Source organism: Pseudocoprococcus catus (assembly GCF_019734885.1).
Taxonomy (GTDB): domain Bacteria; phylum Bacillota; class Clostridia; order Lachnospirales; family Lachnospiraceae; genus Coprococcus_A; species Coprococcus_A catus.
This window is the reverse complement of record NZ_JAAXCM010000021.1, coordinates 1-57,671: the sequence shown is the minus strand read 5'-3', so window position 1 is coordinate 57,671 and position 57,671 is coordinate 1. Positions and strand designations below refer to the sequence as shown.

The 57,671-nt window shown below is 43.4% G+C and carries 58 protein-coding genes, 1 tRNA gene and 1 riboswitch (1 of these 60 running past the window's edge); of the genes, 14 read left to right on the top strand and 45 right to left on the bottom strand.

Going from position 1 to position 57,671, the window contains the following annotated elements; all coding sequences use genetic code 11:
- Positions 1–58, bottom strand: partial view of a [Fe-Fe] hydrogenase large subunit C-terminal domain-containing protein gene (locus HED67_RS04245; RefSeq protein WP_221717629.1) — the beginning only. It extends 1,688 nt beyond the left edge of the window; the window shows 58 of its 1,746 coding nt (coding positions 1–58); its start codon is at positions 56–58; its stop codon lies off the left edge, out of view.
- A 155-nt stretch (positions 59–213) separates the two neighbouring features.
- On the opposite strand from HED67_RS04245, the gene HED67_RS04240 reads away from it, so the two are divergent.
- A complete protein-coding gene (locus HED67_RS04240; RefSeq protein WP_178439257.1) occupies positions 214–750 on the top strand; it encodes a hypothetical protein in 537 nt (178 codons plus the stop codon).
- Positions 751–859: 109 nt separating this feature from the next.
- On the opposite strand, the gene HED67_RS04235 is transcribed toward HED67_RS04240, so the two are convergent.
- Both HED67_RS04235 and HED67_RS04230 read right to left on the bottom strand, forming a co-directional pair.
- Entirely contained in the window at positions 860–1,498 is a 639-nt protein-coding gene (locus tag HED67_RS04235; RefSeq protein WP_221717628.1) for a DUF1847 domain-containing protein, read from the bottom strand.
- Positions 1,499–1,586: 88 nt separating this feature from the next.
- Entirely contained in the window at positions 1,587–2,414 is an 828-nt protein-coding gene (locus HED67_RS04230; RefSeq protein WP_260702698.1) for an aminopeptidase P family N-terminal domain-containing protein, read from the bottom strand.
- Between the two features lie 547 nt (positions 2,415–2,961).
- Here HED67_RS04230 and HED67_RS04225 point away from each other — a divergent pair.
- Positions 2,962–3,396: a MarR family winged helix-turn-helix transcriptional regulator gene (locus HED67_RS04225; protein WP_221717626.1), complete on the top strand. Its 435-nt coding sequence runs from the start codon at positions 2,962–2,964 to the stop codon at positions 3,394–3,396.
- A gap of 46 nt (positions 3,397–3,442) precedes the next feature.
- The gene (locus tag HED67_RS04220; RefSeq protein ID WP_221717625.1) at positions 3,443–4,111 is read left to right on the top strand and encodes a YczE/YyaS/YitT family protein; all 669 of its coding nucleotides are present in this window, start codon (positions 3,443–3,445) and stop codon (positions 4,109–4,111) included.
- 85 nt (positions 4,112–4,196) lie between these two features.
- On the opposite strand, the gene HED67_RS04215 is transcribed toward HED67_RS04220, so the two are convergent.
- From HED67_RS04215 to HED67_RS04195, 5 genes are read right to left on the bottom strand one after another with little or no spacing between them, the layout of a single operon-like run.
- Positions 4,197–5,942 (bottom strand): NADH-dependent [FeFe] hydrogenase, group A6, encoded by a 1,746-nt coding sequence (locus tag HED67_RS04215; protein WP_221717624.1) that lies wholly within the window; start codon positions 5,940–5,942, stop codon positions 4,197–4,199.
- Positions 5,943–5,956: 14 nt separating this feature from the next.
- On the bottom strand, positions 5,957–7,741 hold the full coding sequence (gene nuoF / locus HED67_RS04210) for an NADH-quinone oxidoreductase subunit NuoF (protein WP_221717623.1): 1,785 nt from the start codon (positions 7,739–7,741) through the stop codon (positions 5,957–5,959).
- A gap of 13 nt (positions 7,742–7,754) precedes the next feature.
- Complete coding sequence (locus HED67_RS04205) at positions 7,755–8,129, bottom strand: (2Fe-2S) ferredoxin domain-containing protein (RefSeq protein WP_178439319.1); 375 nt, start codon at positions 8,127–8,129, stop codon at positions 7,755–7,757.
- A gap of 17 nt (positions 8,130–8,146) precedes the next feature.
- Entirely contained in the window at positions 8,147–8,704 is a 558-nt protein-coding gene (locus HED67_RS04200) for an ATP-binding protein (protein ID WP_178439316.1), read from the bottom strand.
- A gap of 2 nt (positions 8,705–8,706) precedes the next feature.
- On the bottom strand, positions 8,707–9,201 hold the full coding sequence (locus tag HED67_RS04195) for an NADH-quinone oxidoreductase subunit NuoE family protein (protein WP_215632493.1): 495 nt from the start codon (positions 9,199–9,201) through the stop codon (positions 8,707–8,709).
- A 341-nt stretch (positions 9,202–9,542) separates the two neighbouring features.
- On the opposite strand from HED67_RS04195, the gene HED67_RS04190 reads away from it, so the two are divergent.
- Genes HED67_RS04190 through HED67_RS04170 form a run of 5 tightly spaced genes read left to right on the top strand, consistent with a single transcriptional unit; the run spans position 9,543 to position 12,823 of the window.
- Positions 9,543–9,890: a DRTGG domain-containing protein gene (locus HED67_RS04190; protein ID WP_178439310.1), complete on the top strand. Its 348-nt coding sequence runs from the start codon at positions 9,543–9,545 to the stop codon at positions 9,888–9,890.
- Position 9,891: 1 nt separating this feature from the next.
- On the top strand, positions 9,892–10,317 hold the full coding sequence (locus HED67_RS04185) for an ATP-binding protein (RefSeq protein WP_178439306.1): 426 nt from the start codon (positions 9,892–9,894) through the stop codon (positions 10,315–10,317).
- 26 nt (positions 10,318–10,343) lie between these two features.
- Positions 10,344–11,786 (top strand): [Fe-Fe] hydrogenase large subunit C-terminal domain-containing protein, encoded by a 1,443-nt coding sequence (locus HED67_RS04180; RefSeq protein ID WP_178439303.1) that lies wholly within the window; start codon positions 10,344–10,346, stop codon positions 11,784–11,786.
- Positions 11,776–12,111, top strand: a complete 336-nt coding sequence (locus HED67_RS04175; RefSeq protein ID WP_178439300.1) for a hypothetical protein — start codon at positions 11,776–11,778, stop codon at positions 12,109–12,111. Before HED67_RS04180 ends, HED67_RS04175 begins: the two co-directional genes overlap by 11 nt.
- Positions 12,104–12,823: a PHP domain-containing protein gene (locus tag HED67_RS04170; protein WP_221717622.1), complete on the top strand. Its 720-nt coding sequence runs from the start codon at positions 12,104–12,106 to the stop codon at positions 12,821–12,823. The genes HED67_RS04175 and HED67_RS04170 overlap by 8 nt, the downstream gene beginning before the upstream one ends.
- A 205-nt stretch (positions 12,824–13,028) precedes the next feature.
- On the opposite strand, the gene HED67_RS04165 is transcribed toward HED67_RS04170, so the two are convergent.
- The 8 genes from HED67_RS04165 to HED67_RS04130 form a co-directional block, all read right to left on the bottom strand.
- Positions 13,029–13,976 (bottom strand): 3-hydroxyacyl-CoA dehydrogenase family protein, encoded by a 948-nt coding sequence (locus tag HED67_RS04165; RefSeq protein ID WP_221717621.1) that lies wholly within the window; start codon positions 13,974–13,976, stop codon positions 13,029–13,031.
- 18 nt (positions 13,977–13,994) lie between these two features.
- Positions 13,995–14,183 carry an excinuclease ATPase subunit gene (locus HED67_RS04160; protein WP_221717620.1) on the bottom strand — a complete coding sequence of 63 codons (189 nt, stop codon included), beginning with the start codon at positions 14,181–14,183 and terminating at the stop codon, positions 13,995–13,997.
- Positions 14,184–14,211: 28 nt separating this feature from the next.
- Positions 14,212–15,054 (bottom strand): beta-keto acid cleavage family enzyme, encoded by an 843-nt coding sequence (locus HED67_RS04155; RefSeq protein ID WP_221717619.1) that lies wholly within the window; start codon positions 15,052–15,054, stop codon positions 14,212–14,214.
- Between the two features lie 335 nt (positions 15,055–15,389).
- Entirely contained in the window at positions 15,390–16,760 is a 1,371-nt protein-coding gene (locus tag HED67_RS04150; protein ID WP_221717618.1) for an MATE family efflux transporter, read from the bottom strand.
- 146 nt (positions 16,761–16,906) lie between these two features.
- Positions 16,907–18,187 (bottom strand): MFS transporter, encoded by a 1,281-nt coding sequence (locus HED67_RS04145; protein WP_221717617.1) that lies wholly within the window; start codon positions 18,185–18,187, stop codon positions 16,907–16,909.
- Positions 18,188–18,331: 144 nt separating this feature from the next.
- Positions 18,332–19,339 (bottom strand): cyclase family protein, encoded by a 1,008-nt coding sequence (locus tag HED67_RS04140; protein ID WP_221717616.1) that lies wholly within the window; start codon positions 19,337–19,339, stop codon positions 18,332–18,334.
- A 109-nt stretch (positions 19,340–19,448) separates the two neighbouring features.
- Entirely contained in the window at positions 19,449–20,270 is an 822-nt protein-coding gene (locus tag HED67_RS04135) for an SDR family NAD(P)-dependent oxidoreductase (protein ID WP_221717615.1), read from the bottom strand.
- 34 nt (positions 20,271–20,304) lie between these two features.
- The gene (locus HED67_RS04130) at positions 20,305–20,658 is read right to left on the bottom strand and encodes a cupin domain-containing protein (RefSeq protein ID WP_221717614.1); all 354 of its coding nucleotides are present in this window, start codon (positions 20,656–20,658) and stop codon (positions 20,305–20,307) included.
- 231 nt (positions 20,659–20,889) lie between these two features.
- Between HED67_RS04130 and HED67_RS04125 the strand changes: the two genes are divergently transcribed.
- Together HED67_RS04125 and HED67_RS04120 are read left to right on the top strand one after the other, a co-directional pair.
- Entirely contained in the window at positions 20,890–21,375 is a 486-nt protein-coding gene (locus HED67_RS04125) for a winged helix-turn-helix transcriptional regulator (RefSeq protein WP_221717613.1), read from the top strand.
- A 429-nt stretch (positions 21,376–21,804) separates the two neighbouring features.
- Complete coding sequence (locus tag HED67_RS04120; RefSeq protein WP_221717612.1) at positions 21,805–23,316, top strand: sigma-54 interaction domain-containing protein; 1,512 nt, start codon at positions 21,805–21,807, stop codon at positions 23,314–23,316.
- A 150-nt stretch (positions 23,317–23,466) separates the two neighbouring features.
- Here the strand turns inward: HED67_RS04120 and HED67_RS04115 are convergent, their stop codons facing one another.
- Both HED67_RS04115 and thiD read right to left on the bottom strand, forming a co-directional pair.
- Positions 23,467–24,279, bottom strand: a complete 813-nt coding sequence (locus HED67_RS04115) for an MBL fold metallo-hydrolase (protein WP_221717611.1) — start codon at positions 24,277–24,279, stop codon at positions 23,467–23,469.
- Between the two features lie 94 nt (positions 24,280–24,373).
- A complete protein-coding gene (gene thiD / locus HED67_RS04110) occupies positions 24,374–25,153 on the bottom strand; it encodes a bifunctional hydroxymethylpyrimidine kinase/phosphomethylpyrimidine kinase (RefSeq protein ID WP_215632488.1) in 780 nt (259 codons plus the stop codon).
- 125 nt (positions 25,154–25,278) lie between these two features.
- On the opposite strand from thiD, the gene HED67_RS04105 reads away from it, so the two are divergent.
- Positions 25,279–26,157, top strand: a complete 879-nt coding sequence (locus HED67_RS04105; RefSeq protein WP_178441597.1) for a radical SAM/SPASM domain-containing protein — start codon at positions 25,279–25,281, stop codon at positions 26,155–26,157.
- Positions 26,158–26,242: 85 nt separating this feature from the next.
- On the opposite strand, the gene cls is transcribed toward HED67_RS04105, so the two are convergent.
- Positions 26,243–27,775 (bottom strand): cardiolipin synthase, encoded by a 1,533-nt coding sequence (gene cls / locus HED67_RS04100; RefSeq protein ID WP_221717610.1) that lies wholly within the window; start codon positions 27,773–27,775, stop codon positions 26,243–26,245.
- Positions 27,776–28,275: 500 nt separating this feature from the next.
- Here cls and HED67_RS04095 point away from each other — a divergent pair, with 500 nt between their 5' ends.
- Positions 28,276–29,640, top strand: coding sequence for a citrate/2-methylcitrate synthase (locus tag HED67_RS04095; RefSeq protein WP_221717609.1), 1,365 nt, complete (start codon positions 28,276–28,278; stop codon positions 29,638–29,640).
- Here HED67_RS04095 and HED67_RS04090 read toward each other — a convergent pair.
- The 6 genes from HED67_RS04090 to HED67_RS04065 form a co-directional block, all read right to left on the bottom strand.
- Positions 29,610–29,906 (bottom strand): GIY-YIG nuclease family protein, encoded by a 297-nt coding sequence (locus HED67_RS04090; protein ID WP_178441594.1) that lies wholly within the window; start codon positions 29,904–29,906, stop codon positions 29,610–29,612. The two genes, HED67_RS04095 and HED67_RS04090, sit on opposite strands and share 31 nt — an antisense overlap.
- A gap of 263 nt (positions 29,907–30,169) precedes the next feature.
- Positions 30,170–31,018 carry a M23 family metallopeptidase gene (locus HED67_RS04085; protein WP_246612109.1) on the bottom strand — a complete coding sequence of 283 codons (849 nt, stop codon included), beginning with the start codon at positions 31,016–31,018 and terminating at the stop codon, positions 30,170–30,172.
- A 113-nt stretch (positions 31,019–31,131) separates the two neighbouring features.
- Entirely contained in the window at positions 31,132–32,397 is a 1,266-nt protein-coding gene (locus HED67_RS04080) for an FtsW/RodA/SpoVE family cell cycle protein (protein ID WP_221717608.1), read from the bottom strand.
- A 58-nt stretch (positions 32,398–32,455) separates the two neighbouring features.
- The gene (locus tag HED67_RS04075) at positions 32,456–33,379 is read right to left on the bottom strand and encodes a SpoIID/LytB domain-containing protein (RefSeq protein ID WP_221717607.1); all 924 of its coding nucleotides are present in this window, start codon (positions 33,377–33,379) and stop codon (positions 32,456–32,458) included.
- A 136-nt stretch (positions 33,380–33,515) separates the two neighbouring features.
- Positions 33,516–33,788 carry a nitroreductase family protein gene (locus HED67_RS04070; RefSeq protein ID WP_221717606.1) on the bottom strand — a complete coding sequence of 91 codons (273 nt, stop codon included), beginning with the start codon at positions 33,786–33,788 and terminating at the stop codon, positions 33,516–33,518.
- A 125-nt stretch (positions 33,789–33,913) separates the two neighbouring features.
- The gene (locus HED67_RS04065; RefSeq protein WP_015513430.1) at positions 33,914–35,113 is read right to left on the bottom strand and encodes an acetate/propionate family kinase; all 1,200 of its coding nucleotides are present in this window, start codon (positions 35,111–35,113) and stop codon (positions 33,914–33,916) included.
- A gap of 647 nt (positions 35,114–35,760) precedes the next feature.
- Here HED67_RS04065 and srtB point away from each other — a divergent pair.
- Positions 35,761–36,555: a class B sortase gene (srtB, locus tag HED67_RS04060; RefSeq protein ID WP_221717605.1), complete on the top strand. Its 795-nt coding sequence runs from the start codon at positions 35,761–35,763 to the stop codon at positions 36,553–36,555.
- Between the two features lie 461 nt (positions 36,556–37,016).
- Here the strand turns inward: srtB and HED67_RS04055 are convergent, their stop codons facing one another.
- The 16 genes from HED67_RS04055 to HED67_RS03985 form a co-directional block, all read right to left on the bottom strand.
- Entirely contained in the window at positions 37,017–38,558 is a 1,542-nt protein-coding gene (locus HED67_RS04055) for an FGGY-family carbohydrate kinase (RefSeq protein WP_221717604.1), read from the bottom strand.
- 219 nt (positions 38,559–38,777) lie between these two features.
- Positions 38,778–38,916, bottom strand: a riboswitch (FMN riboswitch).
- A gap of 123 nt (positions 38,917–39,039) precedes the next feature.
- Positions 39,040–39,783 carry an NAD-dependent protein deacylase gene (locus HED67_RS04050; RefSeq protein WP_221717603.1) on the bottom strand — a complete coding sequence of 248 codons (744 nt, stop codon included), beginning with the start codon at positions 39,781–39,783 and terminating at the stop codon, positions 39,040–39,042.
- Between the two features lie 40 nt (positions 39,784–39,823).
- Positions 39,824–40,834, bottom strand: a complete 1,011-nt coding sequence (locus HED67_RS04045; RefSeq protein WP_221717602.1) for a tetratricopeptide repeat protein — start codon at positions 40,832–40,834, stop codon at positions 39,824–39,826.
- Between the two features lie 118 nt (positions 40,835–40,952).
- The gene (locus HED67_RS04040; RefSeq protein ID WP_215632056.1) at positions 40,953–41,471 is read right to left on the bottom strand and encodes a peptidylprolyl isomerase; all 519 of its coding nucleotides are present in this window, start codon (positions 41,469–41,471) and stop codon (positions 40,953–40,955) included.
- Between the two features lie 149 nt (positions 41,472–41,620).
- Entirely contained in the window at positions 41,621–43,801 is a 2,181-nt protein-coding gene (locus HED67_RS04035) for a YhgE/Pip domain-containing protein (protein WP_221717601.1), read from the bottom strand.
- Positions 43,801–46,365 carry a YhgE/Pip domain-containing protein gene (locus HED67_RS04030; protein WP_221717600.1) on the bottom strand — a complete coding sequence of 855 codons (2,565 nt, stop codon included), beginning with the start codon at positions 46,363–46,365 and terminating at the stop codon, positions 43,801–43,803. Before HED67_RS04030 ends, HED67_RS04035 begins: the two co-directional genes overlap by 1 nt.
- Before the next feature lie 418 nt (positions 46,366–46,783).
- Positions 46,784–46,866 (bottom strand) — tRNA-Leu (locus tag HED67_RS04025).
- 120 nt (positions 46,867–46,986) lie between these two features.
- Positions 46,987–47,400: a GtrA family protein gene (locus HED67_RS04020; RefSeq protein ID WP_221717599.1), complete on the bottom strand. Its 414-nt coding sequence runs from the start codon at positions 47,398–47,400 to the stop codon at positions 46,987–46,989.
- Between the two features lie 3 nt (positions 47,401–47,403).
- Positions 47,404–48,033, bottom strand: a complete 630-nt coding sequence (locus tag HED67_RS04015) for a histidine phosphatase family protein (protein ID WP_221717598.1) — start codon at positions 48,031–48,033, stop codon at positions 47,404–47,406.
- Between the two features lie 113 nt (positions 48,034–48,146).
- A complete protein-coding gene (locus tag HED67_RS04010; protein WP_215632043.1) occupies positions 48,147–48,713 on the bottom strand; it encodes a glycerol-3-phosphate responsive antiterminator in 567 nt (188 codons plus the stop codon).
- Between the two features lie 161 nt (positions 48,714–48,874).
- Positions 48,875–49,021 carry a hypothetical protein gene (locus HED67_RS04005; RefSeq protein WP_221717597.1) on the bottom strand — a complete coding sequence of 49 codons (147 nt, stop codon included), beginning with the start codon at positions 49,019–49,021 and terminating at the stop codon, positions 48,875–48,877.
- Between the two features lie 505 nt (positions 49,022–49,526).
- Positions 49,527–49,892 carry a DUF1667 domain-containing protein gene (locus HED67_RS04000; RefSeq protein WP_015513415.1) on the bottom strand — a complete coding sequence of 122 codons (366 nt, stop codon included), beginning with the start codon at positions 49,890–49,892 and terminating at the stop codon, positions 49,527–49,529.
- 3 nt (positions 49,893–49,895) lie between these two features.
- The gene (locus HED67_RS03995; RefSeq protein ID WP_015513414.1) at positions 49,896–51,158 is read right to left on the bottom strand and encodes an NAD(P)/FAD-dependent oxidoreductase; all 1,263 of its coding nucleotides are present in this window, start codon (positions 51,156–51,158) and stop codon (positions 49,896–49,898) included.
- Positions 51,159–51,169: 11 nt separating this feature from the next.
- Positions 51,170–52,621, bottom strand: a complete 1,452-nt coding sequence (locus tag HED67_RS03990; RefSeq protein WP_221717596.1) for an NAD(P)/FAD-dependent oxidoreductase — start codon at positions 52,619–52,621, stop codon at positions 51,170–51,172.
- A gap of 212 nt (positions 52,622–52,833) precedes the next feature.
- Positions 52,834–53,067 (bottom strand): hypothetical protein, encoded by a 234-nt coding sequence (locus HED67_RS17000; protein WP_246612100.1) that lies wholly within the window; start codon positions 53,065–53,067, stop codon positions 52,834–52,836.
- Positions 53,061–53,588, bottom strand: a complete 528-nt coding sequence (locus HED67_RS03985) for an iron-containing alcohol dehydrogenase (RefSeq protein WP_246612099.1) — start codon at positions 53,586–53,588, stop codon at positions 53,061–53,063. Before HED67_RS03985 ends, HED67_RS17000 begins: the two co-directional genes overlap by 7 nt.
- Before the next feature lie 545 nt (positions 53,589–54,133).
- Between HED67_RS03985 and HED67_RS03980 the strand changes: the two genes are divergently transcribed.
- Positions 54,134–54,559, top strand: a complete 426-nt coding sequence (locus tag HED67_RS03980) for a hypothetical protein (protein WP_221717595.1) — start codon at positions 54,134–54,136, stop codon at positions 54,557–54,559.
- A gap of 62 nt (positions 54,560–54,621) precedes the next feature.
- On the opposite strand, the gene HED67_RS03975 is transcribed toward HED67_RS03980, so the two are convergent.
- From HED67_RS03975 to HED67_RS03960, 4 genes are all read right to left on the bottom strand, one after another.
- A complete protein-coding gene (locus tag HED67_RS03975; protein WP_221717594.1) occupies positions 54,622–55,107 on the bottom strand; it encodes a low molecular weight protein-tyrosine-phosphatase in 486 nt (161 codons plus the stop codon).
- A 185-nt stretch (positions 55,108–55,292) separates the two neighbouring features.
- Positions 55,293–56,492, bottom strand: a complete 1,200-nt coding sequence (locus HED67_RS03970; protein WP_109216664.1) for a site-specific integrase — start codon at positions 56,490–56,492, stop codon at positions 55,293–55,295.
- Positions 56,493–56,602: 110 nt separating this feature from the next.
- Positions 56,603–56,836, bottom strand: coding sequence for an excisionase (locus tag HED67_RS03965; protein WP_055060291.1), 234 nt, complete (start codon positions 56,834–56,836; stop codon positions 56,603–56,605).
- A gap of 241 nt (positions 56,837–57,077) precedes the next feature.
- Positions 57,078–57,671 (bottom strand): virulence-associated E family protein (locus HED67_RS03960; RefSeq protein ID WP_221717593.1); only part of this gene is annotated, 594 nt, incomplete at its 5' end.

Below are 57,671 nucleotides of genomic sequence, written 5' to 3'. Positions count from 1 at the left end.
AACGAACACATTTATAGCAATGCTTACAACTGGCATTCTTAAAATCAATAACCTTCATAAAACTCCTCCCGCCACAGCATGAACAAAATTTTCATCTACAGACATTGTACCATAGACCGGCCACAGTTGCACTAAAAAAGGCAATTGACGTCTTTTTCCTTTTTTCTTTTCATGATATACTTGACTATATTACAATTTACGGAGGCTTTTATTATGGCAATGGAATTGCTTTTTGAGAATCACACACAATTGGATGAAGACGTCATCCAACATATTATTAAGAAGAATTATAAACGTCCTGAGAAGGCGAAACAATATCATGTGATGACACTGCTGGTAGGTATTCTGGCTGCACTGGCTGCTGTTTATTTCGGACGTCTGGGCATTCTCACTCATCAGATGCTGACTCTGCTGTGTACCATCGCACTGATCGCTGTCTGCATCTATTCCTTCTACAGCTACTACCAGAACATGCCGAAGAATCAGATCAAAGCCAGGCAGAACACCTACAGTGAAAGCCTTCTGATTCCCCGCAAAATGAAAGTTTACAAGAATGTCATGTACCAGTCTGCAGGCAAGAGCCACGGCGAGTACCGCCTCTTCCAATTTACCGGCATCGAAACCTGGTCCCACTACTTTCTGCTCCGCTACGAGAACAGCTACGTCGTCATGGACAAAAACGGCTTCACTAAGGGAACAGCCGAAGAATTCGAGCAGTTCATGACCGCAAGAATCCAGAAAAACTGCTGATCAATCCAAATTGCATTTATCCAAAAAAGACGCCCCCTACCAGGCGAATGTCATCTTCCTTTTAATGACATCGCCGGACGGAGGCATCCTTTTTCATTCTCAGTTTTCCTTAATCATCCAGTAATCGCTTATAGTACGCTTTAACCTGATACAATGCGCCAACCGGATTATGTGCTAGCACACGGTCCTTTGTAACCAGCGTTGTTGACAGCGCTTCTGAATACTTATAAAACAGACTGTCATGTCCTACACAAAGGCCAATAACTACATTCAGCTCTGTGCCTGCTTTGTTCAGAAGCTTCGCCTGCAGGATCGGGTTACACATCACATTGCCTGTCACACATGTATACTTCTCATCCAGACCGATATCTGTTTTATTAAAAGAACCCACCTTACAGACTGCACTGTATACATCAAAGCCATTCTTCCGAAGAATTCTTGCAAAAATCCTGCTCTCCTCAATCAGACCGACACATGTTGCAATGCCAATCTTCTTGTACCCCATTCTCTTTGCAAATTCAATGATTTCATCGACACGTGTATACTTGCCATAGAATTCGCCCTCAATCTCCGCTGAGATCACTGATACCTTTCGATTTTCCTCATCCTCATAGAGCGCCGTCGTTTCTGCGATGTCTTCGTCTGTCAGTTTTTCTGTCAAACAGAACTCCGGATACGAGGCATTGCGCTTATGACAATTCAGCACACCACAGTCCGTACAGCTTAACGTTCTCTTTTCTTCATTCATGATAAAATCCCCCTTTTCTTCTTTTATTTTTATATAATTTCCATATTCTGTCAATTACAAAATAGATTTCTTTGCAGTTCATATCATTTTAAATATTATAGGTAAATTCCGGTAAATAACGGCTGAAGAATTGTCTTGTTCTCTCCTGGGTTGGGGAAACAAAGATTTCCTCCGGCGTTCCCTGTTCAATGACATTACCGCCGTCCAGACGAATAATATCGCCTCTGTTGATTCTTGTATGCGGTGGAATAAAGGATGGTGTAAAGTTCTCACCAATAGTATGGGCATTGGCCACATCAATGATATCCGGTGACCATGAAAATGCAGTTGTATTGAAAAGCTGAAGCACATCGGCCTCCGTCATGCCCGGAACAATGGCCTTTGCTACTTTGTTCATGGTCAATTCACTGTAACGGGCCGCTTCCCTGAGTACTTCGATCTCCCATGGTGTTTTGATGGCTCTGGCCTCAATGAGCAGCTGCTTGATATCAACAACATTTTTCTCATTAAAGGTATCTGTCAGAAACTGCCATGCATACGGTGTCAGATACGATGGCTGCACACCGATTCGAAGATTCTCTTTCTTTTCAGGTAAAAACTGAAGGGCCAGCTTATAGGTTTTGTTCAAATCCGGCTGAACTTCCTTTTCCATGCCTTCAATGGCATAATCTTCGATATAGATCCATGTCGGATAAAAGATGATCTCCACACCATCCACAGCCATTTTCGCTGTTCTTCTTGCAAATTCGCTGACAACAATTCCGGCCCTGCCATTTTTTGTGACAACGGCTACCGTTCCACCTGTCTGCCCGTTTTTATATAAATCTCTTGATGCATAACCTGTTGCATAAAATGCAGCATCTCCTGATGTTAAAATCAGTGCATCCAGATTGTCTTTGTCCATCTGCTCTGTCAGTCTCTGAATAATTGCTTTCTGATCTCTTTATGCCATTTTGTTGTCCTCCTTAATGCCGAATCTCAAATGCTCAGTCTTTCATTATGATTTTCTCTCCTAATTTTTTGTTTTCTATACCATACTATTCCGATATGATATATGTCAAGACTTTTTTTACTATTACTCTTTATAACTACAATCTATATCGACTTTAATATGCATCTACCTTCAACAATTACATTTCCATAACGATTTGTGTCCATTCTTCATTTTTTATTCAGAACTTCGACACAATTTGGTCACAAGCGAATGGTATAGTATAGACATAAACGAAAAGGAAACAACAAGGTTTTCGTTTATAAATCTTTTTCATAAACTTTCCTCTTTTTAATAATAAAAGCGCTGTACTGCCAACAGCGCTTTTATTATTTTATATGCGGATCAATTCATGCTCAGATCATATGTTGCCTGTTGACAATCCGCATTCTTTCGATTATATTAATAGTTAGAATTCTAACTATTAGTTTTCTATCTCAACGCATATTCACTTTTTTCAGGAGAATCAAAGATGAACGAAACAAAAGAATCCCTTCACTATTTACTGATGGCCAACCATCTGATGGTTCAGAAATCCCTAATTGCCAGTGTCAAAGATACAGGTCTCACACCTGGCCAGCCGAAGGTACTGGACTATCTCAGACATCACGATGGCACTGTTCAGAAAGAGATTGCTGCCAACTGCCATATCGAACCAGCTTCTCTCACCACTATTTTAAATGGAATGGAAGCGAAAGGACTGATTCAACGCAGACTCTGCCCGGACAATCATCGCTTTTATAATGTTTATTTAACCGAACTCGGCCTCACCTATGTTGAACGTCTTGAGAACGAGTTTGACACGATTGAATCTCATGCACTGCAGAATTTTTCTGAAACAGAAAAGGAACAGTTGATTGAATATCTCAGCCGCATTTACAGTCAGATGCTTGGCTATAACAGATAACAGCCAGAGGCACCGACGCCATCATATTATGAAAGAGGAAATTGAAATGAACAAAGAACTTGCAAAAAAGCATAACAATTTAAAAATCAGAATACCCATGTATTTTTTCGGACTTTTTCTGATGACCATCGGCATTGCCGTTTCCGTCAAATCCAACTTAGGCGTTTCCCCAGTCAGTTCCATCCCGTACACGATGACCTGTGTCTGGGGCATTGAAATGGGCAAAGCAACCATTCTGTTTCATACCTTTCTTGTCTTGATTCAGATACTCCTGCTGCGCCGAAATTTCAAACCTGTCAATCTGCTTCAGATTGCTGTTGGTGTCATCTTCGGTTATTTTACAACCTTCTGCAATTATCTGGTCACATTCCTGCCAACACCGAGCAATCTTCCGATTCGTATCGTGATGATGCTGATCAGCGCGATGATTATTGCCGTCGGTATTTTCTTCTACCTGCCGCCAAATCTGATGCCACTGGCCGGTGAGGGTGCTATGCAGGCTGTCTCCCAGATTACAGGCATGGCATTTTCAAAAGTCAAAGTCCGGTTTGACTGCACCATGGTTGTAATTTCCGTTCTCACATGTCTGATTGCCCTCCATAGTCCAGGAAGTGTCGGAATCGGCACTGTGATCGCAGCTGTTCTCGTCGGCACACTTCTCGGTATTGTCACACGACTCTTCGGACAGCATCGCGACCGACTGCTTTACTCTTAGATTCTTTATATCACAAAAAAATCGCTCACCGATGGTTGAATGTTTACATCAACCCTGTCAGTGAGCGATTTTGTTTATCTACTCATTATTTGTTAATGACACGTTTCACATAGCTTGTATGCAGAATCTCATGGGCCTTATGGCTGCCAGGTTCACCAAAGAACTCTTTGTAGAGCTGCTGGATGGCCGGGTTCTCATGAGACTTACGGATTGTTTTCGCTGCATCGTTGTCATACAGAGCCTTTGCACGTATGGCACGTACATCTGTGAAGTTACGCACACTGCCGCGCACCTGTGGCTGACCACCGCCATTGACACAACCGCCAGGGCATCCCATGATCTCGATGAAATGATAGTCTGCTTCGCCGGATTTCACTTTGTCAAGAAGCTTTCTTGCATTGCCAAGACCTGAAGCAACGGCTACCTTTACATCCATGCCTGCAACATTGTATGTTGCTTCTTTGATACCTTCTGTACCACGAACTTCCTGGAATTCTACATTCTTCAATTCTTCGCCTGTCAGTGTCTCAACTGCAGTTCTTAAAGCAGCTTCCATAACACCGCCTGTTGCACCGAAGATAACGGCTGCTCCTGTGGATTCACCAAGTGGGCTGTCGAATTCTTCATCCGGCAGTTCTGTGAACATGATGCCGACTTTCTTGATCATACGAGCCAGCTCACGTGTTGTGATTGCGATATCTACATCTGGAACACCTGCTGCATCTTCGTCATCTCTGCCGATTTCGAACTTCTTCGCTGTACACGGCATCACACTGACGCTGACGATCTTCTTAGGATCAATGCCCATCTTCTCAGCATAATATGTCTTTAATGTAGCACCAAACATCTGCTGTGGAGACTTGCAGCTTGAAAGGTTCTCTGTCATATCAGGGAAGTAATGTTCACAATATTTGATCCAGCCTGGTGAACAGGATGTGATCAAAGGCAGTTTGCCGCCATTTTGAACTCTGTCAAGGAATTCATGTGCTTCTTCCATAATTGTCAGATCGGCTGCAAAGTCTGTATCAAAGACTTTGTCAAAACCAAGACGACGCAGTGCTGCAACCATCTTGCCTTCTACATCTGTACCCATCGGATAACCGAATTCTTCGCCAAGACCTGCACGTACACTCGGTGCTGTCTGAACAACAACATATTTATCAGGATCTGCAATTGCTGCAAAGATTTCGTCTGTGTTGTCTTTCTCATGTAAAGCGCCTGTCGGACAGACAGCGATACACTGACCACAGGATACACAGCTTGTATCAGCCAGATCCATGTTGAATGCTGTACCGATATAACTCTTGAAACCACGCTCATTCGGACCGATGACGCCGATACCCTGAACCTTCTCACAGACAGCGCTGCATCGACGACAAAGGATACATTTGCTGTTGTCACGCACCATATGTGCAGCAGATGTATCAATCATAGCAGGTGTCATCTCACCCTCATAATAGTTCTGATCTTCAACACCCAGTTCCTTACATAACTGCTGCAGCTCACAGTTTCCGCTTCTGACACAGCTTAAGCATTCTTTCTTGTGGTTGGAAAGAAGCAGTTCCAATGTCTTTTTACGTGATTCGATAACCTTCGGTGTGTTGGTCCAGACTTCCATACCCGGATTGATCGGATATACACAGGAAGCAACAAGGGATCTTGCACCTTTTACTTCTACAATACACATACGGCATGCGCCGATTTCATTGATTTCTTTTAAATAGCAAAGTGTAGGGATGTCAATATGTGCCAGTCTGGCAGCCTCCAAAATGGTAGAGCCTGCTGGTGCACTGACTTCAACACCATTGATTTTGATTGTAATATTTTCCATTGTCTGCTCCTCCATTACTCTTTGTAGATTGCGCCAAAGCGGCATTTTTCCATACAAGCGCCGCACTTCAGACACTTAGACTGATCGATAACATGAGGCTCTTTGAGTTTGCCTGAAATTGCACCATTCGGACAATTTCTTGCACATAATGTACAGCCTTTACATTTATCCGCATCAATCTTGTAGGACAGCAGAGCCTTACAAACACCGGCAGGACATTTCTTGTCTACGATATGAGCAATATACTCATCTCTGAAATAACGAAGTGTGGACAGAACAGGGTTTGGTGCTGTCTGGCCCAGACCGCATAATGCATTATCTTTGATGTAGTAGCAGAGTTCTTCCATCTTATCAAGATCTTCCAGAGTACCTTCACCCTTTGTAATCTTATCAAGCATCTCATACAGACGTTTTGTACCGACACGGCAAGGTGTACACTTACCGCAGGATTCATCTACAGTGAACTCCAGGAAGAACTTGGCAATATCTACCATACAAGTATCTTCATCCATAACGATCAGACCACCGGAACCCATCATGGAACCGATGCTGATCAGGTTGTCGTAATCGATTGGAATATCCATATGTTCTGCAGGAATACAACCGCCGGAAGGTCCGCCTGTCTGAGCAGCCTTAAACTTCTTGCCGTTTGGAATACCGCCGCCGATATCCTCAATGATGGTACGAAGTGTCGTACCCATAGGAACTTCTACAAGACCTGTATTGTTGATCTTACCATTGACAGCGAATACCTTTGTACCTTTGGACTTCTCTGTACCCATGGAAGCAAACCATTCAGCACCATTCAGAATGATCTGCGGAATGTTCGCATAAGTCTCAACGTTGTTCAGAATTGTAGGACTTGCAAACAGACCCTTGACAGCCGGGAATGGCGGTCTTGGTCTTGGTTCACCTCTGTTGCCTTCGATGGATGTCATGAGGGCTGTTTCCTCACCACAGACGAAAGCACCTGCACCAAGTCTCAGATCAATATCAAAATCAAATCCTGAATCGAAAATGTTCTTGCCTAACAGACCATATTCTCTTGCCTGTTTGATGGCAATATTCAGACGCTCAACAGCGATCGGGTACTCAGCACGGACATAGATATAACCCTGAGAAGCACCAATTGCATAACCTGCGATAGCCATTGCTTCCAGAACAACATGCGGGTCACCTTCCAGAACGGAACGGTCCATGAATGCACCCGGATCACCTTCATCGGCATTACAACAGACATATTTCTGAACGTTGCCTCTGTTGCCTGAAGCAAATTTCCATTTCATACCGGTCGGGAATCCGGCACCGCCGCGGCCTCTTAAACCACTGGCAAGAATTGTCTCAATAACATCATCCGGACTCATCTCTGTCAGTACACGGCCAAGGGCTTCATAACCGCCTGTACCGATATATTCATCGATGCTCTCAGGATTGATGATACCGCAGTTTCTAAGGGCAACTCTGTGCTGCAGACGATAGAAATCTGTATCCTTAAGCGCTTTGGCTGTACCGCCGTCTTCTACATATAATAAACGTGTAACAACACGTCCTTTTAACAGATGTTCACTGACGATCTCAGGAATATCTTCCGGTTTCACCATTGAGTAAAATGTTGCATCAGGATAAATAACCATAACAGGACCCTGCGCACATAAACCATGACATCCGGTCTTAACAATGGCTACTTCATTCTCTAAGCCGTTCTTCTTCAATTCTTCCTGAAGAAGGCTGATCAGCGTCTCACTTCCGGAGGATGTACATCCGGTGCCGCCGCAAACTAATACATGGGAACGATACATAGCTGTCTACCTCCTATAAATTTGTTGAGCTTAATGTATATTTGCCAAGAACCTGACCACGGATCAGATGCTGCTCTACCACTTCTTCAGCTTTCTCCGGTGTCATCTTGATATACGTAACCTTCTCTTTACCAGGTTCATAAACTTCTACAATCGGTTCATACTGACATAAACCAATACAACCTGTCTGTGTAACAACAACATTGTCCAGCTGCTTTGCCTGAACTTCTTCAGCCAGTTTGTTAAGCACCGGTCTTGCGCCGCTGGCAATACCACATGTTGCCATGCCGACAACCACACGAATATGATTGGAACTGTCGTCCTCTCTCATATTGACTTCACCCTGCATTCTATCACGAATGGCTTTTAATTCTGCAAGTGATTTCATGCTGTCTCCTCCTCATTCTATATCACTGTACCGCCGTCAACTTCATGGCTGTTTTCGTTAAGAAATTGACGAATATACTCTGCTACCTCAGGGTTATTCAGCGGTACACCCTCTAAAATATCTTTAAATTCTCGCGTATCAAGCTTAAATGAACGCTTATTAAACGTATATGTATACAAAAAATCTATCTGCGTATTAAATGTAATCAATGTATAAATCGTACCATTCATATCACCAAGAGGCATTCTGTCTATATGGGACAGACCGAATACCGCAGTGACCTTCGTCCCTGTTCCGGGTTCAGACTGAATGGCAAAGCTGCCTCCCGTACTCTCCGCAGCCATCTTGAAAAACGGCACTCCCAAACCAATCTTTCTGGTTGTACGAGTGGTAAAAAAAGGATCCGTTACGTGAGACACCTGTTCTTTTGTCATACCGCAGCCATTATCTTCTATAGTAATGGTCAACGTATCCGCCGCTTCATCCACATCCACTGAAATCTGTATCAGTGAAGCTTCCGCTCTCACGGAGTTCTGGGCAATATCCAATACATTCAACGCGATCTCAGGCATCATGATTAGTTATATTTCTCCAATACACTATCAATATCATCAACTGTCAGTCGACCATATACTTCACCATTCACCATCATAACAGGTGCAAGGCCACAGGCACCGACACAACGACATGCATCCAGTGAGAACTTACCATCCGGTGTACACTCACCGCCTGCAATATCAAGCTTCTCCATGAGCTTATTGTAAATATCTCCGGAACCCTTAACATAACATGCCGTGCCAAGACAGACAGATATCTCATACTTGCCCTTTGGATTCAGGTTGAACCACGAATAAAATGTTGCCACTCCGTAAATCTTCTCAAGGGGCACACCCAGTTCATCAGAAATAATTTTCTGAACCTCAATCGGCAGATAACCGTAAATCTCCTGTGCCTTCTGCATAATCGGCATCAGACATCCCTTCTCATCTCTGAGTTCCCGGATGACTTTCAGCAATTGTTCTTTCTGCTCTTCTGTACCATAGAATGGTACTGTTTTCTTATTTGAAGCCAAAAGAATCCCTCCTTCTTTTCATACCTAATAGTAATAATGGCAGGCCAATTGTCCTGCTAAAAAAACACATATTTGCTTTCTTATGACAGCATACCATTATTTTTCATAATAATCAACCTATTTTTCGCATTGAGTTTAGTAAGTTTTTAACAACGCTTGTTAATTTTTTGTTTTTATATGCATACACGCCGTCATTCTCGCTAATTTCAGATAGATATATTTTACCACCCTTTGTTGAAATCGTACAGTATCTATGTTATACTATTTAGGAATAATATTCTATCGGCAATGCATTACCACATTATTGTTCTGCATTGTCTGTAGCGACAGGAGGAATTGTCATGCTTGTAAAAGAGATCATCCCACTGCTGGATGCCGAGCTGATCTACGGTTCAGATGATATTGATATCCGCGAAATTCATTCTGGATGCGGTTCTGATATGATGAGCGATGTTTTAGCCTTTGTAAAAGACCAGCCTGTACTTCTTACCGGTCTTTGTAACCCTCAGGTGATTCGTACCGCTGAAATGATGGACATTATGTGTCTTGTTTTTGTCCGTGGCAAACGCCCTGATGAGAAGATGATTGAACTGGCCCGTGAGCGGAACATCTGTCTCCTTGCCACACCGCACACTATGTTTACAGCCTGTGGCCTGCTCTATAAGGCCGGACTGGTCGGAGGTGCATAAGGTGGAAGATACGATAAAGTTAGAATATATTGTCTCTGCGGAAGATTTTACCCGCGCCGGTGAAGCCAGCAGCGACTTAAAGAATATACTGAAACAGATGGGGGTATCCCCGGACACTGTCCGAAAGGTTTCCATCGCCATGTATGAAGGTGAGATCAACATGGTCATCCATGCCAACGGCGGCGTGATTACAGTTTTCGTCACACCAAAAGAGGTTACGATGATCCTGAAGGATTCCGGTCCCGGTATTCCCGACATTGACAAAGCGATGCAGGCCGGCTATTCTACAGCCCCCGACAACATCCGATCTCTCGGCTTTGGTGCCGGTATGGGATTACCTAATATGAAGAAATATTCCGATGACATGAAGATAGAGACAGAACTCGGTGTCGGCACCACTGTCACTATGACTGTTCGGATCTGCTAATTTGTAACTGAAAGGAAGGTGATAGAATGAACACATTAAATACAAAGTTCTTTCATTCTGTATACCTTGACGAAAGCCTCTGCAAGGGCTGCATCAACTGTATCAAGCGCTGTCCGACCCAGGCAATCCGCGTTCGAAACGGTAAGGCCAGGATCACCAGTCAGTTCTGCATTGACTGCGGCGAATGTGTACGTACCTGCAGTCATCATGCCAAGAAAATCCATATAGACTCACTGGATATGCTCAACGATTACGCTTACACTGTGGCACTTCCTGCGCCTTCCATGTATGCCCAGTTCAATAATCTGGATGATGTGAATATCCTGCTGACGGCGCTTATTTACCTCGGATTTGATGATGTCTTTGAAGTCGGTGCTGCCGCAGAGCTTGTCTCCGAGGCCTCCAGGAAATATGTCGATACGCATCAGGAACAATGGCCATTTATCAGCACGGCCTGTCCGTCTGTTGTCCGCCTGATCCGCGTCCGTTTTCCAAATCTGATTGATCACCTGCTGCCGATCCTGCCTCCAGTAGAAGTTGCTGCCCAGCTGGCCCGCAAGCGTGCAATGGCCAAGACAGGGCTTCCCGCTGACAAAATCGGCATTATTTTTATTTCTCCTTGTCCTTCCAAGGTCACGTATGTGAAGTCTCCGCTTGGCACCGACCACAGTGCTGTAGATGGTGTTCTGGCTGTCAAGGATGTCTATCCGCTTTTGCTGCCGCATATGAAGATCGCCGAGCAGCGTCCGATGGATCTGGCCATTTCAGGCAGAATCGGTATCGGCTGGGGATGCAGCGGCGGAGAAGCCGGTGGTATGATCACCGACAGCTATCTTGCGGCTGACGGTATTGAGAATGTCATCCGTGTTCTCGAAGACCTGGAAGATGAGAAGTTCGCCAGGCTCCAGTTTATCGAACTTAACGCCTGCAGCGGCGGCTGTGTCGGCGGTGTCCTCAATGTTGAGAACCCTTATGTGGCCAAAGCCAAGATCAAACGACTGAATAAGTATCTTCCGGTCGCTAGAACGCACAGTGAAGATATTCCGCTGAAAATTGAACTGAACTGGAATAAAGCGGTTGAATACGAGCCTGTTTTCCAGATTGGCGAAACGGTGCTTGAGAGTATCAACAAGATGAAACAGATCGACAGTCTGTGCAACGAATTCCCAGGGTTGGACTGCGGCTCATGCGGTGCACCATCATGTCGTGCCCTCGCTGAAGATATCGTCCGCGGCAAAGCCGAGAAGAACGACTGTGTTTACATTTTGCGTAACCATATTCACCTTCTCTCTGAAACCTATTCCCGCTTCTCCCATGAAGCCATTGTAGATGGCGAGGATCCAAACGCCTGCATCCATATGCTGATGAACTACATGGACAAGCTGACGGAAGAAATTGCACTGCTTGACTCACATAATCTGATCAATACAGATTCTGACACAGAGGAGGGAAAGCATTATGACGATTAAAGAGCTGATTGAAAGCCATGTATTTGAAACAATCAACATCGGAGATGATACCGAAAGGACCATCTCCGGTCTTTTCTGCTGCGACCTCCTGAGCATTGCCATGAGCAAGGCGCCCGCTGACAGCGTCTGGGTGACCGTAATGGGGAATATCAACACACTGGCCGTTGCCGCTCTGTGTGATGTCGGCTGTATCATTCTCGCCGAAGGCGTTTCTCTCGATGAAGCCGCCCGGACCAAGGCCCTTCAGCAGCATATCTCAGTACTTCGCACAGAGCAGCCGATTTTTGATGCTGCACTGAGCGTTTACGAGAAGCTCCATGCCTGAGTTAAATTACGACCTGCATATCCATTCCTGCCTTTCCCCATGCGGGGATGATGATATGACCCCAGCCAACATCGTCGGCATGGCTGTGATCAAGGGATTAGACCTGATTGCCGTAACAGACCACAACTCATGCAAAAACTGTCCGGCTGTCCTCACCATGGCTGATGCCTATGGCCTGACGGCACTTCCCGGAATGGAACTAACGACTTCAGAAGAAGTACATGTGGTCTGCCTGTTTGCGGATTTAAAAGATGCACTGGCCTTTGACGAATATGTTTACAGCCGCCTGATGCCCATCCCGAACAACGAGAAGATTTTCGGCAAACAACAGCTTTACAATGCCAACGATGAAGTCATCGGCACGATACCGAATCTGCTAATCAACGCCACCGATATTTCCTTTGATGATGTTTTCGATCTGACGAAGGACTATCACGGCATCATGATTCCGGCCCACATCGACAAGACCGCCAACAGCCTGCTTGCCAACCTCGGTTTTATTCCGCCGGACAGCCGGTTTACCTGCGTTGAAATCAAAGATATGACGCACTATCACGCATTAAAAAAGCAGCACCACTATCTGGAACACTGCCGTATTATCAGCGATTCCGATGCCCATTATCTTGAGCATATCAACGAACCACATTATACTTTGTCTGTCAAAAGCCGAAATCCAAAGGATATCCTTTCGGCCTTGACAACAGCTGTATAGAAACGAGACTGACCGGCATCTGATAGGACATCCCCACCATAACAAAACTCATAATCACAATCAGATGATCTGCCAGCCGTAGTGCTTCTCCGGATAACTGATACATAGAAAAATCCCTGAACGCTATTACCACGTTTAGGGACTTTTCATTATTAATTATACATAATAAAATAATAGGGAGCTAATTTGTTATCCATAAAAAGCTTTATTTGTTATATAACATTTTAATCAGATATTCATTCAGACCGCCGTTGATTTCAGCGATTTCTTCTTCTGTGTAAGACATAAAACCGGTCTTCCTGCCATTAATTGTCTCAGCTCTGAATCCCATCTTGCCTTCTTCAATCATTTCTTTCAGAAGTGGAGATGGCGCGTGGCTGTCTTCCAGATCTTTTAATACATAATCATGAATATTATAAGTCAGCTGTGTACCAACCATATCAGAATTGACAAGGGGTGGTAAGTATGGCAGTCTTAAACCAAAGCTGTACTTACAAGCATCATCAACAGTTTTTGCATCTGCAATGCCTCTCTCAACAATCGAAATAGCCTCGCGCCATAATGCATGCTGCATTCTGTTGGCGATAAATCCTGGTACATCCTTCTTGCAAAGAACAGGTTTCTTGCCTGCTCTTGTCAAAATATCCATCACTGTTTCAGCCACTTCATCCGATGTTGCCTCTGTCTTAACAACTTCTACAAGTGGAATCAAAAAACCCGGATTCCAGAAATGTGTACCAACAAGTCTCTCTTTGTGCTGGCATTTTGCTGAAATTTCTGTCGGACTCATCACAGATGTATTGGTGCAGAAGATTGTATCATCAGATACAATGCCTTCCAGCTGTGCAAACAGATCCTGCTTCAACTGCATATCTTCAAGAACACATTCCACAACAAGATCTGCTGTTTTAACGCCTTCGCTCTCGATATCCTGTGTAAAGCTTACTTTGCTGACCACTTTGTCAACATCATCCGGTGTCACAATTTCCTTTTCAACCAGCAGTTTCATATTGTTGCGGATTTTTGCTTCAATATCTACAGGAAATTTATCATAGACAGTAATTGTAACATCATCAAGTCCTGCGAAAACCTGTGCGATGGCACTTCCCATCATGCCACCGCCACAGATTAATATATTTCTAACTTCTTTCATGATATTTTCTCCTACTTTTTATTCAACTTCTAAGTAATCTGCATCATCAGGCTGACGCGCACCGTCTTTCTCATATACGCCCATAACATCACATTTTGGACAATGGCCAAACTTCTCACCGAATTCCGGGATCAGATCAACCGCATATTCAAATTTCAGCCCGCATTTCGGGCAATGATAATACATAAACATTGGACCCCAGGTCATTTCACGCCTCCTGCGAATCTCCTGATTATTATTTTGTTAAGCCAAGAATTTCACGGGCTTCAGCTGGTGTAGCCACTTCGTTTCCATATTCTCTAATCACACGGGCAGCTCTCTCAACAAACTGTGCATTGCTTTCAGCAAGAACACCCTTTGAATACATAACGTTGTCCTCCATGCCGACACGGATATGTCCGCCTAAAGAAACGGCTGCGTACATTGTTTCCATTGCAGAATGTCCAACACCGAATGTGGACCATGTAGAACCTGGACAAAGCTGATCCATTGTCTCTTTCATAAATACAAGATTCTTAACAGAACCTGGAATACCATTTGCACAACCCATGCAGAACTGGAAATGTAATGGGGCTTTCAGAACACCTTTCTTCAGATAGTACGCTGCATTTGCGATCATACCAGGATCAAATGCTTCAATTTCAGGTTTGATATTCAGTTCCTGGAAGAGCTTGCCGCATCTTTCAAGAAAAGCCGGGCTGTTGATGAAGAGGCTTGAGTTTAACCAGTTCATAGAACCACAGTCATAGGAAGCCATCTCTGGTTTCAGAATCTGAACATGTTCAAGACGTGTATCGTCTGTTGCATAGATATCTCCGGATGTAGTCAGGTTCAGGATGATATCGCAATCCGGATATCTTTCATGAATCAAATTCACTGTCTCAATGAATTTATTCTTATCCATTGTACCGTTGCCATTATCATCTCTCATATGCAGATGGGCAATTGCTGCTCCTGCCTTCCAACATGCATAAACATCATCTGCAATTTCTGATGGTGTCATTGGTACATTCGGGTTATTCTCTTTCTTCGGCCACGCGCCTGTAACTGCTGCTGTGATAATTGTTTTCTTTGCCATTACGATCTCTCCTTAAATAATTTATGATATATTTTTTACATTTTATAATTGACACTTAATTATATAAGCAACTTCTGTGCCAAGTTTAAAATTCAGACACAAACGCTCGTTTTCCGCGCGATTTTAAGTTTTATCCGGCACCTATACATAAAATCCGCCTAGATTTGGTTTGTTTTTTCACCAGTTATCGGTTTGCTATTTCACCAGTTTGCCTTCATTTTGCATTTTTCAAGTACGTTTTTAATTTTTCACAACGCGTTTTCACATTTAATCTATTTATCTGCCGCTTTAATATGGAATTCCAGACATAAGTGGTGATAAAATGCACCGTCCTGTTATTTTGTCAGCTTTCTGACCCACCGATAGCTTCTGAAGCGAATAAATGTTGGAAGGCCTTTAAAAATCTGATCCGACTGAATCGCAATCACGACCGCTTCTACTGGCCATTTCCACCAGAAAGCCGCCGCAAATGATAACGGCATCACAATCGCCCATGTACTGACCATATTCATGGTCATTGTGAACTTTGTATCTCCGGCGCCTTGGATAATGCCAAAGCTCACCGGCATTTGATAAGACATCCCAACCATCACAAAGCTCATCACAATGATCAGATGATCGGCCAGTATTCTTGCATCCGGTGTCAGTTGGTACATAGACAATAGCGGTGTTCTCAAAACAAACAAAGCCACGCCGAGTATCACTCCGATCACGACATCAATAACTGCCAATGTTCTCGCATCACTTCGGATTCTTCTCATATCACCACGCCCGATGGCATTGCCAATCATAACCGCAGATGTGGATGACATTGCAATAACGATTACCTTCAGATACTGATAAAAGGTTGTTGCCACAGAATTGGCCGCAATGGCATTCCCGGAAAGATGTCCGAGAATCGCAGTCTGCATCGGGACAGAAATGCCCCAGAGTACCTGGGAAAGAACAATCGGCATCGCAACTTTCATATAATCTTTACCTAATTTCCAATCAATGCTCAAAATCTCTGTGCTGAACAAATGCAGCTTTTTGTCGAAAAAGGCAATATAGATCACGACGATTCCCAATTCAAGAATTCTCGCGATAAATGTTCCTATAGCCGCGCCCACAACGCCCATCTCCGGAAAACCGAAGCGGCCGTAAATCAACGTATAATTAATTACAACATTAACAACCAATGATACAAGCGAAATATAAAAAGAAATATTAACCGTCTCGGCACTCCGCAAAGCTGCCATCAGAACATTGGTTATAATATAAAATACAAATGTCCATTTCAGAAGTTTTAGGTAACGCATCCCTTCGTTTAATATTTCAGGGGTGTCTGTAAACAATCGCAACAGCTGCTCTGGCATCATCACGCAGATAATCAGGATTACCAGTCCACACAATAACCCCGACCATAATGCGATGCCAGTTAATCTTCTCATGGGTTCCGTTCTTTTCTCACCCCAATACTGGGAGGCCAGTACAACCAGTGCATTGCCTATTGATAAGGCAAACTGCTGTACCATAAAAAAAACCTGATTCACTGTCGCGGCACCCGACAATGCATTCTGATCATAGTTGCCAAGCATCACATTATCCGCCATATTAATGCTGTAGGCAACCAGATTCTGAAGGGCCAATACAAGCATCATACGAAATAAAGTTGTATAAAAGCCCTTCTCTTTTGTAAAAAATGTTTCTCTTCTATTTTGCTCCATCTTCTGTCCTGACTCCTTTTACATATGACTGCATCCCCCGCCGCCACACAACCGCTCTCTGCAACCTCTCTTTTATGAAAAAGCAAAAACTATCATATCGATGCAAGCACCAATATGATAGTTCTCAAATGACATGTCCTTTTTTCTTATTTTAACTCCGCTTTATGGTCCTTATTGTATTTGTATTCATCAACAAATGTGACACAAACAGATACAATGACAGCACCTACAGCAAAGATGATATACGCAACACTCAGATTACCGATGACATTTGTCACGATACCATTGACAACAAAGCACCACGCCGTTACAAAACCCTGAATCGGGAATACAACGGAATTTACTTTATCAAATCCCTGACGCCCGAAAATAGAGGTTGGCAGAGATGTTGTAAAGTTTGCAGAACCACCGATACCCATACCGATCATAAGAATTGACAGATAGAACAACAGTCCAACCTGACCTTTGGCCAGTACATTGATGACAAGTGCTGCTGCATACCAGATACCAAAGAACTGCATTGTTTTCTTTGTACCGATTTTCTGGTCAATCACACCAATAATCCATGATCCGAATACACCAATCAGAGCTACGATTGTCATCAGTGTCAGCGCTGCGCCCTGTGTCATGCCAAAATCACGAATATTACGTGTTACAAGCTGCTGCATAACGCCTACGGAGCAGATCTGAAACAAACCGGTAAAGATTGCCGCAAACCATGTTTCTTTTGTTTTAAGAAGCTTGATAGTTGTCCAGTCAGAATCATCCTCTGCTGTATCATACTCAGATGCATATACCTCGTCAGATACATTATCAGGGTTGATACCTCTTTCCTGTGGTGTATTTCTCATGAAAATAAAGCCAACAATACCAAGGATAATAGCTGCAACGCCCGGAAGCCAGGACGCTTTGTTCATGGAACCCATTGTTGCAATCAGGCCTGTCATGATTGCTACATAGAACGCAGATGCGAAGTTATGACCCATTGTTGTATAGCCCATAACAATACCTTTTTTCTTCGGGAACCAGTTTGCAACCAGTGTACCACCTGCCACATAACCGGCAGACATCATACCTGTTGCACAGAGTGTCATGCATACCGTGTAAAACATAACACTTGTTGCATTACCGCAGCCAATGTATGTCACACCGGAAATAATCAGACAAATAGCAGATGTTAATCTCGGTCCGATTTTTTTGTTAATCTGGCCCGCAATAATGAACCCGATTACCGCAATCATACCGGCATAGCCATTCATTGTAATAATTGTACCCGGTTCAACACCACAGTTTGCTGCTGCTGCCGGGGCAAGAACATTTGTACCATCGTTGATCATACCTACATAGAGGAAGAACATTAACAGACAATAAAGAATCGTTCCCCAGCCAATACCAAAATTATTCATAGACTGTTTTTCTTTTGCCATAATACGAATTTAACCTCTCTAACAACACATAATATTTTTAAAAACCCATAATAATAGCCGACTGAAGAAAACCCACACTCCAGTCGGCTTTACATTAAAAAATGCGCATTAACTTTCTTTGATTATACAACTCTGTTTCTGCAATTATTTATTTCTTGAGAAAAGTTTCTGCATGTACTCAAGACCTGAACCACCACCGTTTTCAGCGTCAGCATAGCCTGTACCGCCATATTTGTATGTTCTTTCAGGCACATCGTTGAGTTTTTCTTCATCGATACGTGCAACGCAGCGAGCCATTGAACCATCGCCCATATACCAGCGAAGTGGGAAGCAGAGGAATTCAAATTCAACACCTGCCGGAATCTTATCAAGGTTACCGCCAAGGTTTTCGACACCTACGATGCCATGACCAAGCATTTCTTTATGACATGGTTCCCATGTACCCCAGATACCGATTTCTTCCAGATCACCGTACAGTTCATCATAAGCTTCCTGACCATGAAGTCTGATATATTCAAATTTATCAAATTTTGAGTAGGCTTCTTCACCGAAAAGTTCCTTGTACTCTTCTGTGATTGGCTTACCTGTAGCGCCAAGAAGGTTCATTCTTGTCATACCGTTATTGCCCATTGCTGTATGAAGTGGATGGTCAAGTGCCTGAGAATCCATTGCAACAGCTTTTACGCCATGTCTGACAAACCATTTACCTGCTTCAACACCTGTACCTGCTGAGTAATGATAGTATGCTTTTGAATCATCGAATAAACGATGCATACCTGTGTTCAGGCAAAGGATTTTACCTTTAAGATCATCCGGATTGTAACCACATGCCTTGCATGCAGCATCAAGATGTTCATCTGTAATTAAGCCCCATGGCTCAATATCGATATTCAGAAGAACTGCTGTGCCTGCATAAGCATCTACAGGCATCTCGTGTGTATAACGTGCACGTCTGCCGTCAAATTCATATTCCATAACATGACGAGGAGCATCACAATGTGTTCCTGTGTGCATTGTACATTCGATTCTGGATGTCAGGACACCACCTTTAGCCATTGTATGTGCATTATCAATCACCGGTTTGTCAAAATATGGCCATCTTGGAATTTCAGCGCAGAAAGGATGCGTTAAATCAACATATACTTTTCCCATAATAATTAATCTCCTTTGATATATAAAAATTATTTTTTAGATGCGCTGCATCAGCAGTTCATCTGTGATGCAGCATTTCAATTAATATGAATCTTTGATCAATGTTTAATTAGCAGACAAGGTAACCACCGGAGCAGTCACAAGCCGCACCTGTAATAAAGTTGGAAGCATCTGAACTCAAAAACATTGCGTAACCACAGAAGTCTTCTGCTTCAGCCAGACGGCCGATCGGTTCACGTTTCATGAAGTTCTGGTATACAGCTGATTCCGGATCAAACATCCACTCTGTCAGATCTGAACGGAATACTGTCGGACAGATCGCATTGACATTGATACCGTATTTAGCTGAAAGGTCACAAGCCATAGAAGCAACCATCATATCAGCGCCGCCCTTGGATGTACAGTATCCTGTGTAACCAGCCATACCTCTCTTAGATCTCTGAGAAGTAACAACAACAATTTTACCGCCCTGGCCGGATGGCACGTTTTCAGCACCATTCAGCTGTGCAACCATCTGCTGAGCAACATACTTCAGAACAATGTATACCGACTTACAGTCAGCATCCATGATATACTGCCAATCTGCGACAGACTGATCAAGGATATTGGCCGGTTTGTTGTAACCATGACAAACAGCAAGGATATTGATTTCTCCGTAAGCTTCCACTGACTTTTTGATGAGTTCAGCAACCTGCTCTTCGTTTGCAGGATCTGCTGCAATACCAACACAGTCAATGCCTTCCGCCTTGAACTCTTCTACAAGCGGATCAAGACCAGACTGTTTACGTCCTGAAAGAATCACCTTTGCACCAAGGTAACCGTATGTTTTAGCTAACACTCTGCCAAGTGCACCTGTCGCACCTGTAACGAGGGCAACTTTGCCTTTAACAGAAAACATATTATCTACAAATTTTTTTGATACTGGAACCATAAAATTATCCTCCTCCATTAATTGAAAAAACTGATTATTTAGCATCCGGGTAGTTGATGATGACAAGCATCTCCGCAACTTCATTGCTCTTGTTTTCAAGGCCTCTGCCTTCATTTGGAGGGAATGAAATTGATTCATTTGCATGGATCACATACTCGTTGCCGTCCTTATCTGTAACTGTCATCTCGCCCTTTAATACATAGTAAACCTTTTCCAGTGGGTTATCTTCGTAAGCCCATACAGCACCGCCGCCTGGAAGGAAAACAGATTTACCGATCCAGAATTTTTCAGCACCTGTTTCTTCTTTACCGTGTACTCTCATAGCCACCATGTTGTAATGTCCCGGTGCATCGTAAGGTTTCAGTTCACTTAAAGTTCTTTTAATCATTGTTTTTTCCTCCTTAAAACATATCCATTTTTATTTCGATTACCCCTTGTTAATATTTTACCAAGCTTTCCAATTGATAACAATCATGACTTTTCTATCACAATCTTACCATCGTGAAAGCTAATATCCTTCAGGTAACCTGCTTACCAAAAAGTTACTCCCCGTTTATTGTAAATCAACACAAATATGATAAAATAGAATTATTATCATCTGTGCGAAAGGAGCTTTGTCATGGATCAACCCACAAACGGAATTAACCCTTACCTCTATGCCCTCTCCATCGTCTCCGGAAAATGGAAGATGAGCATTCTCAACCATATACATTACTACGGTTTCATTCGTTTTTCCAAAACCAAGAAAACTTTTCCAATCAGTGAAAAGGTTCTCAGTCAGCAACTGAAAGAGCTTGTTGCAGACGGCCTTGTCCAGCGTATTCAATATAACGAGATCCCTCTCCGGGTAGAATATCGTCTCACCGATGCTGGTAAGAAACTCATCCCGGCGATTGATTTTTTGTACACCTGGAGCATTCACCGCATGCAGGAACTGAATGTTCCTATTGATCCGGATGCTTTTGTCGTTCATACGTCCTCCCGATATGATGCTTCTCTGAAACACATCATCGAGCACTATGACGAGCTGTGTGATTTCTTTGAATATGCCGATGAACACCAATTAGATATTCATGCTGCTCTTGAAAAACTGAGGCATTCATAACTTTTTTCTTACACCCCTATATACAGCAAACACTATGCCAATTTTTAATCAATCTCGTTAAAATGTTCGCAATCCTTTGATTTTGCTTGATTTTTATTTTTTACCTGATAAAAAAATATCTTTCTGTAGTGAAGGATGTTTTTTTATCAGCATAAACGGTTGTTTTTTTCACCAGCTTATCACCATTTATGGTTTCTTTTTTCACCATATACTTATTTATCTCTCTTTTCGGGATATTTTTTCAGATATTTATCTCTTTTTATCCTTAGATCGGTTACTTTTTTCACCCCCAACCTGATGGTCAGATAGTTACTAAAAAGTACCTATTTGACAGATCTTCTTTGAAATTTTATACTTAAGAGCATAAAATGGTGTAGTATTTCACCATTATCGGTTACTTTTTTCACTCCCCACAAAAAGGAGCATCATATGAATCAATATAAGGAACTCAAAGACAGCTTTCTTCTTCTCAAAGCACAAATTAACGCGCTCTGTGCATCTAATTCTTCTTCCAACGAAGAGAATTATCATGAATTGCGCCGCGCCACTGATGATTTTGAAGCATTTCTTTTCCATCGTTTTGTTGATTTTGAAAAAATATGCGATAATCTTCCGGATGCTATCTATATTGCAGACAAAGAAGGCACAACGGTTTACGTCAATGACATGTATCAGCAGCTGAGCGGCATTTTAAAAGAAGAAGTCATCGGAGAAAATATTCACCAGATCAATCGTGAGAAAAAACTTTATACCAACGGTATTCTGCCGACAATCCTGAAACAGGAACGTCGCTCTGAAAAAATCGGCGTGATGAACCGAACAAATACAACCGTATACATTACAGGTTTTCCTATTTTTGACGATAACCACGAACTAAAATATGCAGTGGCCCACGACAGAAATATTCAGCAGCTTGAGATCGTCAAGGATCAGCTGCTCCATTTAAAAGAAGTTCAGGCCAAAACCGAAAACGAAGTCCAATATCTCCGAACACAGCAAATTAAACAGGTAGACCTCATATTCAAAAGCCCCCAAATGTATCAGGCTCTTTCTACTGCCCTGGCTGTCGCCCCAACGGATGCCTCTGTTTTAATCACAGGAGAGAGCGGTACCGGAAAAGAGGTTATTACCAATCAAATCTATCAGGCAAGCAGCCGTTTCAACAAACCATTTCTGAAAATCAACTGTGCGGCAATTCCTGAAACTCTGATGGAATCCGAATTATTTGGCTATGTACCCGGTGCCTTTACAGGGGCCAGTAAAAACGGGAAAACTGGTATATTCGAAATGGCCAACAGCGGAACACTGATGTTGGATGAAATTGGTGAAATGTCCATGCCAATGCAGACGAAATTACTGCGCGTTCTTCAGAACCATGAAGTGACAAAGGTCGGTTCATCGAAAGCAATTCCAATCAATGTTCGCATTATTGCAGCCACCAATCGCAATCTGCTGGAATGTATCAAGGAAAAAACTTTCCGTGAAGATCTTTACTATCGTCTGAATGTTGTTCCAATTTCCCTGGCACCACTCAGAGAAAGAAAAGAAGATATTGATGTACTTGTCCATCATTTTCTAGATGTTTTCAACAAAAAGTACAATAAACAGGTTGAAATATACAGTGATGCACTTCATCTGATGACTGCCTATAACTGGCCCGGCAATATCCGTGAACTTGAAAATGTCATCGAACGACTTGTTGTTATCAACCGTTCAAATGTGATCGATAAAAAAACTGTTTCAATGGTTGTCGGCATCCCGGACAACGATGGCTATATGTCGACCGAAAAAACTTATAATCTAAAAAAAGCAACAACGAACCTCGAATGTCAGATTATCAAATCGGCACTCACCGAATTCCGTACAAAAAGAAAAGCGGCTATCGCTCTCGGCATTGACCACTCAACCCTTGTAAAAAAATGTCAGCGTTATGGTATCTGATTTCTTAACTTTCATGAGAAAAACGAAGCGGATTTTTGGCACAACAAAAAACCGCTATACAAACATTTTTTTGTTCATATAACGGTTTTATTCAATCTAAATATGTAACTGTTCAGAGCCAAGCAAAATTTCAAAAACAGGTATCAGAAACTACACCTCATCAAACTCGATACATTCCAGATCATCCGGAACATACAGATTCCCCTTATAATATAACCGCCCCTCTGCGGTATACAATGCTTTTCGGCGTTCAATGTTGTCATCCTCCGTATGATACAGAATCAGGTTCGGTACGTTCAGGCAGCTTGCCAGTTCGCAGGCTTCCCGAACAGTGCTGTGATGTTTCTCATAAGGATCGTACTGGTTTCTCTGTGAATAGAGACAAAAGGCCTCATGCATCAGCCAGTCACTGCTTTCCGCATAACCAACGCATTGTTCATTCAGCGGTTCATCGCCGGCACATGTCAGTTTCTGTCCATTTCGCAGACGCATTGCAAAGCCATACTGCTTAGCCTTGGTAGATAAAATATCAAAAAATGTCACATCATAATCCAGAATATGCTTTGTATCGCCATTATGAAGCGGTACAAACTGGATACGATGATCCAGAAGCCGTGTGAATTTCTTCGGCAATGTCAGATTCGCGATGGTACGAACCGTTTCCACCAACGCACTGTGACAGTAAATCCGCAAATTACCTTCATACTGTTCTTTGCGGATCTTCGTGGCAATCATGCGGATCATCCAGATCATACCAAGCAGATGATCTGTATGTTCATGGGTCAGAAAAATATGATGGATCTGCTCCATGGGAATGCCGGCATCCTGAAGCTGGCGCATAATACCATTGCCGCCGCCTGCATCTACAAGAAAATATTCATCATCATCCTGAATTGCAAAACAAGTATTATAACATCTGGTCACAAGGGCATTGCCTGTTCCCAGCATAATCAGTCTTTCCATTTAGTTATGTCCCACTCCTATCATTCAGGCCTCGTAACTATTCAGCAGATTCACAGTTACATACAAAAGCCCATTCCAAATCAGCTGCATCGATTTATAAATTGAAGCAATGATTCAACGGTCCGCTTCCCTCACCGAGATCCAGGCCGTCCTTTAACGCACCTGTGATATAATTCTTCGCATTCTGCACGCTTGTCTTCATATCATAACCCAGTGCCAGATTGCTTGCGATGGCAGAAGATAATGTACAGCCTGTACCGTGTGTATTCGGATTGTTCACACGTTCTCCGCGGTACCACATAAATTCACCGTCATGATACAAAAGATCATCTGCTGTCTCTGTCAGATGACCGCCTTTGATCAGCACACTGCCTGAAAGATTTCTGCCGATCACTTCTGCTGCTTTCTTCATATCCTCTACGTTCTTGATCTCAAATCCGCAAAGCTTCTCTGCTTCCGGGATATTTGGTGTAATGATATCCCCCATCGGAAGCAGAACAGAAATCAGTGTATCCATGGCATCCGGCTGCATCAGTGCACATCCGCTTGTAGAAACCATAACTGGGTCAACAACAATATTCTTCGCATGATATTCCTTTAACTTGGCTGCGATCATCTGAATGGTCTCAATATTGGAAACCATGCCGATCTTCACCGCATCCGGGAAAATATCCTTGAACACACAGTCCATCTGCTGACCCACAAAGTCAGCCCCCGCATCTAACACACCATAAACACCTGTTGTATTCTGCGCAGTCAAAGCTGTAATCACGCTCATTGCATAAACCTTATGTGCTGTCATTGTCTTTATATCTGCCTGAATACCGGCACCGCCGCTGCAGTCGGAACCGGCAATTGTCAATACTTTCTTCATCAAAATGCATCCTTTCGTTATGAATTTATTTTATTCAAGTATACCATACCTTCCTTCATATTGACAGATTTCTTTAAAATCTATATTATTTGATTATAACTTTATTGAACAAAAAGAGGCTTTGTATGAAAAAGAAACGTTTTCAGAAAATTTATATAGAAATTATCAACCGCTGCAATCTCTGCTGCAGTTTTTGTCCCACCAGTGACCGTCCGGCAAGAATGATGTCTGTGGATGAATTTGCTAAGATTGCTGCACAGGTAACCCTTTTTACAGACTACATTTGCCTTCATGTAAAAGGTGAACCGCTGATGCACCCATGGCTTGGCGATATTTTGGCCATCGCCCATCAAAACGGATTAAAAGTTAATCTAACCACCAATGCAGTGCTTCTTCCCGAAAAACATCAGCTGCTTCTGGGCGAAACAGCACCCCGTCAGATTTCTCTGTCCCTGCACAGCTTTGATGCCAATACCATGCATACCCGGGATTTCCGCTCCTATCTTGAGAATGCCATTGATTTTGCCCGGACTTTTACAATGACAACACCGGGCTATATCAGCTTCCGACTCTGGAATCTGGATGGTACTGCTAAAGCCGACCAGCGCCTTCGCAACCAGTTTATTCTCGAAACCCTTGAGCAGGCCTATCATCTGGCCCAGCCCATTGACGCCTATGTGGGTAAGGTTCACGGCAACGCCATTGCACCCCATACCTATGTGAATTTTGACCAGCTTTTTGAATGGCCGGATGAACACGCACCGGATTACGGTTTCAACGGCACCTGCCATGGCCTGCGGCATCAATTGGCGATTCTGGCAGATGGCCAGGTCGTTCCATGTTGTCTGGACCACAACGGCCATCTGGCTTTGGGCAATATTTTCATAGAATCCCTGGACACGATTCTGTGCAAAGAAAAAAGTCTCCGAATCATCGAAGACTTCCGTTCTCACCATATTCATGAAAATCTGTGCCGCCGCTGCGGTTACCGAACACGGTTCTGATCTTTTCTGCCAAAAACAGCCGGGAAGCCCTCCCGGCTGTCACGCTCTGCAAATGTTGCATATAATTCCATTGACGATTTTCCAGTTACAATATAGGTGCAAATAAACGCAATACCCACTGAATAATCTGCTCATACCATGGACGACTCTGCCATTCATCCAGATATATTTCCTGACACTGCTTTAATGTCTCATGGATATCATCACGGATATCCGCAACCGCCGATGACTCGCAGGTAAATACACCACATTCATAATGCAGATAAAAACTCCTGTAATCCATATTGATGGTACCACAGATAGCACATTCATCATCACAGACAACTGTTTTGGAATGAATGAATCCCGGCATATATTCATAAACATGTACGCCGTTGGCAATCAATGGACCGTAATTAGCCACATTCACCATGTACACATACCATTTATCATAAATGTGCGGCACAATGATCTTTACATCCACACCACTGCGGGCTGCACGGCACAGATCCTCCACCATCTTCCGTTCCGGAACAAGATACGGCGTCGTAATATACACATAATCCCGTGCTTTATTGATAATATGTGTATACACATCCTCCGCCGGATTATTGGGATTATTGGCCGGGCCATCACAAAATGGCTGTACAAACCCATCGTTCGGCATTTTAACCGTCGGCATATACACGGAATAATCTGTTGTTATCTCATATCCCATCGTCACTTCCCACATCTCAAGAAAAATCGAAGTCAGCCCCCACACACCTTCACCTTCAAGACGAAAGGCTGTATCTTTCCAATGTCCAAAACGGTTGATAATATTGGCATATTCATCCGCCAGATTGATGCCGCCGCAATATCCGATATTGCCGTCTACAATGGTAATCTTCTGATGATTCCGGTAGTTAAAAGACAACCTGTCCACATTCTTATGAATCGGTGCAAAAACAGCCAGACGGATACCGGATTTACCCAGTTCATTCCTAAATTCAGCTGTATTAATTCCAAGACAGCCAAAATCATCAATCAAAAGCCGGATATCAATCCCCTCTTTGGCTTTCTCCAGCAGCACTTCTTTGACTCTCTGCCAGATCACACCATCACTGATAATAAAATAATCCAGGAAGATACATTTTTCTGCCTTTTTCAGATCTTCAATCATGGCATCCAGCATTTCTTCCCCCAGCGGAAAATATTTCACGCTGGTATGACGATACATATTAAACCCTTCGCTCTCCAGAAATCGCGCAATCTGGACTTTGTAAGGATGAAGCTCCTGCAGTTCTTCCATGACTTCCGGCTGATGCGGTGCATACCCCCGCATCTTTGCTTCCGTATCCCTGATCATAATATGCGTTTTGCTGTTTCTTCTCCTACGCCCCCACATATAGTAAAGGAATAAACCTGTCACAGGAAAAACAAGAACGATGACACACCAGAACTGCCGATAAGATTCCTGATCATTAATCAGACCAAAAACAAGCAAAAAGCTTATAATTTCCAGCAGTACATACGCCCAGGAAGCATATTCATGGAGATACCGGCCGACCAGAACCATCGTAATCGCCTGTAATATGACGGCCACTGCCACTGTCAAAGCCCGAACAATGGCCTGTGAATTATTTTTTAACGCCTCCATTTTTCAAGCACCTTTCTAAGAAATTTATTGTAACGTTATAATAATACTCTAACAGTTCTTTTTTCAACAGTCAACACCTCTCTCCCGGTTTCAGCGTCATTTTTGAATATTTATTCATTATAAACCCATATTATGCAGTGTTTATTCTATCTATCTTCTATTCACCCCTCTCTATGTCTGCATTTTTTTGAATAACATCCTCTTTTAACTTGCATTTTAATTACATATTTTTACATTTCGTCTAAAAAAAGTAATTTTTATCCTTATTTTATTGCCGGTTTTTCTTCTCATATTATACATTTTATGGGTTTTCTCTTCATTTTTATACATTTTGACATTTTCATTTTTTATAATTGCATATCATTATTTTCACCCGTCAAACTATATTAACGCATAAACTTAAAAAAAACGACTTGCCAAATCATCAATATAATGATAAAGTATTTTCATATTAAAATGTATTTATGTAAAATTATTCTATAGAAAAGGACTGAACAATAATGGCAAAAGAAATGACAGAATTTAACAATCGTCTGGACAAGCTTGCTGAATACTGCATGAATTCAGGGCGTTTTGACCAGGATCTGTATATTGAGTATGATGTCAAAAGAGGACTTCGTGATTCCAACGGCAAGGGTATCCTTACCGGTCTGACGGAAATTTCTGACGTAGTCGCCTTCAAATCCATACACGGCCGTAAGATTCCTATCGACGGGCAGCTTTATTATCAGGGTTACAATGTCATGAATCTTGTTGAAGGCAACAAGGAAAGCCGCTTTGGTTTTGAAGAAATCACCTATCTTCTTCTTTTCGGTGAACTGCCGAACAAGGATCAGCTTCAGGAATTTCTCGATATCCTCGGCAATTACCGCGAGCTGCCGGACAATTTTGTCAGAGATATCATCATGAACGCACCAAATGCCAACATGATGAATGTTCTCCAGAAGAGTGTTCTGACACTCTATTCCTATGATAATCAGCCTGAAGATATTTCAGTCAACAATGTTCTGCGTCAGTCTCTTCAGCTGATTGCACGTTTTCCATTGATCGCAGTTTATGGTTATCACAGCTATCGCCATTACATACTGGACAAGAGTCTTGTTATCCGTCGTCCGAAGCCTGAGCTTTCAACTGCTGAGAATATTCTCCGTCTGCTTCGTCCAGACGGCCAGTATACAGAGCTTGAAGCCAAGGTACTTGATATCGCATTGATCATCCACGCAGAACACGGCGGTGGTAATAACTCCACTTTCACTACCCATGTTGTCACTTCCACAGGTACCGATACTTACTCTGCGATCGCAGCCTCCCTCGGTTCCCTGAAAGGGCCAAAGCACGGCGGTGCCAATCTGAAGGTACAGCAGATGTTTAAGGATATTGAATCACATGTTACCAATTGGGATGATGATGATGAAGTTACTGAGTATCTGACCAAAATTCTGAACCGTGAAGCCTTTGACGGCAAGGGTCTGATCTATGGTATCGGTCATGCAGTTTATACTGAATCCGACCCTAGATGTGTCATCCTGAAGAAATATGCCCAGGCACTTTCTGAAGAGAAGGGCCTGACCAGGGAATTTGACCTTTATAACCGTGTTGAAGGCATCGCTATCAAACTGATGCAGCAGCATCGCCAGCTGTTCAAGCCAATCTGTGCCAATGTAGACTTTTACAGCGGCTTTGTTTACAGTATGCTTGGCCTTCCTATGGAATTATTTACACCGATCTTCGCCATCTCCCGTATCTCCGGCTGGTGTGCACACCGTATCGAAGAATTGGCCAACGAAGGCAAGATTATCCGTCCTGCCTACAAATATGTGGGCCACCACAAAGATTACGTGGCAATCGAAGACAGATGGTGGTAAGCCACAAGCTTCTCTTTTTCTTTCTTCGTTAATTGTTTAATCGCATATTCACGGCGCATGGCGTCCTGTTTCGCCTCGAAGACTTCATAGTATACGAGGGTGACAGGGCGTCTGCTTTTTGTGTATTTTGCGCCCTGTCCGCTGTTATGCGCCGCTATTCTCTGTTCCAGATCATTTGTCCATCCCGTATACAGCGAATGATCTGAACAGCGCACCATATAAGTATAGCATTTTTTCTTCTCTAAGGTATCCTTCTTCTTTTGCATAACCTCTCCTTATTGTGCAGCCATCCATTTTCCGGCCAAAACCAAAAAGATTCTCTCGAAGCATTTTGTTCTTTTTATGAAATAACAAAACTGCTGCCTCAATGGGCAGCAGCCTTTTATAATAAAGCAGCCGATGAAAATTGTTATTTAACAGCCGATTGCCTGCGGCAGGGCTGTTGTAAAGAAACGGTTGCATATTTTTCAATATGTACCATTTTTCATCAGCTTCTATATCATATGCTCTGTTATTCAAATCGTGCTTCCTAATCAAGATAATCCAAAGGATCTACCGGCTCGCCATCCCGGGTCACCCTAAAGTTTAAATGACTTCCTTCGATGGAATAGAACCGAGTCGGTGTACTGACCGTTCCAATGATCTGTCCCTGCCGGACAGTATCTCCAACTGCCACATCCACATTCTCCAGCTGTCCATAATAGGCTTCATAGCCATTGCCAAGAGACATCTCCAACACTGTACCAAGCTGTGCATCATGATAAACATCCGCAACAGTTCCCGAAAAAGCCGCTGCTACATCTGTTCCCTCTTCACTCTGAATCAAAATGGACGGATTGCACTTGTATTCCTGCAATGTCGGATAATAAATGGTCTTATCCATACTGTAATCCATAATGACTTCCCCCCGCACCGGCCATGACATGACATTCTCCGAAGAATAGCCTGCATTCAGAACATTCCCCGCCATCTCTGCCTCCTCGGTATCCGCTTCCGGTTCATCCTCAGCAGCTTCTGCCGGTTCATTCTCCGCAACTGCTGCATCTTTAGCGGAAGCTTCTGCCGTCCCGTTCATGGAGCCTTCTTCCTCAAAATCTTCAAGGGCCAATGTACCATTCTCAATCATAGACAGAATTTTCTGTACCAGATCCGCATTGTAGCCTGTCATCTCATCCGCAACAGCCGCTTCAGACTCTGCCAACTTTGCCTCATTGCTGGCAGTGCCTGCTGCACGATCCTTAAACTCTGCTGCATTCTCTGCCTGATTGCGTTCACTCTGTCCTGAAACATATCCGGCAATACCAGAAATCGCCAATATCCCCGCTATCAGAACAAGTGCCATAACATAAAATCCATTTTTTCTGAAAAAACTCATCATATTTTTCACTCTTATCACCTCTGGTCATATTCTGACCAGAACACAATGAAAGTATACACTTTTTTGTAAAAAATACGATAGCTGTTCAGATTTCGCTGTTAAAATACAATCTATCAGGCAGCATGCACCTGCTTTGACTCGGTCCTATCCTGCTTTTGCGAGGAATCACCGACACGAATCCTGCGTCCGGGAATCTGACGACTGATATTCAACACAATCCCCATCTCACAAAGCTGCAAAAGCAAAGCGGTACCGCCATAACTTATGTACGGAAGACTGATACCTGTATTTGGCAGCACGCCTGTGGAAACACCAATATTCAGCAATACCTGCAAAGCCACATGAATACCGATACCAAAGGCCATATAACTGCCCAGTCGGTCCTTCGCATGCTGTGACACAGTAAATACACGCCACACCTGATAGATAAACAGAAAAATAACAAGACCGCAGCCTACAAGTCCCAGTTCTTCGCCGATAACACCAAAAATAAAGTCATTCATGGCATACGGCAGATAATATTTCATGGTGCCGTTTCCGAGACCTCGCCCCAGCAGACCACCAAATCCGATCGCATACATCGAATATCTGGATTGCATGGAAGCCTGCGGATAATCATCCGGATAAAGCCAGGCAAGGATACGATTCGAACGGAAATCTGCATTGCTCGTTGCCGATGTTCCCTCTGAGAGAAGCAGTGAATGTTCTCTGACAATCACCAGATTATAATAAACCAAAAGAACCACAACCACCGCAACAAGCACAACACCTATCCATCTCCATATCTCCTTGTCAGGATAAGCAATAAAAAACATAAAAGCTACGATTCCAAATACGATCAATGCCGTACTCAGATTCTTAGTTACAAACAAAATCAAACCAACAGCAATAAGTCCCGGAAAGATTAAGATCACATCCGCATACCACTTCTTCATCTTACGCCCGATCTGAGTCAACAGATAGGCCATCAGGATCACCATTGCCGGTTTCACCAGCTCTGAAGGCTGAAAGGAAATCGGTCCAATTTCAATCCAACGACTGGCACCATTCTTCGTCACACCGATTCCCGGAACCTTTACAAGGAAAAGCGAGAGAACCGAAAGCACATAAAGTGCCCCCGCAAACTTTGCGTAAATATGGTAATCTATATACGAAATCACCAGCATCATGATGAAACCAAGACCGCCGATCTCAAACTGCCTTTTCAGTAAGGATGCTCCATACTGTGCATTACTGGCACTGTAAACCATGATCAAACCAAACATAACAAGAAATACTATGGAAATAATCAATCTATAGTCAACGACTTCCAGACCTTTCATATATCCTCTGACCCCTTCGCCAAAACTTTTGGCTTGTTTTTTATTGTGATCTGCCATCTGTCTGCCTCCTTTCGCTAACGCTCATTTTATCACAAAAAGGGTATCTATAACAAGTCTATTCCCCGACTTTCACCCCTGTCAGATAATATTCCAACAACTGTTCATAATTTTTTCCTTCTTTTGCCTGACTGTTGGCACCGTACTGATCAAAACCAAGTCCGTTTCCCTGACCATATACTGTCAGCCGTACTTGTTTTCCCTCAAAAGCAATCTTAAAACAGGCCGATGGCAGATTCAGTGCATAGCGAAATTCTTCACCGCTTAGTATCTGATTGCCCACCTGCAGTTCCAGCACATATCCGGCACTGTCAACGGATGTAATCCCACAATTCATTGCCAAACTATCTGGGGTACAGACGAAATCCGGGCAGTCTTGTTTCAGCAGCCGTATCATTTGTTTCTTTGTCATGGCCACTTCCGTCTGATAATTCTCTGACTCCAGATCCCATTTGCTCTCTACCTGCTGAAGCCATGGAATGTCTTCTCCTAATGCCTCTTTTCCGCTCCTTGTCATTCCATTCCCCACAAAAAACCAGGCGGGCAAAATCATCTGCCCGCCATAGTATAAAATCTGTCCATCAGTTTCTTGTACCGCCTGATGGATTTTTGTATTATTTTCCTGATAGGATATGCCCCATAACTGCTTCCGATCTGATTCATCAAGCCACGTTAATCCAATATCCGAAGCATCCATCAACATTTTGCTCCCTGATCTCCTATACAGACAAGTTCTGGCTAGCACTGCCTGTGCTTTCAGCGTCTCCATTTCAAAATCCGCCGGTATCTGTGCAGCCACTGCACCTGTAAGATAATCTGTGACCCCCAGCCTGTATTCCCCGTCTCCCTGTATTTCAATCTGCAGAGATGATGTCTCCTGTTCTATCCGACTGTTCTTTTCGTCCCATTCATGATAAAACCAGGCCGCCGCAAAAGGCAGCAAAAGCACGATCAAAATCCAGCCTATCAGAAACCGACGCATTCCGCATCCTCCGTAAGTCTATGCTCCTGATCCAATATATGCATTCACAAGGCTGTTGTGAATGTTTCGCATCGTGTTTTCCAACCAGTCGTCCGACTCCCGGTTCAGAGCCATACAGTCTCTTCTCATCTTCTGTTTACAGTGTTGTCATACTGATTTTGTCTGTACCCGGTATTCTTTCCTGAAGGGCATCAGCCGATGTACCAACAGCAATAGCAGAAACTGTTCTGAAACCTTCAGGAATCTGAAGCAGCTTTGCAATCTCTTCATTGGCAAAAAGCACCTGGCTTACGCCGAACAGATAAACGGCACCAAGACCAAGATCTGCCGCTTCAAGAAGCATATTCTCCATCACTACGCCTGCGTTGCATCCTTTAATGATCTCTTCGTCCTCATTCTTGCAGGACACTTTCAAGTGTGCTGCTGGCTATTGCTGACTGGGGAATGGAGAATTAAACACGAATATTTTCTCAACGCAAAAAGGACGTGTGAAAAACTCACACGCCCTCTTTTTATCAATATCATCTTGTCAGATTACTGAGCTTCTACTAAAGCCTTTGTATCTCTAGCGATCATCAGCTCTTCGTTTGTAGGAATGACACAAACTGTAACCTTTGAATCTGGTGTGGAGATGATGATATCTTCACCACGTTTGCTGTTCTGCTCTGCATCGATTGTGATGCCAAGGTAACCGAGGTATTCGCAGATCTTGCCTCTTACGAAACCGCTGTTTTCGCCGATACCAGCTGTGAAAGCGATAACATCAACACCATTCAGGGATGCTGCATATGCACCAACGAATCTTGCTACATTGTAGCAGAATACTTCGATTGCATCGATACAAGCCTGATCGCCTGCTTCATAACCTTCTTCAAGGTCACGGAAATCGCTCTTGCCACCTGTAAGACCTTCCATACCGGATTTCTTGTTCAGAACTGTTGTTACTTCGCTTAATGTAAGGCCTTCTTTGTTTGCATAGTACTCAAGGATAGCAGGATCGATATCACCTGAACGTGTACCCATTACAAGACCTGCAAGTGGTGTGAAGCCCATACTTGTATCTACAGACTTACCGCCGTCAACTGCACAGATACTTGCACCGTTGCCAAGGTGGCAAACGATTGTCTTAAGGTCTTCAACCGGCTTGCCAAGGAATTCAGCAACTCTCTTGGATACAAAGCTGTGAGATGTTCCGTGGAAACCATATCTTCTGATCTTGTAGTCTGTGTAAGCTTTGATCGGCAGACCATATAAATATGCTTTCTTAGGCATTGTCTGATGGAAAGCTGTATCAAATACACCTACCATAGGTACGCCCGGCATCAGTTCACGGCAAACATTGATACCGATTAAGTTAGCTGGGTTATGAAGTGGTGCAAGTTCGTTGCATTCTTCGATAACTTTGATGACTTCATCAGTAATGATTGTGGAGCTTGCAAACTTCTCGCCGCCATGTACGACACGGTGACCAACTGCATTGATCTCTTTAAGAGATTTGATAACGCCGTATTCAGCGTTTGTCAGACAATCAAGAACGAGCTTGATTGCTTCTGTATGTGTAGGCATTGGAGATTCGATTGTCATCTTCTCACCGCCTGCTGGTGTGTAAACAATACGGCTGCCGTCAATGCCAATTCTTTCACAAAGACCTTTTGCCTGTACAGCTTCTGTTGTCATATCGATTAACTGAAACTTTAATGATGAACTACCACAGTTAATAACTAAAATGTTCATTGGAATAATTCCTCCTTAAAATTAAATGGTTTAACTGCTGCTTTTCGCAAAATGTACAAATTGCACGATTTTATTTCGTTAAATCATTGTCAATCTGTTCATATTACCCAAAGCATACCTACATGTATTCTAGCATACTACTTTTTAAAACGCCATATCTAATTTTAAAAATCTGGTATTTTCTTCAATTCAATAAAATATTTGTCGAAAACTATAGAAGTGCCTTTTCCTGCATGTTATACTTATAAAGTTACCGCCTCCAATACTGGTGACAGGAAGAAGGGTTCTGCATGGATTTTTTGCTTTCTTTTATTATCGCCGTTACGGCTGGTGTAGTTTGCCACTGCATCAACAAATGGTTGGATGGCGATAAATAGTCGGTAACCAGCCTATGGTCATAAGCTCTGCCATTAAAATAATCTACTTCATTGACAGCCCTAAAAATCCCGCTTATACTTAGTGCATAACAAAATAATATGTAACTGTTCAGAGCCAGGCAAAATTTCAAAAAGCAAGTATAAAATGCTTGCATTTTTAAAACTGTTTTTGAAATTTTATTTGGCGGATACGCCACACCGACGAAATGCGTAGCATTTTGGAGGCTGGCGCTGAACAGTTACAATAATATATTCAAGAAGGAATACTATATGAAAAGAATACTTGGAACCATCATATTAATCATTGCCATCATTTGTTTTGGCTGGAGTGCTTTTTCCCTGGGCAAATATGCCTGGCAGACATGGACGACCCAGAAGAATCTGGACAATCTGGCAGATAAAGTGAATAACGACACCATCAGCATCCCGGACACAGACAAGGAATCCGGAGAGTCTGAGGATCCTGTTTCAGAATCCGAAGCAATGATGGAAAAGTACGGTGAACTGTATAAGGAGAATAAGGATTTTATCGGGTGGCTTTCTGTTGAGGGTACCAAGATTAACTATCCGGTCATGTATACACCGAATGACCCGGAATACTATCTCCGAAAGAATTTTGACGGCGATTATGATATCGGCGGCATGCTTTTTGTCGATGCCAGATGTACCTTCAATCCGACCAGCACAGACACCATTATCTATGGCCATCATATGAATAACGGCACTATGTTCGGACCTCTCATGGACTTTCAGGACAATGATTACCTGAAAAAACATACGACGATCACTTTTGATACCATATACCGTCCGGGTACCTATAAGATTTTTGCCTCTTTTCAATCTAAGGCTTACGACCCGGATTCAGAAGAATTCAAATATTATGATTTCATCAACGCAGAGACTTCCTATGATTTTGAAGAATATCTGAACAATATCAAGAATCTTTCCCTGTACTATGACGAGGAAAATGCACCATCATTCGGGGATGAGATTATTACACTGTCCACCTGCGATTACTACACTACAGACGGAAGATTTGCCGTACTGGCTAAACGAATTAAATAGTTCTGCTGCAAGCAACTTTGTCCTGACACTAAAATGGCGTACTGACCCAGATTTTCCAATGGATTTTCCGGACTGCACGCCATTTTCTTAATTTCTATTCCCATACATGTATTTTACACCAACAATCTAAATCTTTCGAGTCTATCATTATTTACGAGACTTCTAAAAAATATACTGCATGCAGCTCAAAAACTACAGAAATGGGATTAGAAATGCATGGAGTGCGGTCAAAACTTCAAAAAATGGGTTCAAAATGAAACAGTTCAAGCACAGGTGCTTCCAACATGGCCAGTACGTAAGGCACTGTCTTTTAGTGCCTTACGTACTGCTGCCAATGTTGGGCAACGCGAGTGTGCCTGTGTTGAACTGTTCATTTGAACCCATTTAGCGATACATTAAAAACCGCACTCCACACATTTTAATCCTATTACCGATACCTTTAAGCTACAGGCTCATTATTTTTAATGCAGGGCTTTCAGTGTATGGAACGCCTCTTTCATGTCCTGTTTCACCAGTTTTTTCTGCAGCGCATACTGTTTAGCATAAAAATCATGATTTTCCGCATTGGTATAATACAGTTTCTTAATCTCCAGACTTTCTGTCAGTGCCGCTTTCATATCAGTGATATGTCCCAGTGCATAGGCGCCGACGATACAGTCTGTCACTACAGCGCCGCCGGCATTCTTCAATGTAATGACTTCGCTGCCCAGCATATCGGATTTCATCTGATTCCAGATTCCGCTGCGGCTACCGCCTTCTGTGATGGTGATACGGCTCATATCCACACCGGCACCGCGGTACAGGTCTGTAATTTCCATATAATCATAGCCGATGGCCTCCAATACCGCATGCCAGAGAGTAGCCTGATCTGTATCCAGTGTCATATTAAGGAAACAGCCTGTGGCCTCTTTCACATCATTGGTGCCGCCCGTCAGATATGGCAGGAATAATACGCCATCAGAGCCTGCCGGGATATCTTTGGCTGCGTCGTTCAGTACATCAAAATAATCACCGTCTTTTTCCTGGCCGCAGACAGAATCCTTGAACCAGCGCAGCGCCAGACCACCCGTACGGATATAGCCCCAGTAGAAATAGGTATCCGGCAATGTACCGCTGTTGAAAATCAGACCGGCCCCCTTCTCACTGAGTTCTGGAATAATGCCCTTTGTAGAAACGCAGAACATGGAACAGGTGCCTGCCACATCCACAGCCTGTCCTGCTCCCATATTGCCGCTGCCAAGCATGGACTGCATCGTATCACCGGCACCGCCGCAGATTGGTGTTCCTGCTGCCAGTCCCGTCTTCTCTGCCATTTCTTCTGTCAAATGTCCGATAATATCCCATGGCTTAACGATTTTCGGCATCATGGATTCATCGATACCAAGAAGCTTCAGCTGTTCCGGTGACCAGCACTTTTCTTCAACCTTGTATCCCATGCCCCATCCGGACATAGCCCCCCAGTCGATAAACATATCCTTTGCTTTCAGCCCCGCCAGATGTGCCAGTACATAAGGCGCATTATGGATAAACTTTGCTCCGCGGGCCTTAAAATCTTCATTATTCTTCAGCAGCCACCTGGCAAACAGTGCCGGAAACATGCATTTTGCCTCCGGGTTGCCGGTTTCTTTGCCCCAGATATCCAAATCCCAGCTGTTAATCAGCAGTTCATCCTCCTGGGTTCTTGAATCAAGATAATTGATATATGGTGTAATGGCATTGCCCTCTTCATCAACACCGGCAATACCACAGATAATACCATCCCCCATAATCGACTGGATCTGTTTCGGGTCCAGGCCTTTCTCACGCATCTGACGGCCGCATTCAGCTATGCCGTTTACCGTCAGCGCCAGATATTCATCCACATCCATATCCACCCATCCCGGATGAGGGTAAGTCAGTGTTGTCGGTGCTGATGTAGATGCCACGCATTCCATTTTCTCATTATATACGGTTACTTTTACACTCTGTGTTCCTGCGTCAAATCCAAGATAAAACTTTTCCATTTCCATACCTCCGATACATTCTTGCAAATCAGTCATCTGCGACTCTGTACAGCATTCTTTTCATGGAGATTACATTTTATCAAAAGTCATATCAGGAAATTCCGGCGGATGATCCTGTCAGAATTTCCTTTTTCATATTTCATAAAGAAAAAGCCCTGAATCCTCACACAAAGAATTCAGGGCATACATACAAAGGTCAACATTCAAATAAAATGCAAATCTTCTTCTCTCTCATCCAGACTATACTGTCGGCTCCGGAATCTCACCGGATCATGCATCCGAAAAATAATCATGCCATTCTTCTTCGCTCGCGGGCTTTACCGCCGGTAGGGACTTGCACCCTGCCCTGAAAAGATGTTTTACAACATAGACATTATAACGCTTTATATGTCCCATTTCAATATATTTTTAGTTAAAGTGCCTAAAAATATACATTCATCATCGAATATACAAAAGAATTTCTCAGATTGCACTGCATTATCTACAAATCTGCCGCACAGGTCTTTAAAACCTTGCCAATACTGTCATGGATCAGAAGATTTGCCTGACGATCGTACGGTGTCTCACTCTTGTTGATCAGCACCAGTTTGTTGCCATGATAATAATTAATAAATCCGGCAGCCGGGTAAACATTCAAAGATGTACCGCCGATAATCAGTACATCTGCTTCTGCAATGGCACGTACACTCTTACTGATGGTTGTATCATCCAATCCTTCCTCATAAAGAACCACATCCGGCTTCACCATGCCGCCGCACTTCTCACATCTCGGCACACCTTCGGAATTCATCACATAAGAAAGATCATAGAATTGTCCGCATTTCATACAATAATTCTTCATGATGGTGCCATGAAGCTCGTAAACCTTCTCCGATCCCGCTTTCTGATGCAGACCATCAATATTCTGAGTCACAACCGCTTTCAGTTTGCCAAGTTTTTCCAGTTTCGCCAGTGCTTTGTGTGCCTCATTCGGTTCTGCATCTGTGTATACCATGGTTGACTTATAGAAATCATAAAAAATCTCCGGCTTTCTCATAAAAAATGTATGGGAAAGAATCTGTTCCGGTGAACAGCCGTATTTGTGGACGGTATTGTAAATACCTGTTTCACTTCTGAAATCCGGAATACCGCTCTCCGTAGACACGCCGGCACCGCCAAAGAATACAATATTATCTGACACTTCAACCATTTCCTTTAACTTGAGAATATTCTCCTGTTCACTCATGCTATCCACACTCCTTTATTCATCACGCTTACCCCAACAGTTACTTCTGACGAAAACTCCTGACGCTGACCGGCGGCCATCTTTGCTCCATATCTCTGAGATTGATGCCCGCAGTGTCAAGAATCATCGGATCCTCGATCTTCTTAAAGCACACCAGTGCATTGTCCGGCTGTTCATTCAGCAGCCAGGCCCTTCCTTCAAGAAGCAGATAGTCATCATCCCCGCTCTCCGACCACGCTTTGTGAAACCACTGAGCGGCTGCTTCATTCCGGTTCATACCAACAAGCAGCTGTCCCTTTACCGCCATCAGATCCGCTGCCTCAGGCTCAATACGAAGGGCTTTCTCTATGGCCTTCATTCCCTGACGTACTCTTCCAAGCTGTTCATCAGCCATAGCTTCATAATAATAACCATCCGCCTCCCGTCCATTCAGAATGGCTGCATGACGGCCGCATACTTCCAGCCGCTTAATATCTCCAAGATCCGCACATTCTTCCCTCATCAGCGCCAGTGCCAGCCTTTCACACTCTCTTAAGCAGGCCGAATAGCCATTCCGTATAGTGCTCTGCAGAAAGATATCCACACAATCATACCTCAGCATGGCATTTCGTCCACTGCCGTCGTCCATCGCTTTCAAAAGCGGTTGATAACGGGCATCATCTTCCTCCACAACCTCATAATATCTTTCTCCGAAATGCGCCGTAAATGTTGTCGTTCTACTTTCATCCGTAAGCAGCCAGACATCCCTGACATCTGCCCGGATATTGCCTTCAAGGAACAATGACGGCCTCAGGATCCGCTTTCTGACTTCCGCTTTCCTGTACCATCCGGTCACACACCAGCTGCCGTCCCGCTCCTGCACAAAAAACACCGGAACATCCGTCAGACATTCGCTCTGTACAGTTCCCTCATAAAAATCTTCCAGGTTGATGCAGATCTCATCATTCTTCTCCCTGGACCGTGTCAGTCCATAACACACCCCATTATAATCAAAGAACTCATTCATCAAAAGGGTTGAATCATCTTCAATTCTCACAACCAGAATTGCCATCTCTCACCCTCCCTTCATATTGTTCAAAAAAGGCTGCCAAAAACGCCGTGGATTTCTATCCGCTGACGGCATTTTGCGGCAGCCATACTCAGCCAATCACCTAACTGCGACGGCTCTATTAGCATTTCTCAGGTTCCGGGTATGTCTCTCCGAACAGTTCTACTGTCATAGACTGGATCTTCTGATCTTCAACCGGTTTGTCCTGCCATCCTGTTCTTACAGAAGCAATCTTATCAACAGTATCAAGGCCTTCAATCACCTTGCCGAAAGCAGCATACTGTCCATCAAGATGCGGTGCATCAGCATGCATAATAAAGAACTGGGAACCTGCTGAATTCGGCATCATGGAACGAGCCATAGACAAAACACCTCTTGTATGCTTCAGGCTGTTCTTTACACCGTTCATATCAAACTCGCCCTTGATGCTGTAGCCCGGGCCGCCCATACCTGTACCCTTCGGGTCACCGCCCTGAATCATAAATCCCGGAATGACTCTGTGGAAAATCAGACCATCATAGAATCCCTTCTGAACAAGGGAAATAAAGTTATTCACTGTATTCGGAGCGATTTCAGGATACAATTCTGCCTTCATCACATCTCCGTTTGTCATTGTAATTGTTACAACTGGATTTGCCATTGTATATCTTCCTTTCATTGTCATTTTGCAGCATGTCATTGCTTTCACTTCCGCAAAATATCTTATTCTTCAATAGTTCCATTGTACAGAAAAAACCCCTTTCTGTAAAGGGGCTTTTCCTTTCCCGGTAACATTCATCCCGGGAATTTTTAAATAAGTTTTGTACTTTCAAGTTTCTCAATAAAGGCATTATTTAACTTGATGATCGGTTTTCTGAGAAGCAGACCAAGAAGCAGTGAAGGAACCAGATACAGCGCCATCTTGCCCATCTCAACCATATAATAGTTATCATAGAATCCTGCAATACATTCACGCATAGCGTTCATACTATGCACAAACGGAAGCATCGGATAAACAGCCTGGAAGAACTTCGGTGCACATTCGATTGGGAATGTACCGCCGCTTCCGGCTACCTGCATAACCATCAGTACAACTGCTACGGCTTTACCGATATCTCCGAAGGAAACCGTCAGTGCATAAATAATGTTTACATATACAAGACTCGAGAAACATCCCGTAACAACAAACAGGAACGGATGCTCGCATTGGATGCCAAGGAAATATAAATCTCCCAGACAAATCAATGCACTCTGCAGGATTCCGATGCAAATAAGCAAAATCATACGTCCCAGATACAGCTGATGTTCCATTGGATGGAACAGTTTCTCTTTGGTTGATTCAGATACATTTACCTTCAGCATAGCCGCCATAACAACCGCACCAACCCAGATAGCCAATGTTGAGTAGAAAGGTGCCATCGCTGAACCATAATTCTCAATCGGATAAATCTGATTCTCATGAAGCTTAACCGGCGACGCAATAAATGCCGCCATATCTTCAGGACTCTCCTGAAGCAGGTCTGTCAGTGCATCCAGGCTGCCTTCCTCCGTAATTCTCTTTGATACTGTGGACAGCTTATCAGATGCTTCATTCAATAACTTAACAGAGTCATCCAGTACATTCTGTACATCCGTCAGATCAGAGGACGCAGAATCTGTCACCTTTGAGATATCCTTCACACTGCTGTTAAGCTGTGTCAGAAGGCTTGACACCGAATCACCTGTATTGGTCAGGCTGTCTGCCAGATCATCCAGATTACTCTTAACATTCTTCTCATAGGTATTCTTGACAGCAGATACAGAACTTGTTGTCTGTGAAATAAGATCATCAATTTCTTTCTTCAATGTAGCAGCATCTGCAGTGGCATCCGTCACCTTAGATGCAGCATCTTCAATCTTATTCTTGATGGCTGTCTGACGATCAATGGCTGTATCAATCAGGTTGTTGATATCTTTGATGGCAGAATTCAATATTGTCAGATCCGGGAATTCATCGCCGATGGCTGTCAGCGAATTCTCAATCTCTGTATACTTGTCAATAATCCTCTGTACCCTGTCACTGACTGTATACAAAGCTTTTGCAGATGCTGCTGCATCATCTGTATAGGAATTCAGTGCTTTTCCCACGGCATCAGAAACAGCTGTATAAAATTCCGCATTCTGTGCCAGTGCATCACTGATTGTAGATGTGGTTCCGGACAAGGCGCTGTTCAGCGAATCAATACCGTCACCGGCTTTGTCAATCGCCGCAATACTGTTCTTTGTACCAGAACCGGACTGCTGCAGGAACTCCGTTGTTGTATCCAGCATCAGTGCACCGGCCTGTGTCATATCAGAAAAAGATTGTACGGTATCCGCAGCATTACCCAGATTCGTGGAAATCTGCGAAAGGGAAGATGCCAGATTATCGATAATAGATTCATCTCCCGCTTCCTTGGAAGCTGTATTCACCAGCTGCAGGGCTTCAAGAGCTGTCTTGGAAATTGTATCCAGGAAAGTCTCATTCACCTGCTGCTGAACCGCATTGGCGCCTTTCGTAGTGACAATCGGAGCAATCGCATTGGATTTCTCATTCTCATAGTAGGTAATCGTCGGATGAACAACATCCTTCGAGAAAATACTCATGAGATTTCGACTGAAATCTTCCGGAATAACCAATGCTGCAAAATACTTACCGGATTTGACACCGGAAGATGCATCATCCGCTTCTGTGAAGACCCAGTTAAAATTATCATTTTCTTTGAGGGTGTCCAAAATCTGATCGCCCAGATTCAGGTTCACATTGATCAGCTCACTGTCATAGCCTTCATCCAGACTGGCAACTGCAATCTTCAGATTGCCTGTATTGCCGTAAGGATCCCAGCTTGCAGCAATATTAAACCATGCATAAAGAGTCGGAATAACAGTAATACCCATGATAACGATCATGGCGATAACATTTGAACGAATTCTGGATACATCATTTTTGAAAATCCGAAAAATATTTTTCATTATTCTTCCTCCTTTCCACGGAATTTTTCAAGCATTTCATCAAAGGACATACCTGCAATCTTTTGCTGCTCTTCAAGCTTGTTATGTATAAATTCTACAACGATCAGCCATACAGAAATCGCAATGATGGATATGATCCAAAGTGTCAGGAAAACGATCTTGGATTCCAGACTGAACATCAATATCAGAAAGATCAGCGGAATGATGATAATAGCGGCAAATCCGGCTTTCACCATCTTACCGTAATTCTTTTCAAAGGCCTGAGCCTTCGCAGCCGTTTCTTCACGAAGATTCTCAATCGATAAAGAGGCTTTCAAAAGCATTGTCAACTGTTCATGTCTGCTCAGTTCCTCATCCGGCTCTTCACAGATCATGAATTCTGTCTCTGCCAGTTTCTTGTCAAACAATGCATTCAGTCCTCTGAGGGCCGGTCTGAGCCCAAGGCCGATCAGCAGTGAAAGCGGCACGTAGCACAACAACAGAATTAAAATATCCTTTATATAAGTATTGCCATATAATCCTGCAACACATTCACGCATGGCCCCGACACCATAGGCAAAAGGCAGGAACGGATGCACATTCTGGAAAAATACCGGTGCCATTTCTACAGGATAAGTACCTGAAGAACCCGGAATCTGCAAAATAACAAGAATAACGCACAATGCTTTACCAATATGCTTAAATGTCAGAGATAAGGCATAAATAATATTCACATATACAAAGGAGCAAACTACACCGAGAATAACCATTCTGACCGGCTCTACCACCTGTGCTCCCGGCAGGAAAATATCTCCCAGACACACGATAAAGCCCTGTACCATGCCGACAACAACAAACAGCAGCCAGCGTCCCATGTACATTTCCGACGGTTTATAATATTTCATAGATTCATCACGATCTACTTCCATTTTGAGAATCGCGATCAATACGATACCGCCAACCCAGATTGCCAGGTTTGTATAAAACGGAATCATAGAAGAACCGTAATTCGCTACTTCAAAATAAGTCTCTGTCTCAAGCTCAACCGGAGATTCCATAAATGATGCAATCGTATCCGCATCAATACCTTCCAGTGAAAGCAGCTTCTGATAAGCTTCGGAACTGATAATCGCATTGACATCGCTCTGAATATCATCCAGACGATCACTGACAGAAGCCAGTGCTGACTTTGTACCTGTTAAGGCCGATTTGACATCACTGAGACTTGTATCCAGCTGATTCAGAACAGCTTTGAGCTGTTCTGATGTTGAAGGCACGCCATTGAGCAGTCCTGTCAGCTCACCGGTCAGACTTGAGAATGTATCCAGTGTCTGATTCAGCTGCGGCAATACGTTCGTATCAAGCGCTGTTCTGAAAGAATGCAGTCCATCGATGCTGTCTGAAGTAACAGAAGCAATCTGCTTTCGTGTATCAGAAGTTGTCGTAATGGCATCTCCGATACCTTCATTCCCTTCTGTCAGGTTCACAACCAGTTCCTTGTTTCTGTCATTCTGGTCTCTTAATCTGGCAAGGTTCTCATTCAGACGGTCAATAATTCCGGTGGCAATCTCACCATCGACCTCGTCACCAATCTTGTCCGACAGATCCTGAAGATTATTGAGAATCTCCGCATTCAGATCAACAACTGTATTCACCGCATCCAGTGCATCACCGACTGTTGTATTAATCTTGCCTGCTTTTGTTTCAAGATCCGTAAGGCCCTCAGCTGCTGTACTATGTGCCTTGTTCAGCAGCTGTTCACCATCTGATAAAGATTTAGATAAAGCAGAGGAAAAATCTCCCGCCGCATCTCTTGTCTTCTTCATCACCTGGTCTGCGTCCTCAAGAGCTGATGATCCGGATTTTGCCGCTTTATTCAAAGAATTGGCTGCATGTCCCGCATTCTCTATAAGATCATGGGTATCAATTGAATGGGAACCAAAATTACTTAACAGATCTTCATATTCCTTGATATTGTCATTGGCTTTTTCCAACATCTCATTAATATCGGAGTTCACACGCCCCACAGAATCTGCCACATCCGATACAGCATCCTTCAAAATATCTGATACTGATTCCGCTGCGATAGATGAAAACGTACTATTAATCTGAGACTGAATCGCACTGGCACCGCTGCTTGTAATCTTCGGTGCAATAGCATTGGCCTTCTCGTTGATATAGTACTCTAATTCCGGTGTCTTCAGCTCTCCTGACAAAATACTGAGAAGGGAACTGCTGAAATCCTCAGGAATAACAATGGCTGCATAGTACTCACCTGATTTCACCCCTTCAATGGCCTGTTCTTCATCAACAAAGGTCCACCCAAGCTGATCATTCTCCTTCAAATTCGATATAATCTCATCACCGGCATTAATCTCCAGATCATTACTGGAAGCGTCCTTGTCATTGTTGGCTACTGCTACCTTGATACCGCTCGTGTTGGCGTAGGGATCAATATTGGCAGCGATATTAAACCAGGCATAAAGCGAAGGAATAATCGACACACCAATAATAACCAACAGTGCTGCAGGATTACGCAACAGCCGCCCCATGTCACGGCGGAAAATCCGAAATGCGTTTCTCATGTAAACTGCTCCTTTTTCATAAATATGTTCTATTAATAGATATCACGTTGATTTTCTCACAAAAAGTATTATATTAATGGACAATATAATTTACAACCATCAATCATATGCATATGTGTCTATTAATCGTCACTTTAGCTTAGCATGCCTAACTGTACTTTTTTAAAGAAAACCCTTTAAAAATTTAATGATTTTCCCATTTATTTTATCATAACTTATTGGCTTTGCCCACACAAAAAAAGAAAGGTTCTGCAATAAGCCGTTCCTTTCTTTTTTGGTGGAATTCTGGTGTATACCCGGTTGATGTTCGGACGTGTTCAAAACGTGTTCAATCATTGTCTTTCGAATCAATCGTAAAAACAAAATAGGAACCCTTGATTTCCAAGGATTCCCATCTTGTTCAGGTTTTTATAAATCATGCAGAAGATGGGAGTTGAACCCACACGAGTGTTACCTCACTAGAACCTGAATCTAGCGCGTCTGCCATTCCGCCACTTCTGCGTGCTCATTTATAATACCAGATGCTTTAGAAAAATGCAAGCCTTTTTTTGAAAAAATTTAAATTTTTTCAAAAATAAAGACTTTTGTGCCATACAATGCCTTCAGCCGCAGCCAAAGCAACTACTCTTTAAAGGTAAACAAACGCTGTCCCAGATAATTGAATCCAGTGAAAAGACACATTCCTGCCAACATGGCTGCATTCTCTTGTATCTTCTGTCCTGCGCCCGCCATCACGTACATCACCGCCGGTTTTGCAATACCGTAAGCCAGTATATAACATACCGCGATGTTGACAGCAAAGCGCATCACCTGCTTCCATGAACGTTCTTTATTCCGGAAGGTGAAGTATTTATTTAAAAAGAAACTGAGAATACTGGTCAGAATATAATTTGCTGCTGATGAGACCCAATAGCTGCAAGATGCCAGATTATAAAGTCCAAACATAATGGCTGTACCGACAATCGTATTGATACACCCCACAATAATAAATCGCAGCAGTTTTTTGTCAACTAATTGCATTAACTTTTCAATCATGCCCTATTTCGCCTGTGCTTCCTGTTCCAAACGTTCAGCTGCTTCTATCGGATGCAGTAGACCATCTTCCACCCAGATTCCATTCTCCAGATGAGTTTTATAGATACAGCAATTAGACAGCCCTGATCGCCAGAAATCCTTCAGTTCACAATGATCGATGCAGCTCATGATCCCCCTGAGGGCAGCACCATGGGATGCAGCAAGTACCGTGTGAACTTCTTTATTTTGTTTTGAAAGATCCGACAGCATGTCCAGGAACTTCTGGACACGTTCTTGAAGCATCTGAATACTCTCTGCTCTTTCCGGCGGAACATAAGCTTCCGGCGCATCAAATAAATCCCTGATCATCGAGTAAAGCTTTCCTTCATCCACGCCAAAGTCCATCTCCTGAATTCTTGCATCCGGATGCACTTCCTCAAAAGTTCTGCCTGATACAATTGCCGCTGTTTTTCTTGCCCGCACCAACGGACTTGAAAAAACCTCATCGAAGACAATACCCTGCTGCTTAAACCAGTCTGCAGCAAGTTCTGCCTGATGGATTCCCTTATCATTTAAAGGAATATCACTCATCCCCTGGATCAAACATCGCTTATTAAAATCCGTTTCCCCATGTCTTATAAAATAAACAACCATTTTCTATTTCCTCATTCTTTCCTATACCAATTGACTTTTTATCTGTCCCTTCCTGTCCATCATCCAAGTCAGTCATCGGATCCCCGGAGATTTCCGTTGATTATCCTAAACATCTACATAAACCATATATCCTTATTGGTGGATGATACACTGACAACCCCTACCTGCAAAAGAGACATCACATCTTCCTTGTCTGACACAAGTCCACCGGCAATAACCGGAATCTGTGATATCCGACAGACCTTTTTCACCACTTTCGGCATCAGTGCCGGCAATACTTCGATGACATCCGGTCTTGCCCCCTTCACATGCTTCTGAATATTCTCATATGCCATGGAATCGATGACAAACAACCGCAGCACCGATGTCAGTCCGATCTCCCCGGCATGCTTGATCAGCGCCGGTTTAGTGGAAATAATACCGTCGGCCTTCGTATATTTCTTAATAAAATCTACCGCTACATCTTTGGCTGACAGCCCATTGATCAGATCCAGATGAACCAGTGCCATCTTGCCTGTCTGTTTCACTGCATCTACGATATCTGCAATATTACAGATATCTCCATATAAAATAAAAACAACCCGAATATCACTTTTCAGGCATTCTTTTAAACCATATTCATCCTTAATTGCCGCGATGACCGGAGAATCCTCCAACGCGTCTTTGAACTCTCTGTTCATTTTCTATCCCTCATTCTGCCATCATTCCTGTTTGTGTCATCACGAAAAAGACTTTCTCAAGCTTAAGCAACTATTGCAGATGATGACACATTTCTTGCTAACGCTCATTATATAATGAAACAGTCTGCTTCGCAAGACACAAAAAGACCAAATCTGCAGCGTTATTTTTTTACCTCATCTATACACGCCGGTACTGTACAATCCAGCGTACCCTCTGTCACAGATACACAAGTAGCCGCAACAATGTCACCCGTTGCATTGGTTGCTGTATAGCTCTGGTCAATATAAGTTGCCTTTGCCTTTGTCATCTTTATCTGTGACTATGCCCCAGTTGGCAGCCAACTTTACCGATATACACTTTTTAACCTCTGTAAAGAAAATGCCCAAATAATTCCTAACGGCAGCCACACTATATGGTTAAGCACAAAAGGGAAAAACGACTCCGATGAACCAAAAGAACTGGTTAATTTCTTGAAATATGTTGAAAGCCCTGACAAAACAGAGAATTCTGAAGATGACGACAGCGAATACCAGGAACAATTGTTTAAAGAATTCCATCTTTAATCTGACTGAAAGCTCATCCTACAAATGAAGAAATTAATAAATTGTAAACAGTTATACTCAAACCAATATTAACAAGAGGAATCCTGTTTACAAAAGATAAAACAGCCGGTACATATTGATCCTAAAATCAATATATACCGGCTAATATTTTATGCGGCAGCATTCGCAATCTTCAAACATCCCACTCTGAATGTACCTATGTATATTTACCTCATGCTATTTTCATCCATTCAGTTTTTATTCAATCTATTATGCCGCCTCAACTGCACCTGCTGCCACAATATTGACGCCTGTACCTGCCACATTTTCAAGGACAACATCACCGATAGCCACCGGTGCCTGAATTGTCACACCTTTTAATGCTGCTACACATTCAAAAATCTTATCCTTCGGAATATCGGACTGTGTTTTGACATTGATCATCGGAGCAGCGCCGCCGCTGACTCTGACAGTTGTCGTGACGATACGTGTCGGATTAGTGACTTCTTTTCTGGCATAAATATCGCCCTTTTTGCAAGTGTTGCCTTTGACTTCTACAACTTCTTTACCATTCATTGTCACTGTGAGAGCGCATCCCAAAGGACAGCCGATACAGGTTAATTCTCTTGTTTCCATTCGTTATGCCTCCTCAATTTTGATTGTAATATGCTTCAAATCAGGGTAATCTGCCAGTTTGGATTTCTGCAGGATCACCTGCTCCATTTCTCCCGGTGCCATGACCGGACGTTTACGTTTGCTGATGAGTTCATCATCAAAATAAGTCGCAATGGCACAGTTCTTGTAAACATCTCCTACACGGAAACGAACTGTCAGGGTATCTTCCATTTCTGTCGGACGGATATATTTCGGCACTGTGTAACGCACACCATCTACCGGCAAAATTTCAACAGTTTTTGCATCGGCTGTCTTGCCCTCCTTAATATAAGCTGCTGCATTTTTTCCGGCTGTTCCGGCTTCCTGGGAAACATAATCCACCAGGTCATGCACATGCAGCACGTTGCCGCAGGCAAATACGCCGTCGATATTGGTTTCCAGACTGTCATTGACAATCGGTCCGGATGTAATCGGGCTTAAGTCAACACCGGCACTCTTGCTCAGCTCATTTTCTGGGATCAGACCACAGGACAGAAGCAGTGTATCACATTCATAGCGTTCTTCCGTGCCCGGAATCGGACGGCGGTCAGGGCCAACCTCTGCAATTGTAACTGCTTTTACACGGTCTTTGCCTTCAATATCAACAACTGTATGACTGAGTTTCAGCGGAATATCGAAATCATTCAGGCACTGAACAATATTTCTCTTTAATCCGCCGGAATAAGGCATCAGCTCTGCCACAACCTTCACTTTGGCACCTTCCAGTGTCATACGTCTTGCCATGATCAGGCCGATATCACCGGAACCAAGGATAACCACTTCACGGCCCGGCATATAGCCTTCCATGTTCACCAGACGCTGTGCGGTACCTGCGGAGTAAATACCTGCCGGACGATAACCCGGAATATTCAAAGCACCTCTTGAACGTTCACGACATCCCATGGCCAGAATCACGGCTTTGGCCTGAAGAAGAATCATGCCTTCCTCACGGTTCATGGCAGTGACAACTTTTTCATGGGAAATATCCATGACCATTGTATTTAATTTATATTCAATCTTTCTCTCTTTGACCTGTTCGATAAATCTTGCTGCATATTCAGGCCCTGTCAGTTCTTCTTTAAATGTATGAAGACCGAAACCGTTGTGGATACACTGGTTCAGAATACCGCCAAGCTGTTTGTCTCTTTCAAGAATCAGAATACTTTCAATACCATTGTCTCTTGCAGCAACAGCGGCTGCCAGACCAGCAGGGCCACCGCCAATAATAATCAAATCATATGCTTTCATCATGCGCCCTCCTATAATTCCTTGTTGGTACCGATAACGATATTGGAACCAACACCGTTCTTTGTAATGTCAAACATGCTCATTGGCACTTCACGCTCAAGAATTTCCATAGTTCTCGGTGAACAGAAGCCTGCCTGGCAGCGTCCCATACCGGCTCTTGTACGACGTTTCACACCATCCAGGGAACGTGCCCCCAGCGGACGGTGAATGGCATCCAGAATCTCACCCTCCGTGATCATCTCACAACGGCAGATAATATTGCCGTATGCAGGCTGTTTCTTAATCAGTTCATTTCTTTCTTCCAGTGTCAGTGTATCCGGATGAAGAATGCCTTTTCTGATCGGGTTGAACTTGTCGTTAACTTCAGGATTCAGCATCTCTTTCACCCTGTCTGCCACCATCACTGCAATAGCCGGTGCAGATGAAAGTCCCGGAGACTCAATACCTGCCACATTGATAAAACCTTTGGCATCTTCTGCTTCACCAATCACAAAATCATCACCGGCTTCATGGGCACGAAGACCTGCAAAAGATGTAATCACCTGACGAAGGGGTACATTCTTCACACTGAGAGAAGCGGTACGTCCGAGGGAATCCAGTCCGGCCTGGGTTGTATTAACCGCTTCTTTATCTTCCACATCTACGGCAGTCGGTCCAACCAGCAGATTGCCGTGAACCGTCGGGCTCACAAGAACACCTTTGCCCATCTTGGACGGCAGCTGAAAAATTGTATGAGATACATGCTTGCCTGCATCTTTGTCCAGCAGCATATATTCACCTTTTCTTGCTGTAATATGCAACTTATGTTCGCTGACCATATTATTCAGTGTATCTGCATAAACACCGGCTGCATTGATGACAACCTTCGCTGTTTTTGTCTCTTTTTTGCCGCTGTCAGTATGTGTCACTGCCAGCTCATAGCCTGACTCTACTTTCTTAATATCATCCACCTGTGTATTCAGGGAAAATTCGACACCGTTGCTGCATGCGTTTTCAGCATAACCCATGGTCATATGGAAAGGACATACAATGCCACCTGTCGGTGCAAACAATGCACATACAACATCATCACTGAGATTCGGTTCCATAGCGATCAGTGCCTCACGGTCAAGAATCTGAAGGTCCGGCACGCCATTGGCCTTGCCTCTCTCCATCAGTACTTCCAATCCTTTCGGATCCTGGTCTTTTGTGCATACAACCATAGAACCATTTCTCTTAAACGGAATATCCAACTCTTTTGCAATCTGATCCATCATGGCATTGCCTTTAACATTAACCTTTGCCTTTAATGTGCCGGGTACAGCATCAAAACCCGCATGAATAATGGCACTGTTGGCCTTGGATGTGCCGCAGCAAACATCCTCCTCACGTTCAATGACACAGACATTTAACTGATATCTTGATAACTCCCTTGCGATGGCGCTTCCTGTCACACCGGCACCGATAATCGCTACATCATACATAAATCCAATCTCCTTTCTATTTCTGCTTAACAGCCAAACGGGAAAATAAAAAGCAAGGGAAATAGAGCGATTGTCTCGCTCTACTTACCTTGCTCTAATCTCCCGGTAATCACTTTATTGATTTGCTGTCTTTATGTTACCACCCTCTGAGAAGAATTGCAACCTCTTTTACGGGAATATTATGTACAATTTTTTGTCACATCCATGCGTTTTTAGCGCATTTTTTCATCATAGGCCTCCAGTTCCATGATACCGTCCACGATCATCTGCTCTGTCACTGTGTATGAATAAACTCTTACATCAATACCCACCAGTGCCTTAGCTGTGACTTTTGCCAGATCTTCTGCTTTGGCATGGATATCTGCCAGTCTTGTTGGCAGACCAATGGAACGGCTGAATTTATACAGGGTATCCCTTTCTGCATACTGTTTGTCGATGGTCAGCATAACAAGGATACCATAGGAAACAACCTCACCGTGAAGATGACCGTTTTCTTCTGTGCTTGGCAGTCGGCCAAAGCCTTTTCGCCCCAGCGCATGATCGGTACGGCACACATGGAACTTAAAGCAATACCCATGGCATCACTGTGGGCCGGAATATCATTTCTGGAAGAAATCGCGCACTCATAATGCTTGGCCATTGTATCACCCATACCTGCCCACAGGTAAATATCCGGTGCCTCAGCAATAATCTGTGTATTAATAAAGATATGGTTCGGCGGAATTTTTGAAAAAGAATATTCTCTCAAACTGCCATCCGGATGATACACAATGCCAAGGCTTGTACAGGAAGCACAGGTTGAAGCAATTGTTGGGAATGTAAAAAACGGACGATTCGTTGAATGCGCCAGAACTTTACATGTATCAATGGCTTTACCGCCGCCGGCATGAGCCGAAAAAAGAACGGCGCCCACCGAAAATGCCAGCATAAACGGTGTCTTGATTTTTCCTCTGTCTTGTTCTCTCATTCTCATCTTCCTCCTGTCGTAACATGCGTATCCTAAATGCGTGTAGCCTAAAACAGAATTTTATCCTGCTGGGAATTCAGGGCGAAATGATGACTCCTGAAAATTCCATACAAAACATTTTATTGCGTAGGGCACAATTTGCTATGCAATAAAAAAAATCCTCCATCTCCTGGTCACTTGACCCAAAGAGACGAAAGATTACTTCCGCGGTACCACTCTTCAATTATCCCCCTGTTCTGAATACAGATGCATATTATGCAATCATAATCCCCAAAACAGCTCAGGAATCTCTCTGTGGATACAATCATATCCCCGCTGCTGTAACGGGAGCACCCGTCTGCGCCTATTCTGCATAGCTATAACATACTTCTCCACCGCTTCCTGCAGACAATCTCACGCTCTATACATTTTCATGCTTTTTTATGCCTTTTTGTTGCCTATATACTGTTTTTTTTCATCGAACATTTCCTTTTTTCCCCTTTTAATGTCAACATTTTCCTGTTAAAATAAATACATTAAATTAGTTTCATAGGGAGTGTTGTGAAATGAATATCAACTATCGATGTCTGCGTGAACTTGAAATCAAGGGATTGTTCGAAACCCCTGAACACCGAAGCCGATTTTCTGAATTGCTGAACTGTTACTGCAATTATCCTTTTTTCAACAAAGGCCTGTGTAAATGTATGTATCTGTCCAGCTGGGATATGGAACATTTCATTGTTATGTTGGATATTTTAAACGATATGACCATTGGCAAGAATCAGAATCTTCAATTAATGGAAGACAATGGCAAGGTTCTGGAAAATATGTCCGACGGCTATGATCGTTATATCTTCCAATTAGCCGGTGCCTTTCTGACCAGTCAGAATTTCCAGATGCCTTATGTCCCGATTGCCAAAGAAGGGCAGCATATCATTCAGCGTGCCTTAGAAGCAGCTGAGGTAATTGAAACAGTTTTTAATGCCGAATAAAAATATGGAGCAGTACACATATCTTATATCTCTTGATAATAAAATATGCATACTGCTCTTGTTTAAAATCCTAATTTTTCTAATAAAGCTGTACACCCTTCATAGACATCTCTATACGTCTCCTTAAAATCCCCTGTATACCATGGATCCGCAATAGACCTTCCCGGTCTATCCGTAAAGTCTAACAGAAGCTTTACTTTTCCTTCTTTATCAGGACCGGTAATTCGCAATGTATTTCTGATATTATTGCTGTCTGCACACAACAGATAATCATAATACTGATAATCCTGCTTTGTCACCTGTCGGGCACGCTTACCGCTGAAATTCGTATAGGTGGTTTCACCAATGCCGTGTCTTCTCAATTCTGCCTGAGCCGGCGGATAAATCGGGTTACCTTTGCCATTCCATATTTCTTCCGTACTGGTTGCTGCTGAAGCAATCTCAAACGCATCGGTTAAACCGCGTTTCTCCACCATGTCCTTTAAAACATATTCGGAAATCGGCGACCGACATATATTGCCGTGGCAAATAAATAGTACTTTAATCATCTTTTCATATCTCCATTTAAGTCTTGTATTTCTTCTCAAACGCTTGATATTTCAGGGTTTTCCGACTTTTGAGTTTTCCTTTCTTTTCAAGGTATCTTCTCAAATCTTCTCGTATTTTCTTATATTTTTCCCTGCAATCTTGGTAAATCCGTTGGTAAAGCAAGCGTCCTTACCAACGGGCTTTTTTAACTATTCGCTATCCGATATACTTCTTCCTTTGCATCATCAAAATTCACATGGGTGTAAGTGTTCAAGGTTACACTGATGTCTGCGTGACCCATGATATACTGCAAGGTTTTCGGATTCATACCGGATTTTGCCATATTAGAGCAAAAGGTGTGCCTGCATACATGAGGGGTAACTTTCGGCATCTGGATGCGATAAATTTTATTATATTTCTGAATAATATGCTCCAGATACTTTTCCCAGTGAAGGGCAACCATCGGCATATCGTTTTTATCCAGAAACAAAAATCCTGCATATCCTTCCACCATCGGTTCAACTTTTGGTGTCTTGCGGTTGGCAATGATTCTGCGAAAACACGCTGCGACAGCTTCCGTCATCGGCACATAGCGGATGCCTTTGTCAGTTTTTGGTTCTTCAATTACATACTGCATCTGTGCAGTACGCTGTAACTGATGGTCTACCTTGATACGCATTTCTCCAAACTCGATTTCTGAAACCGTCAGCCCACAGAACTCTGAGATACGAAGCCCTGTGTGAAAAAGAATATAGATTGCATCATAGTATCTGCTAAAATGTTTATCTTCCTGAATAAACTTTAGCAAATCTCTCTGCTGCTTTCGGGTAATCGCTTCTCTGGTAACAGAATCATTGACAATGACGGATGCAAGCTCAAATTCAAATGGGTTTTTACGAAGCAAATCATCGTCTACCGCCATCTGAAATGCTGGTCTGAGGACTCCCCGGATAGAATGAATGGAACTGTATCCCCGCCCATCAATTTGTTGGAGCTTAATCAACCATGCCTTTGCGTCTGACAAACGCACCTTATCAATTCGCAGATTCCCAAAACTCTCTTTTTTCAGCATATTGATGACCGTTTTATATCCGGCAACCGTATTGTGACGAACTCCTGTTTTCAATGAAACGTACTTTTCTACCAGTTCCAAAACAGTATAGTTGCCACCGTTGGTTACGATACGGTCAAACAAATCCGCTTCAATCTGTTTTTCTTTCTCACGCAGGGAAGGCTCCCGCTTCTTCCCTTTTGGCATTGGGTCATTCTTGTCCAAACGCCAACTGTATACATTTTTCTCTTTTCCGTCCTCATCAATATAGCGGAACCGATACCTCCCATCTTTACGCTGGTACTCGCCCTCTCGCAAAATCCGATTACGGTTATCTCGTCTTTTCTCACTCATCGTGAACTCTCCTTTCAAAAAAGAGAGCCAGACTTGCACTCTTATCATAGCACAAATCCAGCTCTCCGCATAGTTATATCATGTGAAATCGGTAAATCTGTCAGCTCTGTTTACACAGCAGTAGCCTGATCCAGATACCGTTCAAATTTCTCACGCTTAATGAGGGCACGATTGCCGTTCATCACATAAAAATCCTCATTGGGATGTGTGTCAATAAGCGTTCTCAGTTTTCCTTCGCCGATATGATAATATCTGGCTGCTTCCTCAATGGTAAGCGTATATCTACGCCACACCGGAATATCTGAGTAATTATTTCCTTCCATGTTCATCTTATTATTTGCCATAGGCAGTTATCCTCCATACATGAAAACAGCCAGACAGAGGGTGTCGGCAACGAAGTCCGGCAACGGGCTTCAAAAGACCTTGCAAACAATCTCAATCTGGCGATGGTTACTATTTATACTTTTCTTTTATTTTTCTGTTGTTTTGGTTGTTATAAAGGAGAAAAGCCCGGAAATAAGGGATTTCCCCTGGCAACCGGCTCGGCAACGGGATAGCAACAGGGGGTGCAACGGGCTGTCCTTTTCAGAAGGGAAGCTCCATCTGTTCTGTGACCTCCACAAAACCGTCCATCGTTTTTTCAGACGGATTGCCGGATTCCGTTGCCGGGTTTTCACGCTCCCAGCCCTTTTGTCTGCCGTATTCGGAAAACATTCTTGGGTTCGGGAAGTACCGCCATCCGGTAATGCACTGGTTCATTATCTCGTTGATTTCCCGGATTTCCCATTGCTTCGGCTCGTCAAAGGCATGGTTCAAGGCTTCCTTGTAAAGCTGCTTGGAGCAGACCATGCTCCCGGTGTACTTATCAAGGTATGCCTGTATCATCCCGGCTTTGGTGTCCTCTGGCATGAAATCCCGCTGGTGTTCCTTGAGATACCGCTGCACGGCGGGGCTGAACGCCAGCTTGAACCTGCCACTTTTATAAATCTCCATTGCTTCCGCCCACATCTGCCCGATATAGGCTCTGGAAGCGGCTTCGTCCTCCAGAATGTGAACCTCGGCTTGCTCCGGGTACACCATGACCGGGATAAAGCGGCGGTTACCGGAACGGTCAAGGGGCAGGAAGTCAAGGGCATTGGAAGTGCCGCCAAACACGCACTGACGGGGGCGGTCTGCCGG

Bases quoted from the DNA above. Each gene is read 5' to 3' on its own strand.
- HED67_RS04010 (WP_215632043.1), bottom strand. From the start codon at position 48,713: ATGAACAGAGAGTTCAAAGACGCGTTGGAGGATTCTCCGGTCATCGCG.
- HED67_RS04175 (WP_178439300.1), top strand. From the start codon at position 11,776: ATGACGATTAAAGAGCTGATTGAAAGCCATGTATTTGAAACAATCAAC.
- HED67_RS04090 (WP_178441594.1), bottom strand. From the start codon at position 29,906: ATGCAAAAGAAGAAGGATACCTTAGAGAAGAAAAAATGCTATACTTAT.
- HED67_RS04215 (WP_221717624.1), bottom strand. From the start codon at position 5,942: ATGGAAAATATTACAATCAAAATCAATGGTGTTGAAGTCAGTGCACCA.
- HED67_RS04080 (WP_221717608.1), bottom strand. From the start codon at position 32,397: ATGGCAGATCACAATAAAAAACAAGCCAAAAGTTTTGGCGAAGGGGTC.
- HED67_RS04180 (WP_178439303.1), top strand. From the start codon at position 10,344: ATGAACACATTAAATACAAAGTTCTTTCATTCTGTATACCTTGACGAA.
- thiD (WP_215632488.1), bottom strand. From the start codon at position 25,153: ATGAAGAAAGTATTGACAATTGCCGGTTCCGACTGCAGCGGCGGTGCC.
- HED67_RS04095 (WP_221717609.1), top strand. From the start codon at position 28,276: ATGGCAAAAGAAATGACAGAATTTAACAATCGTCTGGACAAGCTTGCT.
- HED67_RS04240 (WP_178439257.1), top strand. From the start codon at position 214: ATGGCAATGGAATTGCTTTTTGAGAATCACACACAATTGGATGAAGAC.
- cls (WP_221717610.1), bottom strand. From the start codon at position 27,775: ATGGAGGCGTTAAAAAATAATTCACAGGCCATTGTTCGGGCTTTGACA.
- HED67_RS04170 (WP_221717622.1), top strand. From the start codon at position 12,104: ATGCCTGAGTTAAATTACGACCTGCATATCCATTCCTGCCTTTCCCCA.
- HED67_RS17000 (WP_246612100.1), bottom strand. From the start codon at position 53,067: ATGCTGACCATCGACAAACAGTATGCAGAAAGGGATACCCTGTATAAA.
- HED67_RS03975 (WP_221717594.1), bottom strand. From the start codon at position 55,107: ATGATTAAAGTACTATTTATTTGCCACGGCAATATATGTCGGTCGCCG.
- HED67_RS04140 (WP_221717616.1), bottom strand. From the start codon at position 19,339: ATGGGAAAAGTATATGTTGATTTAACGCATCCTTTCTGCGCTGAAATT.
- HED67_RS04130 (WP_221717614.1), bottom strand. From the start codon at position 20,658: ATGATTAAAAGAACTTTAAGTGAACTGAAACCTTACGATGCACCGGGA.
- HED67_RS04055 (WP_221717604.1), bottom strand. From the start codon at position 38,558: ATGGAAAAGTTTTATCTTGGATTTGACGCAGGAACACAGAGTGTAAAA.
- HED67_RS03985 (WP_246612099.1), bottom strand. From the start codon at position 53,588: ATGAGAGAACAAGACAGAGGAAAAATCAAGACACCGTTTATGCTGGCA.
- HED67_RS04015 (WP_221717598.1), bottom strand. From the start codon at position 48,033: ATGGTTGTTTATTTTATAAGACATGGGGAAACGGATTTTAATAAGCGA.
- HED67_RS03965 (WP_055060291.1), bottom strand. From the start codon at position 56,836: ATGGCAAATAATAAGATGAACATGGAAGGAAATAATTACTCAGATATT.
- HED67_RS04115 (WP_221717611.1), bottom strand. From the start codon at position 24,279: ATGGAAAGACTGATTATGCTGGGAACAGGCAATGCCCTTGTGACCAGA.
- HED67_RS04220 (WP_221717625.1), top strand. From the start codon at position 3,443: ATGAACAAAGAACTTGCAAAAAAGCATAACAATTTAAAAATCAGAATA.
- HED67_RS04000 (WP_015513415.1), bottom strand. From the start codon at position 49,892: ATGGAAACAAGAGAATTAACCTGTATCGGCTGTCCTTTGGGATGCGCT.
- HED67_RS04075 (WP_221717607.1), bottom strand. From the start codon at position 33,379: ATGCGTCGGTTTCTGATAGGCTGGATTTTGATCGTGCTTTTGCTGCCT.
- nuoF (WP_221717623.1), bottom strand. From the start codon at position 7,741: ATGTATCGTTCCCATGTATTAGTTTGCGGCGGCACCGGATGTACATCC.
- HED67_RS03990 (WP_221717596.1), bottom strand. From the start codon at position 52,621: ATGTATGATGTAGCGATTATCGGTGCCGGTGTGACAGGAAGCGCCATC.
- HED67_RS03995 (WP_015513414.1), bottom strand. From the start codon at position 51,158: ATGAAAGCATATGATTTGATTATTATTGGCGGTGGCCCTGCTGGTCTG.
- HED67_RS04165 (WP_221717621.1), bottom strand. From the start codon at position 13,976: ATGAAAGAAGTTAGAAATATATTAATCTGTGGCGGTGGCATGATGGGA.
- HED67_RS04050 (WP_221717603.1), bottom strand. From the start codon at position 39,783: ATGAGTGAACAGGAGAATATTCTCAAGTTAAAGGAAATGGTTGAAGTG.
- HED67_RS04225 (WP_221717626.1), top strand. From the start codon at position 2,962: ATGAACGAAACAAAAGAATCCCTTCACTATTTACTGATGGCCAACCAT.
- HED67_RS04045 (WP_221717602.1), bottom strand. From the start codon at position 40,834: ATGGCAATTCTGGTTGTGAGAATTGAAGATGATTCAACCCTTTTGATG.
- HED67_RS04105 (WP_178441597.1), top strand. From the start codon at position 25,279: ATGAAAAAGAAACGTTTTCAGAAAATTTATATAGAAATTATCAACCGC.
- HED67_RS04160 (WP_221717620.1), bottom strand. From the start codon at position 14,183: ATGACCTGGGGTCCAATGTTTATGTATTATCATTGCCCGAAATGCGGG.
- HED67_RS03970 (WP_109216664.1), bottom strand. From the start codon at position 56,492: ATGAGTGAGAAAAGACGAGATAACCGTAATCGGATTTTGCGAGAGGGC.
- HED67_RS04125 (WP_221717613.1), top strand. From the start codon at position 20,890: ATGGATCAACCCACAAACGGAATTAACCCTTACCTCTATGCCCTCTCC.
- HED67_RS04035 (WP_221717601.1), bottom strand. From the start codon at position 43,801: ATGAAAAATATTTTTCGGATTTTCAAAAATGATGTATCCAGAATTCGT.
- HED67_RS04145 (WP_221717617.1), bottom strand. From the start codon at position 18,187: ATGGCAAAAGAAAAACAGTCTATGAATAATTTTGGTATTGGCTGGGGA.
- HED67_RS03980 (WP_221717595.1), top strand. From the start codon at position 54,134: ATGAATATCAACTATCGATGTCTGCGTGAACTTGAAATCAAGGGATTG.
- HED67_RS04200 (WP_178439316.1), bottom strand. From the start codon at position 8,704: ATGATGCCTGAGATCGCGTTGAATGTATTGGATATTGCCCAGAACTCC.
- HED67_RS04005 (WP_221717597.1), bottom strand. From the start codon at position 49,021: ATGACAAAGGCAAAGGCAACTTATATTGACCAGAGCTATACAGCAACC.
- HED67_RS04150 (WP_221717618.1), bottom strand. From the start codon at position 16,760: ATGGAGCAAAATAGAAGAGAAACATTTTTTACAAAAGAGAAGGGCTTT.
- HED67_RS04040 (WP_215632056.1), bottom strand. From the start codon at position 41,471: ATGGCAAATCCAGTTGTAACAATTACAATGACAAACGGAGATGTGATG.
- HED67_RS04135 (WP_221717615.1), bottom strand. From the start codon at position 20,270: ATGGTTCCAGTATCAAAAAAATTTGTAGATAATATGTTTTCTGTTAAA.
- HED67_RS04190 (WP_178439310.1), top strand. From the start codon at position 9,543: ATGCTTGTAAAAGAGATCATCCCACTGCTGGATGCCGAGCTGATCTAC.
- HED67_RS04120 (WP_221717612.1), top strand. From the start codon at position 21,805: ATGAATCAATATAAGGAACTCAAAGACAGCTTTCTTCTTCTCAAAGCA.
- HED67_RS04235 (WP_221717628.1), bottom strand. From the start codon at position 1,498: ATGAATGAAGAAAAGAGAACGTTAAGCTGTACGGACTGTGGTGTGCTG.
- srtB (WP_221717605.1), top strand. From the start codon at position 35,761: ATGAAAAGAATACTTGGAACCATCATATTAATCATTGCCATCATTTGT.
- HED67_RS04065 (WP_015513430.1), bottom strand. From the start codon at position 35,113: ATGAACATTTTAGTTATTAACTGTGGTAGTTCATCATTAAAGTTTCAG.
- HED67_RS04085 (WP_246612109.1), bottom strand. From the start codon at position 31,018: ATGATGAGTTTTTTCAGAAAAAATGGATTTTATGTTATGGCACTTGTT.
- HED67_RS04155 (WP_221717619.1), bottom strand. From the start codon at position 15,054: ATGGCAAAGAAAACAATTATCACAGCAGCAGTTACAGGCGCGTGGCCG.
- HED67_RS04205 (WP_178439319.1), bottom strand. From the start codon at position 8,129: ATGAAATCACTTGCAGAATTAAAAGCCATTCGTGATAGAATGCAGGGT.
- HED67_RS04030 (WP_221717600.1), bottom strand. From the start codon at position 46,365: ATGAGAAACGCATTTCGGATTTTCCGCCGTGACATGGGGCGGCTGTTG.
- HED67_RS04020 (WP_221717599.1), bottom strand. From the start codon at position 47,400: ATGATTGAAAAGTTAATGCAATTAGTTGACAAAAAACTGCTGCGATTT.